61 protein-coding genes, 1 pseudogene and 1 riboswitch (1 of these 63 cut by a window edge) are annotated in these 57671 nt (G+C 26.9%); of the genes and pseudogenes, 39 read left to right on the top strand and 23 right to left on the bottom strand.

The features are described 5' to 3' along the window. Positions 1 to 691: the 5' portion of a 5'-methylthioadenosine/adenosylhomocysteine nucleosidase gene (locus tag H5J23_RS00970; protein WP_185890457.1), read on the bottom strand. 59 nt of this gene lie to the left of the window's left edge; the window shows 691 of its 750 coding nt (coding positions 1-691); its start codon is at positions 689 to 691; the stop codon falls past the left edge of the window. An 81-nt stretch (positions 692 to 772) separates the two neighbouring features. Then, positions 773 to 869: riboswitch (purine riboswitch) on the bottom strand. A 147-nt stretch (positions 870 to 1016) separates the two neighbouring features. Between H5J23_RS00970 and H5J23_RS00975 the strand changes: the two genes are divergently transcribed. The 16 genes from H5J23_RS00975 to H5J23_RS01050 all read left to right on the top strand — a co-directional run bounded on the left by H5J23_RS00975 (position 1017) and on the right by H5J23_RS01050 (position 15349). After that, entirely contained in the window at positions 1017 to 1586 is a 570-nt protein-coding gene (locus tag H5J23_RS00975) for a helix-turn-helix domain-containing protein (RefSeq protein WP_023050056.1), read from the top strand. A 571-nt stretch (positions 1587 to 2157) separates the two neighbouring features. Next, positions 2158 to 3855, top strand: coding sequence for a toxin-antitoxin system YwqK family antitoxin (locus tag H5J23_RS00980; RefSeq protein WP_185890459.1), 1698 nt, complete (start codon positions 2158 to 2160; stop codon positions 3853 to 3855). After that, entirely contained in the window at positions 3856 to 4350 is a 495-nt protein-coding gene (locus H5J23_RS00985; RefSeq protein ID WP_185890461.1) for a DUF2628 domain-containing protein, read from the top strand. Between the two features lies 1 nt (position 4351). Continuing rightward, on the top strand, positions 4352 to 5278 hold the full coding sequence (locus H5J23_RS00990; protein WP_185890463.1) for a toxin-antitoxin system YwqK family antitoxin: 927 nt from the start codon (positions 4352 to 4354) through the stop codon (positions 5276 to 5278). 26 nt (positions 5279 to 5304) lie between these two features. Then, positions 5305 to 5607 (top strand): hypothetical protein, encoded by a 303-nt coding sequence (locus H5J23_RS00995; protein ID WP_185890464.1) that lies wholly within the window; start codon positions 5305 to 5307, stop codon positions 5605 to 5607. Positions 5608 to 5915: 308 nt separating this feature from the next. Beyond that, positions 5916 to 6773: a hypothetical protein gene (locus tag H5J23_RS01000; protein ID WP_185890466.1), complete on the top strand. Its 858-nt coding sequence runs from the start codon at positions 5916 to 5918 to the stop codon at positions 6771 to 6773. 9 nt (positions 6774 to 6782) lie between these two features. Continuing rightward, positions 6783 to 7427, top strand: a complete 645-nt coding sequence (locus H5J23_RS01005) for a hypothetical protein (protein WP_185890468.1) — start codon at positions 6783 to 6785, stop codon at positions 7425 to 7427. Between the two features lies 1 nt (position 7428). Further along, positions 7429 to 9177 carry a hypothetical protein gene (locus H5J23_RS01010; RefSeq protein ID WP_185890471.1) on the top strand — a complete coding sequence of 583 codons (1749 nt, stop codon included), beginning with the start codon at positions 7429 to 7431 and terminating at the stop codon, positions 9175 to 9177. Positions 9178 to 9224: 47 nt separating this feature from the next. Continuing rightward, positions 9225 to 9686 (top strand): toxin-antitoxin system YwqK family antitoxin, encoded by a 462-nt coding sequence (locus H5J23_RS01015; RefSeq protein WP_185890473.1) that lies wholly within the window; start codon positions 9225 to 9227, stop codon positions 9684 to 9686. Positions 9687 to 9704: 18 nt separating this feature from the next. Beyond that, positions 9705 to 9881 carry an SMI1/KNR4 family protein gene (locus H5J23_RS01020; protein ID WP_185890475.1) on the top strand — a complete coding sequence of 59 codons (177 nt, stop codon included), beginning with the start codon at positions 9705 to 9707 and terminating at the stop codon, positions 9879 to 9881. Between the two features lie 95 nt (positions 9882 to 9976). Continuing rightward, complete coding sequence (locus H5J23_RS01025; protein ID WP_185890476.1) at positions 9977 to 10135, top strand: hypothetical protein; 159 nt, start codon at positions 9977 to 9979, stop codon at positions 10133 to 10135. 33 nt (positions 10136 to 10168) lie between these two features. Further along, complete coding sequence (locus H5J23_RS01030; RefSeq protein ID WP_185890478.1) at positions 10169 to 10927, top strand: hypothetical protein; 759 nt, start codon at positions 10169 to 10171, stop codon at positions 10925 to 10927. A gap of 107 nt (positions 10928 to 11034) precedes the next feature. Further along, a complete protein-coding gene (locus tag H5J23_RS01035) occupies positions 11035 to 11943 on the top strand; it encodes a substrate-binding domain-containing protein (protein ID WP_185890479.1) in 909 nt (302 codons plus the stop codon). After that, positions 11930 to 13555: a sensor histidine kinase gene (locus H5J23_RS01040; RefSeq protein WP_185890481.1), complete on the top strand. Its 1626-nt coding sequence runs from the start codon at positions 11930 to 11932 to the stop codon at positions 13553 to 13555. Before H5J23_RS01035 ends, H5J23_RS01040 begins: the two co-directional genes overlap by 14 nt. 2 nt (positions 13556 to 13557) lie before the next feature. Next, positions 13558 to 14295 carry a response regulator gene (locus H5J23_RS01045; RefSeq protein WP_185890483.1) on the top strand — a complete coding sequence of 246 codons (738 nt, stop codon included), beginning with the start codon at positions 13558 to 13560 and terminating at the stop codon, positions 14293 to 14295. Continuing rightward, complete coding sequence (locus H5J23_RS01050) at positions 14288 to 15349, top strand: ElyC/SanA/YdcF family protein (RefSeq protein WP_185890484.1); 1062 nt, start codon at positions 14288 to 14290, stop codon at positions 15347 to 15349. Before H5J23_RS01045 ends, H5J23_RS01050 begins: the two co-directional genes overlap by 8 nt. Positions 15350 to 15531: 182 nt before the next feature. Here H5J23_RS01050 and H5J23_RS01055 read toward each other — a convergent pair whose 3' ends face one another. Next, complete coding sequence (locus H5J23_RS01055; protein ID WP_185890486.1) at positions 15532 to 16515, bottom strand: S66 peptidase family protein; 984 nt, start codon at positions 16513 to 16515, stop codon at positions 15532 to 15534. 31 nt (positions 16516 to 16546) lie between these two features. Beyond that, the gene (locus H5J23_RS01060; protein WP_185890488.1) at positions 16547 to 18766 is read right to left on the bottom strand and encodes a MobA/MobL family protein; all 2220 of its coding nucleotides are present in this window, start codon (positions 18764 to 18766) and stop codon (positions 16547 to 16549) included. Between the two features lie 405 nt (positions 18767 to 19171). Between H5J23_RS01060 and H5J23_RS14125 the strand changes: the two genes are divergently transcribed. The 12 genes from H5J23_RS14125 (at position 19172) to H5J23_RS01115 (ending at position 31969) form a co-directional block, all read left to right on the top strand. Beyond that, complete coding sequence (locus H5J23_RS14125) at positions 19172 to 19300, top strand: hypothetical protein (protein ID WP_255494322.1); 129 nt, start codon at positions 19172 to 19174, stop codon at positions 19298 to 19300. A gap of 240 nt (positions 19301 to 19540) precedes the next feature. Then, positions 19541 to 19723 (top strand): hypothetical protein, encoded by a 183-nt coding sequence (locus H5J23_RS01065; protein WP_185890489.1) that lies wholly within the window; start codon positions 19541 to 19543, stop codon positions 19721 to 19723. 554 nt (positions 19724 to 20277) lie between these two features. After that, positions 20278 to 20925 (top strand): hypothetical protein, encoded by a 648-nt coding sequence (locus tag H5J23_RS01070; protein WP_185890490.1) that lies wholly within the window; start codon positions 20278 to 20280, stop codon positions 20923 to 20925. Further along, positions 20918 to 21430 carry a macro domain-containing protein gene (locus tag H5J23_RS01075; RefSeq protein WP_185890491.1) on the top strand — a complete coding sequence of 171 codons (513 nt, stop codon included), beginning with the start codon at positions 20918 to 20920 and terminating at the stop codon, positions 21428 to 21430. Before H5J23_RS01070 ends, H5J23_RS01075 begins: the two co-directional genes overlap by 8 nt. Next, entirely contained in the window at positions 21427 to 21705 is a 279-nt protein-coding gene (locus H5J23_RS01080) for a hypothetical protein (protein ID WP_185890492.1), read from the top strand. Before H5J23_RS01075 ends, H5J23_RS01080 begins: the two co-directional genes overlap by 4 nt. A 16-nt stretch (positions 21706 to 21721) precedes the next feature. Continuing rightward, positions 21722 to 21964, top strand: coding sequence for a hypothetical protein (locus tag H5J23_RS01085; protein ID WP_185890493.1), 243 nt, complete (start codon positions 21722 to 21724; stop codon positions 21962 to 21964). Between the two features lie 129 nt (positions 21965 to 22093). Beyond that, positions 22094 to 25054 carry a type I restriction endonuclease subunit R gene (locus tag H5J23_RS01090; RefSeq protein ID WP_185890495.1) on the top strand — a complete coding sequence of 987 codons (2961 nt, stop codon included), beginning with the start codon at positions 22094 to 22096 and terminating at the stop codon, positions 25052 to 25054. Positions 25055 to 25366: 312 nt separating this feature from the next. Next, entirely contained in the window at positions 25367 to 26323 is a 957-nt protein-coding gene (locus tag H5J23_RS01095; RefSeq protein WP_185890497.1) for a replication initiation protein, read from the top strand. A gap of 100 nt (positions 26324 to 26423) precedes the next feature. Continuing rightward, positions 26424 to 28385, top strand: a complete 1962-nt coding sequence (locus tag H5J23_RS01100; protein ID WP_185890498.1) for a class I SAM-dependent DNA methyltransferase — start codon at positions 26424 to 26426, stop codon at positions 28383 to 28385. Positions 28386 to 28397: 12 nt separating this feature from the next. After that, entirely contained in the window at positions 28398 to 29783 is a 1386-nt protein-coding gene (locus H5J23_RS01105; protein WP_185890500.1) for a restriction endonuclease subunit S, read from the top strand. 5 nt (positions 29784 to 29788) lie between these two features. Next, entirely contained in the window at positions 29789 to 30607 is an 819-nt protein-coding gene (locus H5J23_RS01110; RefSeq protein ID WP_185890502.1) for a 3'-5' exonuclease, read from the top strand. A gap of 336 nt (positions 30608 to 30943) precedes the next feature. Next, positions 30944 to 31969, top strand: a complete 1026-nt coding sequence (locus H5J23_RS01115; RefSeq protein ID WP_185890503.1) for a hypothetical protein — start codon at positions 30944 to 30946, stop codon at positions 31967 to 31969. A gap of 164 nt (positions 31970 to 32133) precedes the next feature. On the opposite strand, the gene H5J23_RS01120 is transcribed toward H5J23_RS01115, so the two are convergent. From H5J23_RS01120 to H5J23_RS01155, 8 genes are all read right to left on the bottom strand, one after another. Continuing rightward, positions 32134 to 32700: a nitroreductase family protein gene (locus tag H5J23_RS01120; RefSeq protein ID WP_185890505.1), complete on the bottom strand. Its 567-nt coding sequence runs from the start codon at positions 32698 to 32700 to the stop codon at positions 32134 to 32136. A gap of 182 nt (positions 32701 to 32882) precedes the next feature. Next, positions 32883 to 34208, bottom strand: coding sequence for a HAMP domain-containing sensor histidine kinase (locus tag H5J23_RS01125; RefSeq protein ID WP_185890506.1), 1326 nt, complete (start codon positions 34206 to 34208; stop codon positions 32883 to 32885). Beyond that, on the bottom strand, positions 34189 to 34851 hold the full coding sequence (locus H5J23_RS14300) for a response regulator transcription factor (RefSeq protein ID WP_370523804.1): 663 nt from the start codon (positions 34849 to 34851) through the stop codon (positions 34189 to 34191). Before H5J23_RS14300 ends, H5J23_RS01125 begins: the two co-directional genes overlap by 20 nt. Positions 34852 to 34978: 127 nt before the next feature. Continuing rightward, positions 34979 to 35299, bottom strand: coding sequence for a hypothetical protein (locus tag H5J23_RS01135; RefSeq protein WP_185890507.1), 321 nt, complete (start codon positions 35297 to 35299; stop codon positions 34979 to 34981). 222 nt (positions 35300 to 35521) lie between these two features. Beyond that, positions 35522 to 36619, bottom strand: a complete 1098-nt coding sequence (locus tag H5J23_RS01140) for an RNA-guided endonuclease TnpB family protein (protein ID WP_185890508.1) — start codon at positions 36617 to 36619, stop codon at positions 35522 to 35524. A gap of 278 nt (positions 36620 to 36897) precedes the next feature. Continuing rightward, positions 36898 to 37416, bottom strand: a complete 519-nt coding sequence (locus H5J23_RS01145) for a cysteine hydrolase family protein (RefSeq protein WP_185890509.1) — start codon at positions 37414 to 37416, stop codon at positions 36898 to 36900. A gap of 537 nt (positions 37417 to 37953) precedes the next feature. Next, the gene (locus tag H5J23_RS01150; protein WP_023051334.1) at positions 37954 to 38553 is read right to left on the bottom strand and encodes a DUF1349 domain-containing protein; all 600 of its coding nucleotides are present in this window, start codon (positions 38551 to 38553) and stop codon (positions 37954 to 37956) included. 139 nt (positions 38554 to 38692) lie between these two features. Continuing rightward, positions 38693 to 39085 (bottom strand): VOC family protein, encoded by a 393-nt coding sequence (locus tag H5J23_RS01155; RefSeq protein WP_023051335.1) that lies wholly within the window; start codon positions 39083 to 39085, stop codon positions 38693 to 38695. A gap of 160 nt (positions 39086 to 39245) precedes the next feature. On the opposite strand from H5J23_RS01155, the gene H5J23_RS01160 reads away from it, so the two are divergent. Continuing rightward, on the top strand, positions 39246 to 40610 hold the full coding sequence (locus H5J23_RS01160; RefSeq protein WP_185890510.1) for an ATP-binding protein: 1365 nt from the start codon (positions 39246 to 39248) through the stop codon (positions 40608 to 40610). 116 nt (positions 40611 to 40726) lie between these two features. Here H5J23_RS01160 and H5J23_RS01165 read toward each other — a convergent pair whose 3' ends face one another. Then, a complete protein-coding gene (locus H5J23_RS01165; RefSeq protein WP_040407667.1) occupies positions 40727 to 41623 on the bottom strand; it encodes an alpha/beta hydrolase in 897 nt (298 codons plus the stop codon). 150 nt (positions 41624 to 41773) lie between these two features. Between H5J23_RS01165 and H5J23_RS01170 the strand changes: the two genes are divergently transcribed. The 5 genes from H5J23_RS01170 to H5J23_RS01190 all read left to right on the top strand — a co-directional run bounded on the left by H5J23_RS01170 (position 41774) and on the right by H5J23_RS01190 (position 45070). After that, positions 41774 to 42640: an MBL fold metallo-hydrolase gene (locus H5J23_RS01170; protein WP_185890511.1), complete on the top strand. Its 867-nt coding sequence runs from the start codon at positions 41774 to 41776 to the stop codon at positions 42638 to 42640. Between the two features lie 58 nt (positions 42641 to 42698). Further along, positions 42699 to 43115, top strand: a complete 417-nt coding sequence (locus H5J23_RS01175; RefSeq protein ID WP_185890512.1) for a MarR family transcriptional regulator — start codon at positions 42699 to 42701, stop codon at positions 43113 to 43115. 375 nt (positions 43116 to 43490) lie between these two features. Next, complete coding sequence (locus H5J23_RS01180; RefSeq protein WP_023051341.1) at positions 43491 to 44180, top strand: YjjG family noncanonical pyrimidine nucleotidase; 690 nt, start codon at positions 43491 to 43493, stop codon at positions 44178 to 44180. A 21-nt stretch (positions 44181 to 44201) separates the two neighbouring features. Next, complete coding sequence (locus tag H5J23_RS01185) at positions 44202 to 44435, top strand: hypothetical protein (protein WP_185890514.1); 234 nt, start codon at positions 44202 to 44204, stop codon at positions 44433 to 44435. A 26-nt stretch (positions 44436 to 44461) separates the two neighbouring features. Then, positions 44462 to 45070: an EamA family transporter gene (locus H5J23_RS01190; protein WP_255494325.1), complete on the top strand. Its 609-nt coding sequence runs from the start codon at positions 44462 to 44464 to the stop codon at positions 45068 to 45070. Positions 45071 to 45144: 74 nt separating this feature from the next. Here H5J23_RS01190 and msrA read toward each other — a convergent pair whose 3' ends face one another. The 4 genes and pseudogenes from msrA to tnpA (H5J23_RS01210) form a co-directional block, all read right to left on the bottom strand. Then, a complete protein-coding gene (gene msrA / locus H5J23_RS01195; protein ID WP_051364184.1) occupies positions 45145 to 45726 on the bottom strand; it encodes a peptide-methionine (S)-S-oxide reductase MsrA in 582 nt (193 codons plus the stop codon). Between the two features lie 37 nt (positions 45727 to 45763). Further along, positions 45764 to 46111, bottom strand: a pseudogene (gene msrB / locus H5J23_RS01200) (peptide-methionine (R)-S-oxide reductase MsrB); the annotation flags it as partial. Positions 46112 to 46210: 99 nt separating this feature from the next. Next, entirely contained in the window at positions 46211 to 47308 is a 1098-nt protein-coding gene (locus H5J23_RS01205) for an RNA-guided endonuclease TnpB family protein (RefSeq protein WP_185890516.1), read from the bottom strand. Positions 47309 to 47326: 18 nt separating this feature from the next. Further along, on the bottom strand, positions 47327 to 47728 hold the full coding sequence (gene tnpA, locus H5J23_RS01210) for an IS200/IS605 family transposase (RefSeq protein ID WP_185890518.1): 402 nt from the start codon (positions 47726 to 47728) through the stop codon (positions 47327 to 47329). Between the two features lie 246 nt (positions 47729 to 47974). On the opposite strand from tnpA (H5J23_RS01210), the gene H5J23_RS01215 reads away from it, so the two are divergent. Both H5J23_RS01215 and H5J23_RS14305 read left to right on the top strand, forming a co-directional pair. Continuing rightward, positions 47975 to 49144 carry an NADP-dependent malic enzyme gene (locus tag H5J23_RS01215; protein WP_185890520.1) on the top strand — a complete coding sequence of 390 codons (1170 nt, stop codon included), beginning with the start codon at positions 47975 to 47977 and terminating at the stop codon, positions 49142 to 49144. 33 nt (positions 49145 to 49177) lie between these two features. Continuing rightward, the gene (locus H5J23_RS14305; protein ID WP_023051346.1) at positions 49178 to 50104 is read left to right on the top strand and encodes an AEC family transporter; all 927 of its coding nucleotides are present in this window, start codon (positions 49178 to 49180) and stop codon (positions 50102 to 50104) included. 126 nt (positions 50105 to 50230) lie between these two features. On the opposite strand, the gene H5J23_RS01225 is transcribed toward H5J23_RS14305, so the two are convergent. The 3 genes from H5J23_RS01225 to tnpA (H5J23_RS01235) all read right to left on the bottom strand — a co-directional run bounded on the left by H5J23_RS01225 (position 50231) and on the right by tnpA (H5J23_RS01235) (position 52377). Next, positions 50231 to 50518, bottom strand: a complete 288-nt coding sequence (locus H5J23_RS01225; RefSeq protein WP_185890522.1) for a putative quinol monooxygenase — start codon at positions 50516 to 50518, stop codon at positions 50231 to 50233. 408 nt (positions 50519 to 50926) lie between these two features. Continuing rightward, positions 50927 to 51973 carry an RNA-guided endonuclease TnpB family protein gene (locus H5J23_RS01230; RefSeq protein WP_185890524.1) on the bottom strand — a complete coding sequence of 349 codons (1047 nt, stop codon included), beginning with the start codon at positions 51971 to 51973 and terminating at the stop codon, positions 50927 to 50929. Positions 51974 to 51978: 5 nt separating this feature from the next. Continuing rightward, positions 51979 to 52377, bottom strand: coding sequence for an IS200/IS605 family transposase (gene tnpA / locus H5J23_RS01235; protein WP_185890526.1), 399 nt, complete (start codon positions 52375 to 52377; stop codon positions 51979 to 51981). A 142-nt stretch (positions 52378 to 52519) separates the two neighbouring features. On the opposite strand from tnpA (H5J23_RS01235), the gene H5J23_RS01240 reads away from it, so the two are divergent. The 3 genes from H5J23_RS01240 to H5J23_RS01250 all read left to right on the top strand — a co-directional run bounded on the left by H5J23_RS01240 (position 52520) and on the right by H5J23_RS01250 (position 54227). Then, a complete protein-coding gene (locus H5J23_RS01240; RefSeq protein ID WP_185890559.1) occupies positions 52520 to 52870 on the top strand; it encodes a helix-turn-helix domain-containing protein in 351 nt (116 codons plus the stop codon). A gap of 157 nt (positions 52871 to 53027) precedes the next feature. After that, a complete protein-coding gene (locus H5J23_RS01245) occupies positions 53028 to 53531 on the top strand; it encodes a GNAT family N-acetyltransferase (RefSeq protein ID WP_023051350.1) in 504 nt (167 codons plus the stop codon). Positions 53532 to 53774: 243 nt separating this feature from the next. After that, positions 53775 to 54227, top strand: coding sequence for a GNAT family N-acetyltransferase (locus H5J23_RS01250; protein WP_255494326.1), 453 nt, complete (start codon positions 53775 to 53777; stop codon positions 54225 to 54227). 165 nt (positions 54228 to 54392) lie between these two features. Here H5J23_RS01250 and H5J23_RS01255 read toward each other — a convergent pair whose 3' ends face one another. From H5J23_RS01255 to H5J23_RS01270, 4 genes are all read right to left on the bottom strand, one after another. Further along, on the bottom strand, positions 54393 to 55328 hold the full coding sequence (locus H5J23_RS01255) for a TRM11 family methyltransferase (protein ID WP_185890529.1): 936 nt from the start codon (positions 55326 to 55328) through the stop codon (positions 54393 to 54395). 210 nt (positions 55329 to 55538) lie between these two features. Next, the gene (locus H5J23_RS14310) at positions 55539 to 56414 is read right to left on the bottom strand and encodes a DMT family transporter (protein ID WP_185890531.1); all 876 of its coding nucleotides are present in this window, start codon (positions 56412 to 56414) and stop codon (positions 55539 to 55541) included. A gap of 27 nt (positions 56415 to 56441) precedes the next feature. Beyond that, a complete protein-coding gene (locus H5J23_RS01265) occupies positions 56442 to 57035 on the bottom strand; it encodes a class D beta-lactamase (RefSeq protein ID WP_185890560.1) in 594 nt (197 codons plus the stop codon). A 140-nt stretch (positions 57036 to 57175) separates the two neighbouring features. Further along, positions 57176 to 57544: a hypothetical protein gene (locus H5J23_RS01270; protein WP_185890533.1), complete on the bottom strand. Its 369-nt coding sequence runs from the start codon at positions 57542 to 57544 to the stop codon at positions 57176 to 57178. Positions 57545 to 57671: the final 127 nt, after the last annotated feature.

Genomic DNA, 57671 nt, shown 5'->3' on the forward strand with positions numbered 1-57671 from the left:
CAAAGTCATTATAATTCATGTGAGCACTACCATCAGCTTTATCAGACATTGATCTAATAACTACAACAGGAACTTTATATAAATTTGCAACGTGAGCTACAGAAGCACCTTCCATTTCAACAGCCCATGCACCAAAAGTTGTTTCTAGTGATTGAACAGTAGCTTTATCAGCAATAAATTGGTCTCCTGTAGCAATTGTACCAATATAAACTTTATTTTTTCCTAAAACTTTTTCTGCAGAGTTCTTTGCAATTTTAATTAAAGTTTCGTCAGCTGAAAATTTTGTATCTACTGAACCAGGAACAGCACCTTTTTTAGTTCCAAAAACTGTGGTATCATAGTCGTGTTGAACTAAATAATCAGAGATAACTACATCTGTTATATTAAGATTGTTGTTAATCGCTCCAGCCACTCCAGTAAATATGATTTTATTTACATCATACTCTTCCATGGCAATAGTTGTTGACATAGCAGCATTTACTTTTCCAATTCCAGATTTAAAAACTACAACGTCTTTATTTTCTAATTTTCCTTTATAGAATGTAACAGAAGCTTTCTCCTCTTTTTTTACATCTTTCATTTGAGAAAGTAAAATTTTAATTTCAGAGTCCATTGCTCCAATTATAGCTATTCTTTCAGCTAAAGTTAAAGTAGATGTCAATAGTGTTAAAAGTAGTGTAAGTTTTTTCATTAAATTCTCCCCATTAAATAATTTTATAGAAAATAAAAAAAGAGCATATAAATCCTATGGGAATATATACTCTCATTATTAGCGATTATATTTATCCCTCATAGAGAACTATTTACGGTAGTTCGTAGAAACTCTTGGCCAATCCCAAGTATATATGAGTTTAATTGTGATTTTTATAACTTTTTCTTTCTAAGAAAATGATATCATAAGTTTTTTAACAATGCAATAAAATAATATTTTTAAATGTTGAAATTGGCGTATAAATACATTAGAATTAAGACACATTATATAAAACAGACATATTTATTAAGAGGGGGAGAGATTGGTGAAAGCTGAATTTATTGTAATTCAAGATAAATTAAAAAGTGCTAGAAATGTAAAAAAAATCACACAGAGGGAATTGGCTGAAATTTGCGATATTTCTGAAAAGACTATTCATAGAGCAGAAAATGAGGCAGAGAAGGTAGAGTTTGAAACACTTCTATTAATCGCTCAAAAATTAGAGATAAAGATTGAAGGGTATTTACATAAAAAAGCTTTTTCTTTAGATGAAACTTGGAGTTTAATGGAAGAGATATCTAAGGGGTATATATTAAAAGTTCATCCAGTTAATTTTGATATAGAAAAATTAGATATAGTTATAAGAATAGTTGAAATTCTTGAAAGAGATTTAAAAATAGAAACTAATTCAATAAAACTTAGAGCACAAAGATCTTTAATTTTAGAAAATGAAAAATTAAAAGAACTTGGTGGAAGAGGGTATTATAGTGTATTTATAGAGGATAATATGAGAGTATTAAATTTATATTTTCTAAACAGTAGTTCTAAAAAAATAAAAAAGGATGAAGAGAGAGAATACATTGAAGTTTTTAAAGAGTTAGAAATGAAGTTTTAAAACTATAGATATAGCATGTCGTATTTATATTAAAAGAAGTTAGATAAGTGTCAATTTTAAGTAAAAAAATGTCGGGTACTAGGGATTGTTAAAAAGGAAAATAAGTTATAGAATAGGTTCATTAGAAGAAAGGGGGAGAGCATTATAAATAAAATTATTTTAATTACCATATATATTTTATTTTTATTTACAATTGACGCTTCACCAATTGAGTTTGAAGATAAAAGTATAATATTAAAAAATGATTTTTATAGTATCGAAGCAGTCCAGATAAAAGAGAATAAAATAAAAATATACAAAGAGGTTTCTAAAGAGCTTGGGCTTCAAATTAAAATCGATTTTGATGATGAAGAAGTTCCTCAAGAAATTTTAATTTTAGATGGAGGAGAACAGCTATCAGCAACTATAAAAAATTATGAGATTGAAAGTTTATATTTAAAGATAGGAGATACTAAAAAAATAGTTAAAAAAGAGCAGATTGATATGACTATTATAGAAAATATAATGGAGGAGATAAAATCTCCGTTTTTTATAGATGAATTATGGTATCGAATTCAAGAGAGGGAAAGAGTTGAAGAAAAATAATATGTTTTTAAGAAGAATTGAATTAAGTAGTGAAGAAGGATACTATTCAATATATTATTTAAACAATGATGATGAGATAGAGTATTTAAATATTTTTTATAATAGTTTTATTAACAAGGATGAAGATGAATATAAATATATAGAGTATTATTTAGATAATGAATATGCTTTAGAGTACTGGGAATTTTCTTCAGAGAATGTGGGAGTTATTAGAAGTATTTTTAATGAATCCTCTTATGAAGATATAACTTTTGATATAACTTATAAAAACATAATAAAGATAGAAGTTTTTGAAAATGCTACAAATAACTTAATGTCTCAGCGAATTGTGACACCTAGTGGATACAATACTCTTGTTATTAATCCAGCTTTAAAGGAGTACTGTGTAGAAAATTTTGAATTTGTAAAAAATGGTTATCGTTATCTTTATAATGAAAAGGATGTTTTACTAGAAGAGCAGGAGTATTCTAATGGTGAAATTGTTGGGACTTCTAAATATTATTATGAGGATGGAAGTTTAAAATTTTTAACAAATTTAAATCAAACAATAGAATTTTACGAAACAGGTGAATTAAAAAGTAAAATATATAAATTTAAAAAGTTTTCAAAAATTGTTGAATATTACTTAAATGGAAACTTGATGAGCATAGGAACTCTCAATAATAGTAATGAATACATTGGAATGGGATGGACTTTTTATGAAAATGGTCAGTTAAAAAAGATTTGTTCTTATGTGGATAACTTAATAGATGGAGAATATAAAGATTATTACAAAAATGGAGTTATAAAAACTGATAGTTTTTATATTCTAGGAAAAGAAAATTGCGAGTTTAAAAGCTATTATGAAAATGGCCAAATAGAATGTAGCATAGACTTAAAAGATGGAAAACGTTGTGGAAAGTTTTTTAAATATTATAAATCAGGTCGGCTACAGGATGAGACATATTATTCTAATAATGCCCCAATAAATGATTCATTACTTTATTATGAAAATGGAAAACTTTATGCTAAATTAGCTTATCAAAATGGACTAAGAGTTGGAATATCTCAGTGGTTTTATGAAACAGGAGAGTTACAATCAATTAGTAAATATGATTTAATTGATGGATACTCGTACTTAAATTATTCAAAATCATATTATAAATCAGGAGGAATAGAGAGTTATGTTCAATGGGAGGATGCTCTTTGTGAACATAATCAAGAGGACTATTCATACAATATTATAAAAGGATATGAAAACTTAGATATTTCTTATTATGAGAATGGAAATTTAAGAAAAAAACAAAAAATAGTTGGAGAAAATAAATACTCAATAGAGCGTTATGATGAAAATGAAATCCTGACACAAAAAGGAACTTTCTTTAGAGATACAAATGTATTTTATTGGATAGGAGAGCTACTGACATTTAATCAAAATAAATCTTTAAAAATAGTGACAAACTATTCAGAGGATGGAAAATTTATAGATACACAAAACTATCTTAATGAGATTTTAGATAGTACTACAATTTATTTATCAGATGAAAATGTATATAGATTTATAAGTTATTATCCCAATGGAAATATAAAGGAAGAGGGATATTATATTTACGAAGATAATTATAATAACGATATCTCTTGGATAGGAAATCATAATTTTTATTCAGAAGAGGGAGAATTAGTAGAGTATAAAGGGAGAGTATAGATGAGTAATTATATAAAATCAAATCAAAAAAATAAAGAGTTTTTAGAAAATAATGAAGAAAAGTTATTAAAGTATATTGATAAAAAAGGAGAATATTATCTAAATATTTTTAAAGGACCAAAAAATAAAACTAATTTTTGTGCCTTATTTCTAGGCCCATTATGGATGGGTTATAGACAGATGTATTTTGAAACTTTTATCGTTGGTTGTTGTGTTACTTTATTAGGTTTTTTAGCAATGATGTATGAGTTTTTTTCTTTAACAGCTATCTCTACCTCTACTATTAGAGGTTTAAATTATGCTTTAATGGGATTGATGGGATTTTTTGGTAACTATATCTATTTTTTATCTTTAAAAAGAAGGATAACTAAAGGTGATGAAAAAATAGGAGTTTCAAAAATAGGAATTTTATATGGGTTTATTTTAGGTGTTTTAATGCCAATGGCTATCGCAGGAGTAACTGGAGTTATTTTAATGCTTTTATTAGGGGATTAATATGAAAATTTCAAATAAAAAATTAATAATAGGAATTAGTATAGCTATTTTTATATTTTTAACATCTTTTACATCTAAAATTAAAAGAAGAGAGGGATATATAGGAGTATATCCCTCTCTTAATTTCAAGATGAGTAGTAATAGTACAGAGGGGACTTTATATGTTGTTCTTGGAATGACTTTGGGACCTTTAGCAATTCCTATATACATGGTGGATAGGACCTCATCATTTATATATGATACTATTCTTTTTCCTATAGATGCATACAGAGATTATAAAGCTAGTAATGGAAAATTTATTGAATACTATGAGGAGGAGTTTAGAGTTGAGTGGATTGGAAGAGGAAAAATAAAACCACTTTATACCGATAAAAAAAAGTTAGAATATACTTTAAAAAATGGAAAATATGTAGGTGAGTATTATGAATATTTTGAAGATGGAAGCATCAAAGAGTTTTCCAATTGGAAAAATGGAGAGTTAGATGGAGTGAAAAAAACATATTATTCATCTAAGGAGATTCAAACAGATGAGGTGTGGAAAGATAATCAACTAATATCCTTAGTTTATTATGATTCTGATAGAAAAATATTAGTTAAAATTTTAAATGATGTACCTTTAAATATATTTTTAAAAGAAGAGTATGAACATTTAAAAGATGTTACAATAGTCCAAGTTTTGAAACATGATTCTCCAATTACATTTGATATTAATGAAGTTGATAAACTTGGGAATGGAATATGGATAAAAACACAAAACTTTAAAAATAATAGATTGGTTTACGAAGTTATGGATACTTATGTTGGTGATAAAAGAACAGGTTTTAAAGAGGTTAACTATTCAGAAAATGGGGATATTATTTATGAATGTGTTTTAAGTGAAGAGGAAGAAAACGAATTATATAAAAAATTTTATAAATCTGATAATTAAATAATAATTTATAGAAATGAGGGGAAATGGGAGAGCTTTTAATAATTATATTTTTTATTATTTTGTGCTATCTATGCTATGTTTATGATAGTTTTTATTCTGAACCAATGACTAAGGAAAAATTAGAAAGTATTAAAGAAACTAGGGAGATTTTATCTAAAAAAGATTTATTTCTATTGAATGGAATTTACAAAAATATATTTTTATTAAAAAATAAGGGAATTGTAAATATTTTAGAGGGAAAGGTCAAAAAAAAGATAGAAGCTTTCGTGGGAAATATGGGATTAAGTACACATATTCTTTTAATTATATTAACGATTGGAAAATAAATATTTTTAACACTTACTTTATAAATAAGAATGAGTTCTTTTTAAAAGAGAATGAAGTTGTAACTTTAAAAGGAGTTGTTGCTTTAGGTAGTTTTTATGTTATTGAGATAAATGGATTTAATATTTTAGATTATGTTAAAGAGATTAAGAGTTTTCCAAGTAAAAGAGATAAAACAGATCCAATTTTTAGCAATTTTATTTTATCTTTTATATTTTTATTTACTGCTTTTTTTAATCCCTTTTCAAAATTAACAACTGTGTTTACTTTGTGCGTTCTGGGGTGTACTATTATTTTCAACTTAAGAGGTATGCTTTTTTCAAAATTATATGAAACTGGAGATAAACTATGTAAGATAGAGTATTTTCCAACTTTTTCAATAGATGATGTTATAACAAACGGAAGATTAACTACTAGAGTTAGCCGTCTTAGATGTATTGAAATATCTATTATATTAACTTTAATAGTTTGCTTAATTTTTTCATTTAAAGCTTTTAGAATCTATACTGATGGACTACATAGAAATACTAGAAAAGAGATAATTATTGAGGAAAGCAAAGAGTATAGTTTTTCAGAGTTTGAAATAGGAGATAAATTAATTTTAAAAAATGTTCAGGCTATGTCAGATGAATCTACAGGAATAATCTATCTTTTAAGAAGGGAAAACTCCAGTGAAGATAATAAGATAATGACTCTTCTCAAAGAACTTCCATTATATCCTTTTAGAAATGAAAGTGTTATTCAAATAGCTGACGTCTATGATTTTTATGAAAAAGAGATTGAGTTTTTAAAAAAGTATAGAGAGGTTAGAAAAAATGATTTTATGTTTAAAATAGATTTGATACCCGAAAATATAAGACGTTACTATAGCTTTTCAAATGGAGGTGTCAGTTACGATTTATTAAAAAGAAATTCAAAACAAATTTTAAAATTTATAAACGGAACGGAGTTTAGTGCAGTAGGGATTATAACGAAAAAAAATAAAATGACTGAAGTCATAACGTTAGATGCCTCTAAAAAAGATTTTAGTGAAAAGGAGTTTCAAAATTTAAGAGTGATGTTTAAACTTTATATTTTAATCACTCTGTTATATTTATATCTATTTTTTACGTATCTATATAAATATTGGTTTATAAAAAATAAATTAGAGATGACTGAAGAAGTTTAGGAGAGATAGATGAAAAAATTTAAATTTATTTTATTAGGAAGTATTATTTTTATTTTTTTTAAAATTTTTCTCGGTTATGAAAAAAATTCACCTGAGATTTTTGGAGATACTATTCGTTGGAAAGGGAGTACCTACATTATCTCCCAGGGAGGACATAAAGAGGGAAAAAGAATAGCTAAAGGAGATGGATTTTCCCTATTTAGCGTAGGAGATCCAACGGAAACTTTTATAGTTTACAGATCTTTTTTAGATAATGCACTCTATGTGAAAGAGGACTTTAAGATACCTACAGAAGGACAAATAACTAAAGTATCTTGGGGATATGAGCTTTTTACTGCTAAAGATTTGTGTGATACTATTTCTAAAGTATTGGAAGAGAGTAAAAATTTAGAAATAAATAGATATGAATCAGAAGATCCACTTTTTAGATTGAAACCAGGTTTAATGATGAGAACTTTATATGTTGCATATGAAGATACATATGTTCCGACTAAATATAAAGGGGAAATAGGAGTTATTAATGGGAAGTGGGCAATAACAACTGGTATTGAAGAGGAGATTAGTGAGAATAAAGTCTTACATAAAGCTAATTATATTCTTATTCCAGAAAAGTATATAAATGTTTTAAAAGATTACTTTAAAATAGAGGTGTAGCATGAATAAATTTTATTATAAATTTGTAATATCTATGATTTTTTTATTTCAATTGAATTTATATGGAGATTCAATTCATAAAAACTTGGAATTGGAATTATATAAAGACGAAACAATAAAAATTAATGGAGTTTTAAAATTTCAAAAAAATAAAAATAGATATGATATTATTTTTGAAATACCTGAAAAAAATTTAAGTACAGTTTTAGATACTTTAAATATAAAAAAAGAGATTAAAAGTGTTTTTTTATATGATATTAATAAAGATAATATTAAAGAGATATTTATAATTTATAATGAAAATAATAAAAATTCTTTAGAAGGATATTCGCTAGGAAATCTATACATGAATGAGAATGGATATGAAGAAGAGGAAGCGATAGATTTTTTTAAAACGCTTAATATTGCTACTTCTCAAAAATTAAACAAAAAAATCGAAAATGTTCAAAATTTTAATGCTAGTTTAGCTAAAAAAGAATTGGAGCAGTTAGTGCCTTATTATAAAGTTGTAAATTTTAATGATTGTAACATTTGGGATGTTTCAAAAAGGATGGGAAAAGATGAGTATAATAGTAAAGCCTATTTTTATCAATATGAACTTATTTCTCAAGATTATGAAAAGTTTAATCTTCAGAAATATTTTAGAACTTATTCACTTGATAAATTGAATTTCATAAAAAATATTGGAAACAGTGTAATATTTAGTGATGGAAATTACTATTTTCTTTTTCAGATTCAAAGATTGGGATTGATAACTTTGGAAGAAGTTTTTCAAGGAGAGATATTAGAGAATAGTATTATAAAAAATGGAAAATATTTTAATGAATATGAAAATGGAGACTATAAAAAGAATAGTAAAACTGGAATTTGGAACTCTTATGAGTATTCAGAGGAGCTAAAGCGTTATCTCCCTATTAAAAAGTATTTTGCTAATGGAATATTAATTAAAAAAGATATTTTTTATAGAAGATCTGAAGAACTTCATATATTTTCTTCAACTACTTATAATTCTAAAAATGAAATAGAGGAGATAAAATATTCTGAAGAAAATGGAGAAGTATCACAAATTAAAACTTATAAGGACTCTATTTTAGAAAAAGTTGTAAACTATACTCATTATAAAAGGAATTATTCGATATATGATAAAGTGATTAATCCTCAGAGTGGTTATGAATACTATAAAGCTAGAGAGTCACTGACACAATTTAAAGATTTAAATCTTTTAGATGCAAAGTTGGAAAATAAGGAGTTAAATCTATACTCTTTAAAAAGTTCTGACAACAAAGATATCTTTGTTGTATTTCAAAATTATTCTCCTGGAAAAACTTCTCAAGATGGGATTCGTTGGTATGAAGATCCGCTTAAATATTTTGGAATAAAAGAGATTTTTTATGGAAAAAGAAAAAGTGAAAAAATAAAATCTTATGAGGATATAGTTAAAGATGGATATTTTGAAGAGTTTAACTTAGGGTTTTTCCCAGGAACAGCTTCTATAACAGAATCACCATGTAATGTAGAAACCGTTGTAAAAACTGGATATTTTGGAGATGGAGCGGAAAGTGGAGTTTGGAAAAATTATGATTCTTCTAGAGGTGATTTAATATCATCTTTTAACTATGTTAAAGGAATATTAGACGGTCCATATGAAATATATTTTTCTAATGGAGCATTAAAAGAAAATGGTGAGTATAGAAATGGGGTAAAAGTTGTTTTGTGGGAAGCTGGACCACAATATTGGCCATCGTATTAGCTAAAGTAAAGTTGGAGTTGTATAAAAAATTACTTTAGGAGGAAGATGTGAAAAAATATTTGATTTTGATTATATTATTATTTGTTAGTGCGTGTGATAAAAATGAAGTGACAAAGATATATTATAAAAGTGGGAAATTAAAAACTGAGTTAATCTATGAAAAAGGAAAAGATAATGGGATTGTTAAGGATTATTTTGAAAGTGGAGAACTTCAAAGTGAAAGAGTATATAAGAATGGTGAATTAAATGGAGTGGCTAAAATATACTATAAAAATGGAAAGGTATATGGGAAGTTTACATATAAAGATGGAAAGTTAAATGGTGTTACAAAGGATTATTATGAAAATGGGCAATTGAGAACAGAAGCATTTTATAAGGATAATATAGAGGATGGAGTTGTTAAAATATATTATGAAAACGGACAACTAAAAACTAAAATGCTTTGTAAAATTGGAGAAGCAGATAGAATTATTGAAAGCTATTATGAGGATGGAAAGGTTAAATACTAATATACTAAGGAGCAAAAAATGAAAAGTTTAAGTTTAGGTATATGGAATTCTAAGGATTTTTTCTATACTGGTGAGGAAACAGACATCAATAAAATAAAAGATGTTGAATTTCAATTGGGATATAAATTACCTGAGAGTTATGTAAATCTTTTATTGGAAAGAAACGGATGGAGTCTATTAAAAAAGGAAATATAAAAAATATTTTAAGATGTTGATAGTTTCTTTACTTGTAGTGGTAGGAGGAATAGCTATTGAAATTATAGAGACTATGAGTTTAGAGGGAGAGAAGAATGATTAAAAACATTGTAGTTTTTATTTTTAGCATAATTTTTTTAAAGAGTCATCTCTATTCAAAGGAGATTAAAAATCTAATTGCCACAGAGTTTAAAAATGAGATAAAAATAGAGAGAGTTATTAAAATCTATCAATCAGAAACATTTAAAAAGTAGGAGGGAAACTATAAAGTAATACTAGTTGATAAGTTGGACAAGGAGGAGTTCTCGTATGTTTTTAACGAAAAGGATAGCTCAAAGGATATTCTAAAGGGGATAGAGGAAGCTAGAAATGAGAAAAATATTTTTGTAAAAAAACAGCTGAAAGTTTCAGAGAAGTTTCAGAGAAGTTTTGGAGAGAAATTTATTCAAATGTCTGATATAGAAACTATTTATGGAGATAGATCTTCTGCCATAGAGTTTTATTTAGGAAAAGGTTTTTTTAAAGATAAAAGCGTAAAGTACTGTGTGAATTTATTTAAAGAGATGAGTTTAAATATTCCAGATAATTACAGGGTATATCTTAATACTACTACCAATCCAGAAAAAATAAAAAAAAGTTATTATAGTTTCTCAGATGATGGAGTTTTTTATAGAGTCAATATGACATCATTTGGAAGTGGTGCAGATTTTTTTGCCTCAAGGAAAAAATTTAATTCTCCAATGAACTCGCTCAATCCAAATCTGAAAGCTAAATTTATAAATCTAAACAACAGAATCTCTTCACAAAACTATTTTTATAAAAATACAGGGCTATTTATAGAGATTTTAATGCAGGGAGATCTCTATGAGAAGCTTGAAAAAAAACTAAAAAGTAGATTTAAAGAGTTTCAATTTATCTATGGATATCTAGATGTCATAGAGGGAGATATTGGAATAAGAGCGGTTGTTACCAATAAATTTTTAGATGAAGATGCTACAGAAATCTATGAATTTTTTTATACTATAAAAAGTTTGGAAATGAACTAGGGTATTTTATTCTAGTTCATTTTTTAGTATAAAATAATATTTTTAAGTATTGAAATCAGTCAATAAATACATTAAAATTAATATATGTTATTTAATGGAGGGCTACAGTGAAGAAGTTGATTATTTTCTTTATTATTGTTATACAATACGCTTACTCTAACTCAATAAAAGTTTACTCTTCACATTCGATAGAAACTTTATACCCCCTAATCAAAGAGTTTGAATCGAATTATAATTGCAAGGTTGAAGTAGAGATTGGAGGAACAGGGGAGTTAGTCACTAAAGTTTTAAAGCAACAAAAGCAAGATTATCCTGACATATTTTTTGGTGGAACAACTCTTTCTGTAGTTCCATTAAATCACATTATAAAAGAGTCATACTCTTTTTCAATAATTCCAAATGTCTTATTGGTGAATAAAAATATAAAAAAAGATATTGTTATTGAAGGATACAATGATCTTTTAAATCCTAGATTAAAAGGGAGAATAGCTTATTCAAACCCAAAGGTGTCATCCTCATCTTTTGAGCATTTAGTAAATATTTTATATGTGATGGATGAACCTTGGAATTTTATAAAAAAATTATTAAAAAATACAGATAATATATACTTAGAATCTTCTCAAGATGTGGTGGAAAAAGTTGTAAATGGAAAGAGTATAGTGGGTTTAACTCATGAAGTTGCAGCGATAAAAGCTATGGAAAAAAACAGCAGTTTAGAGATTGTATATATGAAAGAGGGTGTGTTAGCTGAAAGTGACGGAGTCTATGTTTTAAATAAAAACTCTTGCACAGAGGCTTTTACAAAATTTTTAAGTAGCTATGATACTCAACTTTTTTCCAACATTTCGTTGAACAGAAGAAGTGTTAGAGATGATATATTTTTCAGTAGAAAATTAAATACATTAAAACACAGGGTTTTCATAGATCCAAACCAGTTTGAGATAGAAAAAAATAGAACTCTTTGGATTGAAAACTTTGATAACCTATTAAAGGAAAATAACCATGTCTCAAAATAAATTTGTGAGTTTAAAAAAACAGATAAAAGATTTTCTGATACTTTATTTTATATTTCCTATTATTTTCCTATCTCTAATTGGGTATGTTGTAATCTACTCTCTACAGTATTCAGCTATAAAAAAGGAGAGTCAAAAGGAGTTTAACTTTATCCAAAAGAGTTTAGATGAGTTGCTATCTAAATATGATCTAGCACTGAAAGAGTTAAAAAATAGGAGTTTAGATTTTGAAAATATTTATAAGATAAAAAACGAGTTTGATTTAAAAGGAAATTTCATAGTTTTAGATAAAAACTTTAAACCAACTATTGAAAGCAGCTCTCTTGTTAGAGGAAGCAGTTTAAATTCCAACTGGGGGATTTTAAAAAAACTGAAAAATAGTGAGGGGATAGTTTTAGAGTCTGAAGAGATGAGATTTCTAAATGAGAAAAAAACCATATTGACAATGGGTAGCAAAGTTAAAAATTTAGCGGATAAAAGTTACAACTACATTCTTTTTTATATTTTAGATTCAGAAATTGAGGATATTTTTAAAAAGATTGAGATTAATGGCAACTATATTTTTACAGATAAAAATGGATATATTTTAAAGAGAAATACAAATAATTATTCAGATAATCTAAATAGAATAGAGATGCCAGTTAATAAGAAAAATATTTTTTTTAAATCAGGAATATATAATTCTAAACTACATATCTATATATATAGAGATTTAGATTTTATGTTAGTTAAAATTTTTGAGCAAATTGTTTATTTTATAACTATTTTTATATTTTTAATCACGTGCATATTTTTGATAATAAACTATTTTATTAATAAAAAACTAGCTGTGATTGATAAGATAATCAGTGCTATAAAAAGTACGGGTAAAGGACAGCTAAATAATTTTTTAGAGGTAGAAACTAATGATGAGCTTAGAATCATAGCGACCTCTTATAATAAGATGTTATTAGATATAAAAAATCTTATTGAGATAAATAAAAGAGAGTTTGAAAACAACATTAATTTAGAGATTAAACAGTTGGAGAGTCAATTTAATCCGCACTTTCTATTTAACACACTGGAGATGTTAAAGTACACTATAAAAAAAGATGTGAAAATGAGCAATAAAATTATTTTAAATATCTCATCTATTCTTAGATTCAGTATTGATAATAGAAAGACTATCATTTCATTAGGTGAAAATATAAAGTTTATAGAGAGCTATTTAGAGATTCAAAAATATAGATTTGGAGATGATTTTTCCTACAGTATAGATATAGAGAGTAATTTAAATAATCAAAAGACACCTAAACTTATATTTCAACCAATAGTTGAAAATTCAATAAAATATGGATTTTCTTCAAAGGATAAACTTCATATAGATATAAGAGGAAAGTTGCAAAAAGGAAGTTTAGTTATTTACTTTTTGGATGATGGTGATGGACTTTCTAAAGATGAGTTAATAGAGATAAGAAAAAATCTAAAAAAAGATAATGTAACTAATCATATAGGGTTATACAATATAAATAGAAGAATAAAGTTATATTATGGAGAGAAATACGGGGTAAAAATTTTGAGTAGAAAGGGACGAGGAACTCTTGTGAAAATAGTTTTACCTGAGGATATGGAGTAAGAATGATAAAGGTTTTAGTTGTAGAGGATGAAAAAATAATAAGAGAGGGTTTGATAGAAAGTATTTCTTGGGATCTATTAAATTGTAAAATAGTTGGGCAGGGGAAAAATGGTAAAGAGGGACTGGATCTCATAAAAACTTTAAATCCTGACCTTGTGATAACAGATATAAAGATGCCGATACTAGATGGACTGGAAATGATTGAGCAGGCTATGGAAGAAGGCTTTCAATTTAAAGCTATAATTTTAAGTAGTTATAGTGAGTTTGAATATGCAAAAAAAGGGATTAAGCTTGGAGTTTTAGATTATATACTAAAACCTTTGGATGAAGATATTCTTTTGGAGACAATTGAAAAGTTTAAAAGTAATTTTTATAAAAGTGAAAGTGATTCCATAAGTAGATATCTGAGTGAGGAGTACAATATTTTTGTTAGAAAAACAGTTCAGATAATTTTAGATAGATATGTAACAAAGCTGAGTATAAAAGATATTGCTTTAGAGTTAGATGTAAGCGCAAGCTATTTAAGTAGAAAAATTAGGGAAGAGACAGATGAAACATTTTTAGATATTTTAAATAAACATAGAGTCTCTAAAAGTATTTTACTTTTAAAAGAGGAGAGATATAAACTTTATGAAATCTCAGAGATGGTTGGGTTTTCCGACTATAAACATTTTTGCACTGTATTTAAAAAATATTTTAATATACCCCCAGGGGATTTTTTAAGGAGGAGAGATGAATAAAAAGATTAAGGTTTTATCAGCGGTATTAGGATTTATTATGTTAACAGGATGTAGTTCAACAAGTAAGTATCCAAGTTCAAATGATCAGGAGAAGATTGCTCAACTGACACAAACAGGTATCCACTACTACTGGCATGGTGGAGATTTAAGTAAAGCTGAAAAGGAGTTTTTTAAGGGGATTACATTAAAGGGAAAATATGATGTAGTTGAAAATTCATTTGTAGAAGCTAGTGCTCTTAGCCCTTATAGAACTGATTTAAGATTTGGTATTGCATCAACTCAAATAATTCAGAAGAAAACACCAGAAGCTCTTCAAACATATAGAGATATTTTAGTTATGTATCCAGATAATTTTGAGGCAGGAATTCTTCTTGCAGGATATTCTAAACAGATGGGAGATATGAAAACATTTAATGAAACAATAGAGGTTTTAAAGAAGAATCATCCAGAAAAAACTCAAGAATATTTAGAGAAGTTTTCTATGGCTGATAATTTCTCAAAAGCAAAGTTAAATACAGAAGCTTTTAAAGTTAATGGGAATCATGCAATTGTAATTTTAGGATATGCTTTAGGTGAAGGTGGAGTAATGAAACCTACTTTAGTTGAAAGATTAAAAAAAGGATATGAATTACATAAGAAAAATCCCAAATCTCCAATAATTGTTTCTGGAGGAGTTCAAAAGGGTGGAGTAACAGAAGCTTTTTTAATGAGAAACTGGTTAGTTTCAAAAGGAGTTCCATCAAAGTTAATTTATATGGATGACTTAGCTAAAGATACTGTTGGAAATGCTATTTACTCAACTGAGATTTTAGCAACTTTGAAACCTGAAAAAGTAACTCTTATAAGTAGCGCAAGTCATATCAGAAGAGGTTTAAGTGTGTTCCAAGAGGCTGCTAATTTAAAGGGATTAAATGTTGAGTATTCAAATTTAGTTTACTTAGATTATCCATCTTTAGAGGAGGCACAGAAAGTTTCTGAAGCTGAAAAGTTAGTTATTTATAGAGATTTAATTAGAACATCTGGAATTTGGGCATACCCTGGAATTCAGCAATAATTAGATAAAAAAATGAGGGAAATATGTCCCTCATTTTATTTTACTATTACAAAAAAATAAAAGGAGCCTCTGGGGGGATAGAGGCTCCAACGTGGGGGGATTAAAATTATTTTATCTTTAACACTTTTTATGATATTTAGACCACAGGTTTTATAAAAAAGTTTTAAAAATTATAAATTTTTTTAAAACTTCAAAAGTGTTACCTTTTTATTTGTAGAATCAAGTTCAACTTGTCCTCCAATTGGAAGAGTTAACATAGGATGAGTATGGCAACAGTCAAATTCAGCTAGAAAAGGGAGTTTTGTATCTCCAAGAACCTCTAATAGAATTTCGTAAGGCTTCTTTCCACTGTTTTGGTCATTGAAAAGTTCGTGTTTACCTAAAATAATTCCACTAACTTTTTCAAAAACTTTATTAAGTTTTAAAAAAGAAAAACTTCGTTCTATATCAGCAGCAGTTTTTAAAGAGTCCTCAATAAAAAGAATATCTCCTTTCTTAATTTCAGGCATATATTCACTTCCCCAAATTCCATACATTGTATTTAAATTTCCACCTATTAATCGTCCTGAAACTTTTCCAGGAATAACAGTAACTAATCTGTTCTCGTAAGTAGTTTTAGGAGTATTTTGATCCTCCCAATTTATAAACTTATCAGTATATTTATCAGGAGTTTTGAATGTATAAGGTAGTTCTAATTCAGTCATTAAAATGTCTGAAAAGTATGAGTAAGTTTCCTCAACTAATGGTGGGAATTCTCCAAAACTTGCCACAAGAGCGGGACCATAAAAAGTTATAATACCTGTTTTGGCATATATACCCAATAGAATTGCAGTTACATCAGAGTATCCTATGAATATTTTTGGGTTTTTTTTAATTTCATCAAAATTTAGATAAGGCAGGATAGAGTTTGAATTACTTCCACCAATAGTTGACATGATACATTTAACTTTTTTATTTTCAATAAGAGTATTTAGTTCATTGGCTCTTTCAGCAATACTTCCAGATCTATAACCTTGACTTTTTTCAGAGAGATTTCCAGAAATTAATTCGAACCCTTTACTTTCTAAAAAAAATTGAGCTCTTTTATATCGTGTAGGTGCAAAAAAAGTGGCTGGAGCAGATGGGGAATAATATCCAATAATGTCTCCTTTTTTTAATTTAAACATATAGCCTCCTGTGTTCTATTTTTTATATATTTTAAAAACTCATTTCAAAACTTTTTCTTTTCTTTTTCTCTATTTCAAAATCAACTAAATAGTTACCTAAGATTTTTCCTCTTAAATTAATATAATTTGTTTTTAAAGATGCTTTAGTAAATCTATTAGATATATCTTTTTCAGAATCTAAATCTTTTTTTAATTTATTTGTCTCTTTAATAAAAAATTCGTTAAGTTCAGATTTCTCTCTAAACATATTGCTTTGTTTATAATATCTTTTGGTAATAGTTTCTCTTAAGTTATTAATTTTAGATATTTCTTCATAAAGCTTTTTATCACCAATTGATGTTTGGATCTCTTTAAACTCTTTTTCTAATTTCAAAAGAGCTTCATTAACACTTTTAAGTTCTCTATTTACTCTAGACAAAGATCCTAAATGCAATAACTTTTTAGATAATGTTAAATATGAATCTTTTTCTCTATTTAACTCAATTCTTTTATTATTTAAAACTTCATATTCTTTCATAGCTTTAAAGTATCTTCCCTTACTTAAACTGTTTAAAGCTAGTCGTTCTATATCTTCAAATTTCATATTTTTAAAATAATTATAAATCTCAGATGACTTCGAAGCTTTTAAATGCGATTTAAAGCGTTCTGACTCAACTTTAGATAAATAACACTCAAAATCTCTTTCATCAATCTTAATGAGCTTTTTACGGATTATAAGCACTATTATTTTTTTATCTAATAAAATAGATTCTTGTAACTCTTTTTCTTTTAGCAATTTTGACTCTATACTTTTTTCAATTCTAATCTTTTTATTTTTCATTTCAGGAGTGGAATAATCGCTTTTTATTTTTTCAATTTGAGATAAAATAACTTTATTTGACTCACTTAATCTCTCAATCTCTTTTTTAAAGAAATTTAGCTCCTTCTCACTACCAACTCTGTGATTATAATAAGCTGTATATTTTGTTAAGTTGGATTCATTGGAATCCAATTCTCTCTTTAACTTAGAATACTCACCTTTAGTCAGAATATTTAAACTTGTAGTTTCTAAGTTTTCCAACTGTCTTGGAATATTTTTTAAGATCTTTTCAGCTTTTTTTATTTCATAGTTGCTTTGATTAAATATATTAAACATAGTATTGAAACTATTTTTTAATTTTTCCTCTGCATAAACTTTAAATTCATTCTCTTGTATTGTTTCTTCAAATTGATCCAAATACTTTTCTAAATTAAGTTTATCATTGTTTAAATTTTTCAATAATAGATTTAAAGAATCTAATCTATTTTTCTCCATATTAAAACTGCTTAAAAGCTCATGTTCAACTTTTAAGATCTGCACATTTATTCCTTCTAACTTCTCATGAGTATCTAAAATATCTTGGTATTTACTATCACTAAAACTATTTAACTCTAAATCAATCTCTTTAATCGCATCTTTTTTCAAAGATTTCTCAGCTTCTAATCTTTCTAATTTTAGAATTTCATCTTTTAACTCTTTTATCTCTCTATTTAGCTTAAAAGATTCTAGCTTATGTTTATGGTCTTCACTTAATTTCTCTTCAGGTTTTTTTAATAAGGCTCCATTAATGTGAATAGGATTTCTGTCTAAAGATTCAGCCAAAAGATGATCTCCTTTTTCTAAAGCAATCTCTCTTTGTTTCTCTAAAGTTTCACATGAAACTCTCTCATTACTTTTTTCATTTTCTAAATACTTATTTTGTATATCTTCCCAAATTTTTCTTATCTCTAATAACTTTTCTACATTATTCCAACTTGTATTTTTCTTACAACCTCCACGTTCTGGAGATTTAGCATTTGATCTTTTAAAAAAAATATCTTTATTTCGCTCAATTCCATCAAGTTCTCTTGGAGAAAACATTATATGAGCGTGAGTATTTAAAATATCTTTTTTGTATGAACTTTCTTTACTGTGAATAGATACAGAATAGTGATATTTTCCCTCTAAAATAGTATCTATAAACTCATTTAAAAGTTCAATATTCTTCTCATGAGATAGTTCATTAGGAAGAGATATTCTAATCTCTTTATACACTGTGCCATTAATTCTTTCATTGTCATCAGCAGCTACCCAAAATTCTTTAGGAGATTTGCACCAATTAGGCAAATTGTGATTAGTGTATTTAATCTCATTTTCTTTATTAACGTATTTATTTTGTCCTAAAATATAGTCAATATGTGGCCCACCTTTTCCAACTCTACCATAAGATATATTCAAATGATAATTTGCCATGATTTCACCTCCTAAAAAAGTCGAAGACACCTGAAAGGTCAGAAAATATCTTCAAACACGCAGTTTCTAGCAATTTGCCAAGGCAAATGTTAGAAACTATTAAGCGTGCACTCTGGTGACTTCTGTTGAGTACTTATACAAAGCTGATGATCAATTTCTTTGTATTTTTCTTTATTTTTTATTCTTTCTACTTTTTTCAAAAAAATGAAGCTCCGAATGCTTTGAATAAAGAGCATAAAATTACTTAATTTTTTTAAGAAGGATTTAATCTTATGAAGAAGTACCATTACTTAACTGTTGTACTAACTGATTTTGGATATTTTTTCAAAGAATAATTTTTTAGAAAATTTTATTTTTGAAAATAGTTTTAACTCAGAAAATGCTCGGTTTATCTATGAGGATATTGTGATATTTTTAAGTGAATATGAGATTAATCTGTTACTGGTAATTTCTACTGTGAAAGTTGAAAAGAGTTTTAATCATAACGTACCATTAATAGAATGGAATAACTGTTACAGTGTAGCTTATGTATAAAAAAGATAAAATATCAAATAGATTTATTTAAGATTTTAACAAATGTTAAAGCAGGAGTTATATATTTTTTAAAGTATTTAAAGTTAATACTACTAATTCAAGTTTAGTCTTAGTAAGTCATAATATCAGGTGTAGTAATGGTCAAAAAGTATATGGTATAATAAAAAATAATAGACAAATTAAAAAAAATTATTTAAATATGTTATATAGGGAATACAAAATAAAAAAGGCAGGTAGATAATGTATAGAGTGTGTTTAATAGAAAAAGAGGAAGTTTTATTATTTAAAGAGATAGAAGACTATGAAAATACCTTTGTTTACATTAATGAATTAATAAAGCAATTAGGAGAAAATAGAAAAATTGTAGTTCATGAAAATAGAAATGAAAAATGGGAAAAATTTGGTGAATGGAAATTGGAATAATTTAAAAGACTTTTTAAAAAAAATTAACGTCTAAAAGTTATAATAATAGTTAGAGAGTAGAAAAAGATTTAAAGCAGTAAAAATAACCATCACACAGTTTCAAAGATGTTTTAATTTTTTTAAATAAAGAGAGAATATTTTAATTAATTTTAACAAATCATGAAGTTGTTTTTCTAACTATTATATGAGGTAATAGATTTAAAGTCAGTAAACTGTTTTACTATTAAGAGATTTAAAAAGTTTTTTAAGAAAATGATTGAAAGTTTTAAAATTATTCGAAGGTGATTTAGTAGTAAAGTAGAGGGATTTGTGATGGTTTCCCTCTACTTTTTTTATTTTGGATTTGAATCTATTAAAAAGAAAAAATCTTCAAGCATCTACATAGAGACTTTAAAATCAATATTGAAGAAATAATGGTAGATATTATCATAGAATATGCAGCATTAAATTCAGTGAAAACAAGAGTTTTAAAAGCTCTTGTTTTTTTTGTTTTTGGTCTTATTTTGTGATATCATATAAATGTACAGAAACTAAAATAGAGAAAGGGGAAACATATGAGGTTTTTTAAGAATGATATTGATGATTTAGTAGTAAAGAATTTTATTGAAAGAGTATGTATTGATTTTGAATTGGAACTAGAAAGAACACAAAGAGAGTTAGGTGAGAATCCTCTATGTTATAAGGAGAAAACAATGTCTTCTTTTTTATTTCCTGCTTTACAGAATAATTCGATTAGAACCCTTATGGAAGTTTATTATCAAAATGGTCATAGAAATTATTTAGATTTTTATTCTTTAGATAAAACTAGGAAATGTAGTTATTTAATTGAATTTAAGCATTGTTTTTGGGGGTATAAGCAAAAAGAATTTAATAAAACAGATTTGTCTAAATGGAATGAAGTAAAAGAACAAATAGAAAAATTAGAAAAAGAAATAGTCAATGAATATATAGATTCAAATAAAACTATTTACGGAATTTCTTTATATATGTTAACAGTAACTGTACCGAAAGAAGAAAATGATAATGAAAAAGTAGAAAAAAATATAATAGCAGAAATTAAAAAAGATATGCCTGATTGTGATTGGGGATGGGTATACGAATTACCTGAAGTTTTAAATTATACAGATAATGAAACAGATAGTGAAATAGATAAATATTCTCATGTTATTTTTATAGGAAAAGTTAAAAAATTAGATGAATAATAAAATAGAAATAATTTTAAAGGATATAACCACACTGAATGTAGACGCTATAATAAATTCAGCTAATAGTAGTTTAATGAGAGGATCTGGACTTTGTGGAGCAATATTTCGTAGTGCAGGGAAAGAGTTGGATGAAGAGTGCTCTAGATACTCTAAATTAAAAGTTGGAGAAGTAATTTTAACAGAGGGATATAATCTACCTTCAAAAAAAATAATACATACAGTAGCACCTAAATATTATTTAGAAGAAGATGATAGAGAAGAAAAATTAAAAAACTGTTATAAAAATATAATAAAAATTGCAGAACTAAATAATTTCAAATCAATTGCAATTCCTTGTATTGGAATGGGATTATATAAGTGGCCTCTTGAAATAGGAGCTAAAATAGCTGTAGATACTATTTTAGGCTTTATAAATACTACTAACATAGAGAAAATATATTTTGTGTGTGGAACGATTGAACAACAAGAAATTTATAATAAATATTTGGAGGAAAATAAATGAAGATAGATGAATTTAAAACCATATTAGAAGCAATAAAAAATATAGCAGAATTAGTAAAAACATTATGTCCAACTTTTGGGTTTATTCATAGAACTGAACCTATAAAATATGGTGAAGAATTAGGATTTCTAGTATGGGATTATGTTTTATATAATGAAATCACATTTATATCTATAGATAAAAAAATAGTTCAAAGGTTATTTAACTCAACTTCTGATAAAGAAACAGAAGAAGAATTTAATAAGCTAGTAAAACAATTTAAATTAATAGCTTAGAAAAAGGAGAAAATAAATGTTGGATTTAAAAACTTTAAAAGTTATAGGTATTCAAAAAAATAAGGATATATATCATATAGTGTACATGAAAAATGAATTAGGTAAACATGAAATGGAAGTATTAAAAAATGGAGCTATTTCTAAAATTAGTATAAAGCCGTTGTTAATAAATTATGCTAATTTTTTAGAGTATGATATAGATAGTTCAAAAACTACCTATCAAATATTTGATATTTTATATAAAAAAATTTATGATTAGAACAAAGGTACTTTGGTACCTTTTTTTTATTAAAGGGTTTAAGATACTAATAATTATCGTTCTTTGTTTTTAATATTTTTTTATGGTAAAATACACACATATAATGAAAAGATAAAAAGGGGGACAATTATGGCGGAACTACCGAGAGAAAAGGATTTTGAAAATGCCATTGAAAGTAGCTTAATTCAAGATGGGTATAGACAAGGTTTTAATGAAAATTACGATAAAGTTTTTGCAATAGATAAAAAATATCTTTTTGAATTTTTAGAAAATACGCAAAAAGATATGTTAGAAAGTTATAAAAAATCTAAAGGATCTAATTGGGAATATGAGCTTTTAAACAGATTACACTCAGAGTTAGAGAAAAAGGGAGTAATAGAAGTTCTAAGACATGGCTTAGAAGACATCTTAGTTGGAAAATTTAATTTTCTATATTCTAAACCAAATAGTCATCTAAATCCAAAAGCTTGGGAGATGTATGAAAAAAATATTTTCTCTGTTACTAGACAGTTGAAATATAGTACTAAAAATGAGAATTCATTGGATATGGTTTTATTTTTAAATGGAATTCCTATTGTAACTTTAGAGCTTAAAAATGAATACACTGGGCAAAATATATATAACGCAATGAAGCAGTATAGAGAAGATAGGGATCCAAAAGAATTACTATTTAGATTTAAACAAAGAGTTTTAGTTCACTTTGCACTTGATACAAGTGAAGTTTATATGGCGACAGAGTTAAAAGGAAAATCTACATATTTTTTACCGTTTAATAGAGGTAATAATGGTGGAAAAGGGAATCCAAATGTAGAAGATAACTTTAAAACTTTTTACTTATGGGAAAAGGTTTTAAGAAGAGAATCTTTAGCTGATATTATAAAAAGATTCTATTATGTCCAAGAGAAAGATAAAAAACAAATAGCTATTTTTCCTCGTTATCATCAATTGGATGTAGTTAGAAAAGTAGAGAAAGATCTATTAAAAAGAGGGGAAAACTATAACTACTTGATACAACATAGTGCAGGAAGTGGAAAGACTAACTCAATAGCTTGGCTTTCTCATAGATTAGCTAATCTTCATAATTCAGAAGATAAAAATGTTTTTGATAGTGTCATAGTAATAACAGATAGAAAAGTTTTAGATAAACAACTTCAAGATGCTATTTACCAATTGGAGCATAAGCATGGAGTTGTAGAAAAAATAGATGATAATAAAAACTCTAGTGATTTGGCAAAAGCTCTAGAAAATAACACTAAAATAATAATAACTACAATCCAAAAATTTCCATATGCATTAGATAAAATAGAAACAATGGGAAAAAGTAAAAACTTTGCCGTTATAATTGATGAAGCTCATTCAAGTACATCTGGAAAAAATATGAATGCTTTAAAAGATACTTTAGCTGGAAAAACATTAGAAGAAGCTAAATTAGAGGAAGGGTTAGACGATAGAACTCTAGAAGACGAAATTGTAGAGTTACTAAAAGGAAGAACTAAAAAAGATTCAGTTACTTTCTTTGCTTTTACAGCAACACCTAAACACAAAACTCTAGAGATATTTGGTAAAAAAGGTGAAGATAACAAGCCACATCCATTCCATGAATATACAATGAGACAAGCAATAGAAGAAGGATTTATTTTAGATGTATTAAAAAATTATACGACATATGATATATATTATAAAGTGGCTAAATCCATTAATGATAATCCTGAGTTTGAAGCATCAAAAGCTAGTAAAGAAATAAAAAGGTATGTAGGATTACATGAGTATGCAATACGACAAAAGATTGAAATTATTGTGGATGATTTTGTTAAAAATAGAAGTGGATGGTTAAATGGAAAAGCCAAAGGAATGATTGTAACATCTAGTAGATTACACGCAGTTAGATTTAAGCAAGAGATTGATAGATACATTGCAGAGAAAAATTATAACATTAAATCTCTTGTTGCCTTTTCAGGAACAGTAAACTATGATGACTTTGATTATACAGAGGAGTCTATGAACGAGGGATTAAAAGAGAAAGAACTCCCTACAAAGTTTGATACAGATAATTCTATGAAGCTTTTAATAGTGGCTGATAAATATCAAACAGGGTTTGACCAACCTAAGTTATGTGCAATGTATGTAGATAAAATTTTAAGTGGAGTAACAGCAGTTCAAACTTTATCGAGATTAAATAGAACTACTTCAGGAAAAGATGCTACATTTATATTGGATTTCTCTAATACTACAGAGGAAATTCAAGATTCTTTTAAACCATATTTTGAATCAACTCTAATAGATAAGAATACAGATCCAAATATGTTATTAGGTATATATGAAAAGCTTCATAAGTTTGGAGTTTTCTTAGATGGAGAGTTAGATAATTTTACTAGGATATATCTTAAAGCAAAAGCTAATGCTGATGTTGCAAGATTAAATGCTTTAACAGATTCAGGTGTAAAGAGATATTTAGAGTTAGATGAAGATGAAAGAGAAGACTTTAAGAAAACTAGTATAAAGTATATAAGATACTATAATTTCCTTTTACAAATATATGAGATTTTAAATCCCAACCTATATAAACTGGTAGTATATTTATCTGGACTTATAAAAAAACTACCTAAAGGTGAGATAGATGAGAAAATATGTTTAGATAGTTTACTAGAGCTAGATTCTTTTAAAATTAAGCAAATAGCTGGAGATGGTTCTAAAGGTGAAGATATATCTTTAGGAGTTAGTGAAGATAAACCTTTAGTTGGACCTACTGATGGTCCTGTTTCAAGAGCAAAAGAAAAGGAATTAGAAACTTTAGAAACTATTATTGAAAAAATAAATAAGGTTTTTGGATTAAATTTGACTGATAATGACAAACTTTTTTTAGACCAATTAGAGGGTGATTTTGTTCATAATGAACAACTTCAAATAAGAGCAAAAAATAATTCTAAAGATATTTTTATAGATAGCTTTGATAAAGATTTTATGAAGATGCTAGTTCAAAGGATGTCTAAAAATCAAGACTTCTTTACTAGAATTATAAAGGATAAAACTTTACAAAATTTTATTGTTAAAAATATAGCTGAAAACTTATATGAGAGTTTTACAAAATAATCAATTCCGCAGACAGTGTTTGCGGAATTTTTTAATACCACGAAGTCTTGTCAGAAATATCACAAAGTTTTTTAAATATACACTATCTCTATTTATATTTTATACTAGTTTATATTTAATAATTTAGGACCCTCATCTAGTTTAATAAAATCAAGGCAAAAATGAAAGATACCACGAAGTTTTGTCAAGAACACCACGACATTTTGTCAAAAAACAATACCACGAATTTTATTAAAAATTTCGTTGTATTTTAATCTGAAATAGAGTATATTTTAAGTATAGCTAATTATAAGGATAAAAAAGGAGAATATTTTGAGTGAAGATTTGAAATATGAAATGGTAGAATATTCAAAAGATGTAGCAACAAGCATAAATGAATTTTCAGCATACGAGTTAGATGTTTTTTTATGTTTGGTTTATGTTTCTAGAAGTATGTTAGATCATAGAAAAGTATCTGAAACAGAAAATTTAAAATTAGAACTTCCATCATCTATGGTAAAAAAATTTTTAACTGGAGCACATAACTCTAGAGTAAAAAAAGCTATAGAAAATATATTTGATACTAAAGTTTATTTAAAAGATGATAAGTACACAAAGGTGAGACATTTATTTGAAGGATTAGATTATAGTTCTGATTACAAAACTATAGATTTTGAATTAAAAAAAGAATACATTAAGCTGTTTTATAATCTATCTGGAAATTTTACGCAGCATAAGATTAAAGAGTTTACATCTTTAAAAAGTAGATATGCTAAAAGAATATATCAAATTATTATGAGTTATAAAAATTTGTATAAATGGGAATTTGATGCGATTGAATTTAGAAAAATTTTAGATATTCCAGATAGTTATGGATGGTCAGATATAGATGTAAAACTAATGAGAAAGATAAAGGTTGAACTTCAAAATAATACAAATATCTCGGATATCTCTTTGATTAAAGAGAAGAGTGGGAGAAACATAACTAAAGTGACTTTGAAATGGAAACTTTCTAATACAGAAGTTTTAGAAGAAATAGATTTTATTGAGGAGCTTGAAGAGGTTATAGAGGAAAATATTTTAGAAAGAAAGCAATTGAGTTCTGAGAGTGAAAAGTTATACGAGAACTACATGAAAATGAATGACGCTATAAAAAAAATAATATATGAAAAAGCTAAAAATTATTTTCTTGAAGAAATTGGAATACCTAAAGAAAATAAAACTATTGATAAAATATGGAAAAAAACAGAAAAATTATATGTAGTTAAAGTTATGAAAGGGGATATATAAAAATATAATTTTTTCTAACTGCGAAAAAAAACGTATAAACTGCGAAAGACAAAAAAAGATATTTCGTAGATTGAATATTTAAGAATACTAGGAGGAAAAAGTGAGAAACTTTAATGAGAAAATAAACTTAATATGGCAAATAGCAGAGAGCTTAAGAAACGTATATAAACCAGAAAAATATGGAGATGTAATTCTTCCTATGTGTGTTATCAGAAGATTTGATAGCATAGTGTCAAAAGACCATAGAGAAACGCTAGAGAAGTATAATGAGCTTAAAGAGATGGGATTAGATGAAGAGACATTAGAAGGATTATTGATAGCTCATTTAGATAGAAGCTATTACAATATTTCTAACTTTACTTTTGAGAGTTTAATAAATGATTCAGAAAATATTACAGCAAACTTTAAAGAATATATAAATGGTTTCTCTTCAAATGTAAAGGATATAATAAGTCATTTTGGATTTTTAGTAGAGATTGATAAGCTAGATAAACATAATGCTCTTTACAATATAGTAAAGGAATTTGAAAAAGTAGATTTTCATCCTGAAAGCGTAAGTAACCAAGAGATGGGATATATTTTTGAAGAGTTAATTAGAAGATTTAAAGAGAATGCAGAGGCAGGAGATCACTACACACCTAGAGAAGTTATTGAGCTATGTATGGAGATGTTATTCCAAGATATGGAAGAGTTTATAAAAACTCCAGGAAAGATAGTTAGTATTGCTGATTTTTGTGCTGGTACAGGTGGAATGTTATCAACAGCAGAAAAGAAAATTCATGACTTAAATCCAACAGCAACTATAAATCTTTATGGACAGGAATTAAATGATGAATCTTATGCTATATGTAAAGCTGATATGCTAATTAAAGGACAAGATCCAGAGAATATAGTTTTTGGTAATACATTAACAGAGGATGGACATGGTGGAAAGAATTATAGATTACTTATTTCAAATCCTCCATTTGGAGTTCAATGGAAAAATGAGGAGAAGTTTGTTAAAAATGAATTTGAAACTTTAGGTTTCAATGGTAGATTTGGTGCTGGAGTTCCAAGAGTTAGTGATGGTTCAATGCTATTTTTACTTAATATGATTAGCAAGATGTATAACGATGAGAATGGCTCTAGAATAGCTATAATCTTTAATGGTTCACCACTATTTACTGGAGATGCAGGAAGTGGAGAAAGTAACATAAGAAAATGGATAATAGAGAATGATTTATTAGAAGGATTAATTGCACTACCAACAGATATGTTCTATAACACTGGAATAGCAACATATATTTGGGTATTAAGTAATAGAAAAAGTGAAAAAAGAAAAGGAAAAATTCAATTAGTTAATGCAACTAGTTTTGGTAGTGCTATGAGAAAATCTTTAGGAAGTAAAAGAAAAGAGATTTCTAGAGATAGTATAAAAGAAATTAAAAAGATATATGCCGATTTCTCTGAAGGAGAGTTCTCGAAGATATTCGACAATGAAGATTTTGGATATAGAAAGGTAACTATTGAGAGACCTTTAAAGTTAAAGTTCTTAATAACACCAGAAGTTATTGGAGCTATAACAGAAGCACCATTTTACCAAAAGTTGGATGAAGCTCAGAAAGGTGAGTTAATATCTTTAATAGATTCATTTGATAAAGAAAAAGTGTATATGAGTAGAGATCTATTTTTAAAAGATTTAAACTCTAAAATTAAAGATGCAGGACTAACATTTATAAAGGCAGCACAAATTAAAAACCTAATTTCAATTATTGGTGTACAAGATGATGAAGCAGAAATTTGTAAGGATGCTAAAGGAAATATAGAAGCTGATAGTTCACTTAGAGATTCTGAATCTATCCCATTAAAAGAGGATGTAACTGAGTATTTCAATAGAGAGGTAGTTCCTCATGTTCCAGATGCTTGGATAGATGAAACAACTTTAGATAAGATAGGATATGAGATTCCATTTACAAGACATTTCTATAAATATGAAGAGCTTAGACCTTTTGCAGATATTATGAATGAGATAGAAGAGCTAGAAAAAGAGATAGCATCTGAGATTCATAATATTTTTAACTAGGAAGGTGAAAGAATGAAATATAGATATAGAGAACCACATGAAATGAAAGATAGTGGAGTAGAATGGCTTGGGATGATTCCTAAGGATTGGGAAGTTAAAAAAATAAAAAGATTAGTAAGAGAAGTGAAAGGTGGGGTTTGGGGTGAAGATGCAAGAAAAGATTCCAACGATGTTCCTTGTATTAGAATAACAAATTTTAATAGGACAAAAAATATTATAGATATAGAAGATCTAACTATTAGAAACTTAGATTATTTAAAACAAAAAGATTTTTTGCTTCAAAACGGAGATTTGTTAATAGAAAAATCTGGTGGCGGAGAACGTCAACCTGTTGGATTTACGTGTATATATAATAGTGATCTTAAAGCAATTTATGCTAATTTTATTGCAAGAGTCAGAGTTAAAAAAAATATATATAGTCCTTACATTAATTTTTTATTTTCAGTATTGTATTCAAAAAAAATTAATTTACGTGCTTTTAATCAGACTACTGGAATTCAAAATTTAAGTATTGATAAATATTTTGATGAAATTGTAATGATTCCCTTATTTAGTACTCAACAAAAAATAGCAGATTTCTTAGATAAAAAATGTGAAGAGTTTGATTCGGTAATAGCTAAAAAAGAAATGCTAATAAATAAGTTAGAAGAAGCTAAGAAAAGTCTTATAAGTGAAGTTGTAACTGGTAAGGTTAAAGTTATTGAAAAAGAGAATGGTGAATATGGGATTATAAGAAGAGAAGACCATGAGATGAAAGATAGCGGGGTAGAATGGCTTGGGATGATCCCTAAAGAATGGCAAGTTAGTAAAATGAAGAATAAATTAATAAAATTTACCGATGGAGCACATATTTCACCAGAAGTAGAGAACGGAGTTTATCCATTTTTATCTGTAAAAGATTTAAAAAATGGATTTTTAGATTTTAAAAACTGTTTAAAAACATCTATAGAGAGTTATAAATATTTAAAAAGAAATTCGTGTAAGCCAGAAAGAGGAGATCTTTTAATAAGTAAAGACGGAACAATAGGAAAGACTTGTCTTATAGATTTTGATAAGGAATTTGTAGTGGCATCGTCATTGGTTATTATAAAATCAAATAAGAATTTTAGTATTAAATTTTTAGATTATATTTTACAATCAGAAGCAAGTCAGAAACAAATATTTCAATACGTTAAAGGAGCAGCATTACCAAGAATTTCTTTAGAATTATTGAAAAATATTTATATTCCATTTATAAATCAGCAGGATGAACAAATAAAAATTAATAATCTATTAGACAAAAAATGTTCTCAATTTGATATAGCTATTGAAAAGCAAAAAGAAATTATTGAAAAATTAAAATCAGCAAAGCAATCTTTAATATCAGAAGTTGTAACAGGAAAGATAGAGGTGTTGTAGAATTAATGATTAGAAAAATTAGTAAAAGAAAAAAAGCTATAAATGAGCTTAAAGCTCTTCTAGAAAATGAAAAACTAATTTTAATCGTTCATTATTCTTGTGAAAGCTTTTATAATATTAAAGATGGACGAACTCCAAGAATAACGTCTATAGCTGTTAGGTTTTTTGAATCTAAGGATACTAAATCTTTTTCAATTCATAAAGTTGCAGAAAAAAAGAAAATTATTACTTCAAATATAGAAAGTGAATATGATAATCTTGAAAAAGAGATGCTTCAAGAATTTTTTCAATTTATAGAACAACATAAAAATTATTATTGGGTTCATTGGAATATGAGGGATATAAATTTTGGATTTGAAGCTATAAAACATAGATTTGAGGTTTTACAGAAAAAATGGAATCCGAAATATGAAATTCAAGATTCTAATAAATTTGATTTACCTTCAAAACTAATAGATATTTATGGACCCAAATACATTGATCATCCAAGATTAGAGAAGCTTTGTGAATTTAATGGAATAGGAACAAAAGATTTTTTAAAGGGAGAAAAAGAAGCAGAAGCTTTTGAAAGTAAAGATTATATAGCTTTACACAGATCAACTTTGAGAAAAGTAGATGTTATGAGTATAATTATAGAAAAATTAATAAATGGTGATTTAAAACAAAAAGCAACTTGGAAGGAAATCTATGGAATATCATTACAAGGAGTTTACCATTTAATAACTGAAGATGCTAAATATTTTATATTGTGGAATATATTCATTTTAATATTGGGTGGATTCATATCACATTATACAAGTAAATTTTTAAATTCATTTAACTAATCTTAATCATATTAAAACTAACTAAGAGAGTCCACTAGGACTCTCTTTTGTATTGTTTGACAGTGTATTAATTAGACTGTAGTATAGATGATATATAAAATATACCTTATTTCTACTATTTTTATTGCTTTTTCTATGTATCTATTGTATTTTAAATTATAAAGTAAATTTAATAATACATTAAAGGAGGTGACAAACCGTTACTTCAAGAATTAAAACATTATAAAGCAAAAAAAATAAAAATTATGCAAAATCAGATTTTGTAAAAAAGTAAAGATACAATCGACTTTATAGGAGTTTATTAAAAATTTTATAAGTATCTAGTAACGGAAATTTATGGGAAAGAAATTATGGATATTACCGCTGTTTTTTTTATTTTTTAGCTGTAGTGCAATAACTCATAGGATTGGGGAGTCAAATATAGAAAAGGGAATAGCAATTTATCAAAAGAGAGGATTGACAACAGACGGATTTAGAGAGTTAATAGATGGATTAGAACGTGCTCCTGACTCTTTAAAAGGGATAGAAAGTCTTAATTTTCAATATAGTCAATTGTTAGAACAGACTAATAGATTGTTAGAACAAAAAACTTATACGATAGCTGATTTAAATGCGTTAAAGTTATATTTATATGCTTCAGATAGATATATAACTTTAGAAAAAAAAGTTCCACAACTATCTTTAAATAGAAATGTTTTATATAATAATAAGATTAAGATTGCAAAAGTTTTTGAAGATTATGTATTAAATCAAAAGTTTGATGGGTTATCAAGACAGGTAAAATTAGAGAAAATTTTTTACTTTAAATCATTAATAACTCATATCCCTAATAGTAAAATTAGAGAAGTTATTACTAAATTAGAACAAGAAATATCAATTAATTTATATATAACAAGCAATAGTAATAATAGATATGTTCCAGTAGATATTCAAAATATATTGATTGGAGTAGCAGATAGATATAAAAATAAAGACTTAGGAAACTATATATATTTTAGAGGGTATAATTATTTTAATCAATCATATGCAAATAATGCATATTTAGTTGAACTATCATTTTACAGATTTGAAACCCCATTATTAGAAATAAGTGAAAGAAAACAAAATACAGGAAATAAAACAATAATATCTCAACAGAAAAAGTTGATTTTAACTGGAGAATACAAGATAATAAATCCAAAAACATATAAAGTTATAGAAGTTAAACCAATTAATGTAGAAAATAAATATACTTTAGAAATGATTAAAACAGACAATACTACAACTTTTTCTAACGAAAGAGAGATTTTGAAAAAAATTTTAGAAGAAAAATTTAGAGAACTAATGCTATATAATTTAAAAAATACAAAAAACTTTAATTAAAGTAAGGTAGAATATTTTCTACCTCACTTTTAATTAAATGAAGGAAATGGAATTAATTGTTGATAAATATTTATAGACCGACAATATTCAAAAATAATTAATAAATTGATGATAAAATTAGAAGATATAGTTTTTCATGGTGCTACTCTCATTATGATTTAAAGTTAATCTATAAAATTAACAGTATTTTCTTTATGTTTCGGAACAGGAATATTATCTAATTTAGAGTATCCTAAAGCTATTGCATGAATAGGCTTATATCCACTTGGTATTTCTAATTTTTCTACATATTTTTTAGATATTTCTGTTTCTTTTTTAAAAAGATAACTAACAAACTCAACCCAACAACTTCCTATACCAAAAGAAGTAGCAGCCAAAAGAATATTTTCTGTTGCAGCAGCGCAATCAACTTTTGGTTCATAGGCATTTTCCATATGAGATATTAAAATTATACTCGGAGCATTATAAAAAATATGAAACTTCTCATTAGTGGCATATCCTCTAATGTATTCTAAAGGATGATTCTTAGCAATTTCTTTAGTATCAAAGCTAATTTTATCTAATAGTTCTTTATTTGAAATAACTGTAAAATGCCAAGGTTGTTGATTCATTGCACTTGGAGCATATGTTCCTGCTTTTATAATTTCTTTGAGAATTGATTTATCAATTTTATCTTCTTTAAATATTCTACAGCTTCTTCTTTTTAAAATAGTATTTAATGTTTCGTTCATATTTTCCTCCTAATATATATAATATTTCTGTAAATTAAAGATATTTTAATTTACTCATGAAAAATATAATTCCTCTTGTTTTTTTCATTTATTAACTTGTAAAATATAACTTTCGTAACTTTTTACATTTTCATTCAGCTTCCTTTTCGATTAGGTTATCTCTTTTAAATAAGTTAAATTTACTAACTAAAATAAATTATAAAATAAAAGTTATCCTCTACGATTTTTATTTCATATTTCAAATTTAATAACTCCAAAATGTTTTTTACAATATATAGTCCTAATCCTGATCCTTCTATATCTTTTCCCACTGAACTTTCTCCTCTTTTAAATGGAGAAAAAAGATTTAAAGTCTCTTCATTTAAATTAGTGAAAGTTTTGTTTTTTAAAATAAGAGTTTTTTGGTTGAATTCTATATGGACACTTTCATTTTCTAAAGAATACTTCAAAGCATTTTGAATTAAATTTTCTACTACTATTTTAAAAAATTTATAATCAGTTTTTATAATCAAATGTTCGTCGCCTTTTACATTTACATCAATATTTTTTTCAAGTTCTAAAAGTTCATATTTGTATAAAACCTTTTGAATTAATCCTTTTAAATTAAAATCTTCATAATGTAAAAGATTTTTTGAGTACGTTATTTTTGAAAGAATCAATAAATTCTGTATTAGTTCATTCATCTCTTCACTCTCTTTAATCAAGAGATTGTATAGCTTTTTTCTCTCACTTTGAGTTAAGTCTCTATTTTCTCGTAAATTTTGTGAAATCATATTTATAGTTGAGACTGGTGTTTTTAATTCATGAGAAGCATTTCCTACAAAACTCTTTAAACTAGACATAGATTGATTTAATTCTGAGGACATCTTTTCAATGGAGTTTGCTAACTCTTCTATTTCATCTCCACTTTCTATATCTAATTTTTCTACAAATTCTAAGTCTGCTATTTTATGAGCAGCTATATTTAATTTTTCTAGATTTTTAGTAAGCTTCTCAGAAAAATATCCTCCTAATAATAAACTTATAAATATTGCTATAAACATGGATATTCCTTGTATTAAAAATGCCTCATATTTATAATTTTCCAATGCAACTAAAGGTAGGGTTAAAATTAAAGGTGTGTTATTTATAACAGTATAATAGACTAGGTGCCTCCCACCCATTTTAGTTTTTATAAGAGATGCTTCATTTAAATTTAATGTATTTTGCAAAAGAAAATTATTTCTTTTTCCGGTATTTTTTCCTCTATGATTGATATTCATATTTCCATAATTTATTTGAATCCCATCAGAGCTGATAGCTTCAATATAGCTATTTAATTCACTTTCATTATTTGCAAACTCCTCTATTTTTTTTGCAATTAAGGGTAGTTCAAGCTTTTTTCTATATATGTAAAAATGATCTAAAGATATTAAATTTAAAATTTGTACTATAGCTACGCTAATAAAAGCAAGGAAGATTGAGTATATCATAAGTTTTTTAAAAAAATTAAACTTTATCTTCATCATATGAGTACCCCATTCCACGAAGAGTCTTAATTCTTTCACTGAAATTCCCTAGTTTTTTTCTTAATCTTTTTATTATTGTGTCAACTGCTCTATCATCTCCTTCATAATCGAATCCCCAAATTTCATTTATCAGTTTCTCTCGACTTAAAACAAAACCTTTATTTTTAATAAAATACTCTAATATCTGACTTTCCTTGGGAGAAAGCTCTACCTTTTCCCCGTTTATTGTAAGTTCTAAAGTTCTGCTATCAAACCCCAATCCATTATGATAGTAACTACTTTTATCATCTATTTTTAAAATTCTTTTTATTCTAGCTAATAAGATTTTCAGATTAACTGGTTTTGTAATATAGTCATCAGCACCTAATTCCAAACCTTTTAATTCATCAAATTCACTATCTCGAGCAGTCATCATAATAACCGGGATATCAGAGTTGTATCTAATTTCATCACATATATCCCATCCATTTATATTAGGCAGATTTATATCCAAAAGTACAAGATCAGGAGTTTCATCATAAAACTTTTCAATAGCTTCTTTTCCGTCATGAACCATGATTATTTTGAAATTTTGATTTTTCAAAAAAAGATTTATAGAATTAGCTAAATTTAATTCATCCTCTACAATTAATATCTTTTTTATTTTTCTCGCCTCCTAGCATCTTTATGCTTAAAATCAAATTTATTCTAAATAAACTTTATCATATTTTTTATTGTATATATAGACATATTATAAAAAAGGCGTAGATTCTACGCCTTTTGATTTAATCTTAATTATTTTTTGCTCCTTGAGGTGAAGTTACATTATTTACAGAAGTATTATTAACTTGATTTTTAAACATTCTTCCTTGACCGTTTCCTCTTCCCCTTCCTTGAGTATTAAGGTTTTGATTTTGACCACCTTTACCTGATCCAACAAATTCTCCTTTATTTGCTCTCTCAGTAGTTCCAGTAACAACACATATTCCATTATTTGCTGCCATTCTTGTCACTCCATTTGGCTGTGCATTTCCTGCTAATTTTCCAGTTCCGCTTGCTGCAAAAGTTACAGCTCCTAATACTAAAGTTCCGATTATTAATAATTTTTTCATTGTTCTTCCTCCTTTAAAATTTCGTGTTATCTTTTGTATTCATATAGTAATATACTTTTGTGTTATGAATATGACAAATAAAAAAAGAGACATTCAAAATAATTGTCTCTTAATTTTAGTGAACTACCCCACCCTAAAGAGGGTGGGGCTTCTTGGGAAGTATCCAACTAATGTTAGATATATTTACCAAGCTCTATGGCTAGTTCCTAACCTGATATATGTTTAATAAGCTAGTAGAGTTCTACCAACTTCACGAATATTTATACTAGCATTTAGATCTCTATCCATAGTATGACCACATTCACAGTTATATACTCTTTCTCCTAAAGAAAGCCAGTCTTTTATATTACCACAACAAGAGCAAGTTTTTGAGCTAGGAAACCATTTATCTATTTTTATTACTTGTTTTCCTAAAATCATAGCCTTATATTGAAGCATAGTTGTGAACATTGCCCACCCGTTATCAGCGACAGATTTACCAAAGTTTAATGCTCCGCTCATACCTTTCATATTTAGGTCTTCAATGATAATCGCATTATACTTTGTAACTAATTCTTTTGATAACTTGTGGAGAAAGTCTTTTCTACTATTTTTGATAGATTGGTGTATTTTAGCAACTTTTAATTTAGCCTTATTCCAATTGCTTGAGAATTTAACTTTACGAGATAATTCTCTTTGAGCTTTAGCTAATTTAGTTTCTAATTTTCTGAAAAATCTAGGATAGTCAGCTCTTTGATTATCAGAGCTGACAAAAAGTTCTTTCATAGAAAAATCAAGCCCAACGATATTGTTGTCGCTAGGTACAGGAACTATAACCTTTTGAAATTCAGTAAGAATAGAAACATAAAAAGCCCCATTAGGTTCTTGGCTAATGGTAGCTGATTTAATTGTATAATTTTTAGGTATATCTCTATGAAATTTAGCTTTAACTAATCCTAATTTAGGGAGCCTTAAGAAAGTACTCTCTATTCTAATAGAGTTATTAACACTATTTGTAGAATAAGATTTTCTAGCAGTTTTTTTAGATTTGAATTTAGGAAAAGCTGTTCTTTTCTGAAAAAAATTAGTAAATGCAGTTTTTACATTCATTTGAGCATTAGCAAGAGATAAGCTATCAACTCCTTTCAAAAATGGAAATTCAGATTTAAGAGAAGCAGGAGTAATAATTTTATTTTTACCCTCTAATTCATAAATCTTTTTAGCTTTACCCAAAATCTTATTATATACAAACCTAACACAACCAAAAGTTTGTAAAATCAAATTTGTTTGAACTTCATTAGGATATATTCTAAATCTAAAAGCTAAGTTATATTTCTTCATAGTTTACACCTCCTCGTATATAATGCCCTTAGAGCATTACTTATTTTTAAAAATTTTTTATTGTACTTGTATCTTCAATCAGATAAAATCTAACTAGATCAGTTCAGGTTAGGTAAATAACTTATCCTCCTCATATTGGTTATCTCAACATTATAAAGGCTTTTACAATAAAAATCAATAAAAACAAAAAAGAAAGGCAATTCATCTCACCACCTAAAGAGATGGGAGAATTCTTGCCCAAACACTGTTAAAATTTTTAAATTTTTTTCAGTCATAGATTAGATATCCTTGTATGAAATTAAAGAAACATCCCAAGTTAAAGTAGCAGCTAAACCAATTAAATGAATTGGTTCTGATACAGATGTGCATGCATCCATTAAAATAGATGTTTTATAATTTTTAGTTTTTTTGTTTGAAATAGATGTATGAGTAACACAATTTTGTGTCATCATTCCACAAACTAAAAGCTCATCTACATCTAACTTTTCTAGAACTTCATTTAAATTAGTTTTTACAAATCCGTCAGCATATGTTTTTATAACTATAGGAGCATTAGGTGCAGCCTCTAATATTTCAGGAACTATTTGAACTCCCTCTGAATCTTTAATGAAAAATGGTGCTAAACCTAAATTAGGATCAGCAATATGTTGAATATGAACTATCTGATAATTTTTATCTTTACATATTTTGATAGCTTCTAGAATATTGTTTAAAGTAACTTCTGTATTCCAAAGGGGAAATTTACCTTGTGGAAAATAATCATTTTGTAAATCAATAATTAATAAAGCTTTTTTCATAAAAATAACCTCCTATAACTAAAATAATATTTTATTATAATTTGCTTTTTAGAAATTGGATAGTACTTACTTTTTTGTGGGTACTTTTAATTTTTTTTTGCATGTAGTAGAATAATAAATAAACTAAAAGGAGAATATCCATGAAAATAAGAAAAGAATATACATACCCTTTAGAATTTATTCATGATATTCCAAGAGGCAAATGGAAAATCTTTATTATGTGGCAAATTTATTATCGAAAAAATATTTTTAGATGAATTAAAGAGTATTTCCAAATAAGTCCCATTCTTATCATAAAATGATTGAATGCAGTAGAACTCACTGCATCTCCTTTTTGCAATTGAACATTGAATAATAATAGCAAATTCAATATTATTGAAATCAATATTTTCCATAAAGAACTTCCTAAAGTTTTATACATTGAAGATACAATAAAAAATAGAGATTTCCTATATAAATACTTTTGCTTTTAATAATTTAATTTACAAATTCTAAAGGAGTGTTTAAAGTCTAGTTTTTAATACTTAGTTATATTCATTATTTATGTTTCGCCCATTTACAATCCATAAATTCAAGTCCTGAAAATTCTGCGCAAAAGCTTGAATTTTCAGGACTACAAGCATAAATACCTATATTAATTGTTCCGTTAGCAGAAAATAGATGAAAAATTCTCATTTGTTTATAATTAATACCATCATAAGATGATTCTATACAAAAATCATTTTCACGACGACTAAGACGATAATACATGAACTTTTGTATGGCAGGAATATCTGTTGTTGCCCAATCAGAATAACCATTATTTGTAACAACACTTCCAAGTCTTTGAAACTCTTCATTTTCATACTCAATTGAAGCCTTAAACCAATTATCAGAGTTTTGGTAAATAATAACTCCGCATTGGTCATACCGTTGTTTTGAATTAAATTCTGTTTTTACCACAAATGAAAAATATTTATCTGCAATTTTTGATAATAAAGCTGGAGCATTATTATTTTGAAATCCATAATAAGTTCGTTGCCAAAAATCTGTTTGTGGATCTGTTATTATAGAGACTTTACCACTTTCAATTTTTGAATGTTTAGGTTCGTTAATCCATTCTAATTTTAGATCAGTTAATTTAATACTATTTTTCATAAATTTTCTCCTTTTAACCAACTTTGTGCAAACGTTTGCATTTTTTAGATAAATATATCAGATAATAATTTAGATGTCTAGTTTTGATTACAATTTTTGTATTTGAGAAGGATATTAATTGAAATTTTAAATGGAAAAATTAGAAGAGTGGATTATCTCTAATTTCTATAATTGTACCTTCTGGAGCAATTAATTTAAAAAGATTTCCACCTTCTACATTATATAAAATCTCATTATTTTTTAGTTTAAAATTATTATAAATTAATTTTATTCTTTCTAACTCTTTGAAGATGTCTTCTACAAAAAAACAGATATGCACAAGTCCTTTGTCATTTGGAATAGATTCTTTTCGTTCTTTGTTTTTAGGTGTTTGTAATTCGATATAAAATCCATCTAATTCTAACCAAGAGTTATAGTCTCTTCCATGGAAATTAGGCGTTTCTTTTTTTAATGAAAAATTTAAAACTTTAGTGTAAAAAAATATTGATTCATCATACTTAGATGTTTCAATGCAAACATGATGTACTTTCATTTAATACCTCCTTAATTTTTAAAGCCTTTTTATTATATCAAAAGTTTAAATTTTTTATAAATTTTTTTAGGAAAATATAAAATTATCTTGTATAATAATTTAGATTATTATAATTTGAATTATTATAATTTAAATTATATAATGTAGGTGAGGTGACGTTATGAGCTTTGTAAATAGACAAAAAGAGATGAAAAGTTTGAATAAAGAGTTTGAAAAAAAATCAAGTTTCACGGTTATTTATGGGAGAAGAAGAGTAGGAAAAACAACTCTTATAAAAGAGTTTATTAAAGATAAGAAAGCTTTTTATTTTTTTGCAGATAAACAGAATGAAACTATCCAAATAAATAGATTCAAAAATCAATTGGGGGAATACTTTAATGACGATTTTGTAAAAAAAATTGAGATAAAAGATTGGGATACATTATTCGATTATTTTATAAATAAACTTGGAAATAAAAAGTTTATTTTAGTAATTGATGAATTTCAATATCTTTGTATGGTAAATAAAAGTTTTTCATCTATATTCCAAAGAATTTTTGATGAGAAATTAAAAGAGAAAAATATTATGGTAATTCTTTGTGGATCATTAATTTCGATGATGTACTCAGAAGTTTTAGCTTACGATAGTCCGTTATTTGGGAGAAGAACAGCTCAGATAAAATTAAAACCAATAGATTTTAAATATTATCCGGAGTTTTTTAAAGAAAAATCACATCATTCATTAATTGAGATGTATTCAATAACTGGTGGAATCCCAAAATATATTTTAAGTTTTGATAGAGATAGAACTCCTCTTTGGAACATAGAACATAATATTTTCGATAGAGATAATTATTTGTATTCTGAGCCTAAATTTTTACTTCAAGAGGAGATAAATGATTTGTCTAGATATTTCTCTATTTTACAATCTATAGCTGCTGGAAATACAAAAATATCCTCAATATCCTCACAACTAGAGATTCCATCTAGTGGTTTAACTCCATATATATCTAAACTTATAGAGTTAGATATTCTTGAAAAAGAGATTCCAGTAACTGAGGATATAAAAAATAGTAAAAAGGCTCTTTATAAAATAAAGGATAATTATTTGAATTTTTGGTTTAATTATGTTTATCCTTATCAAAGCTATTTAGAGATTGAAAATTTAACCTATCCTTTGGAAAAGATTAAAAGTAGTTTTGATCTTTGGGTTTCAAAAGTTTACGAGGATCTCTCAAGAGAAAATTTAATGTGGGAGAGTAAAGTTCCATTTCCTATAAAAAGCCTTGGGAGATGGTGGGATAAAAATGAAGAGATAGATGTAGTTGCTTTAGGAGAGAACGAGATTTTATTTGGTGAATGTAAGTGGTCAAATAAGCACGTAGGACTGAGTGTTCTTTATAAGCTTAAAGAGAAAGCTAAAGCTGTTAAATGGAAAAACGATTCTCGTAAAGAGTACTATGTATTATTTTCAAAATCTGGATTTAGTGATGAACTTATAGAAGCTAGCCAAAAGGATTCTACAATTATTTTAAGTGATTTTTAAAAGTTTAATATACAAAAAAGAGTTCCAATAGGAACTTTTTTTGTATATTTTGATATATCAATTATAAATCTAAATGCTTGTATATTAAAATTATTAAACAAATTTTTTTAAGATATTTATTTTAAGGTTTTGTTTAAAAATTCTATAATAATAGTTATTATTTCAGGTTGATACCAATATTTATCCGCATGATTAGCATTTTTTACAATATATCTATGGGCATCAATACTATTTTCTAAAAGAGCTTCGAAAAGTATTTCTGTTTGATTTGGAGAAACTAAACTATCTTTATCTCCGTGCATCAATAAAAACGGTGGAGTATTTTCAGAAACATAATTTAATGGATTTGCCTTTTGAGCAAGATCTAAATTATCTTCTATAGAACCTCCCTTACTAAATAAAGAAAGTCCGTTTATAAATATAGCTTCTGGTGATGCTGGAGAAGCATGTGCTTCTTGAACTTCTTTTGAAAAATCATCTCCTACTTTAGTTAAATCTGATAACCCATAAATATCTATTGCAGCTTGAACGCTACTTGATTCATTTAAATTTTCTCCTATTTCAAATTCCTCACAATTATTTGTTGTAGCTGTTAATGCAGCTAAATATCCTCCAGCAGATTCACCCATAATTACAACTTTTTCTTTGTCTATTCCAAATTTACTTGCATTTGCCTTTAAAAAACGAATGGCATTTTTTACGTCAACTAACGCATCTGGAAATTTACCTTGAGGAATAACCCTATATTCAATACTAGCGACAATAAATCCTGCTTCAGCTAAAGCTATTCTTTGTTGAAGATAATTATATTTAGGAGCTAAAAAAAATCCTCCACCAGTTACAAAAACAACTAATGGAAATATTTTATCATCATTAGGTTTTAAGAGGTCCAATTTTAAATTAAAGATATTATTTAATGTACCTTTAGGTTGAAAAAATGTTATATCTGGATATTCTAATACTTGGTATTTTGTTAGTGGAAAATCTAAAACGATAGATTTTTTTTTATTCATATGTGTAACCTCCATTTAAAATAAAACATATTATAATCTTTATACTTTAAAAAAATAGATGTCCTTTTAAATAATCTTTGACAAAATTTAAAAATTATAATAAAATAAAGTACGTATACGTACTTATTCTAGATTTTAGGAGGAACAAATATGTTAAAATTTATTCAAAAAACGGCTTTATTAAGTCTTTTATTATTACTTATATCTGCTAATACCACTTTTGCTTCTGAGCCACCAGCTAATATAAAAGCAATTCTTCATGATAATACTCCATTAAATCCAGCAAAGGTTTTTGATAATGTATATTGTATTGGAACTAAAAGTGTTGTTGCTTGGGCAATAAAAACAGAAGAAGGAATTATTTTAATAGATTCAATGTGGGATGACAATGATGCTAAAACTATAATTAATGGTTTAACTAAATTAGGTTTAAATCCTGAAGAAATAAAATATGTTATTGTAACTCATGGACATGGAGATCATTATGGTGGAGCTAACTTCATTAGAAATAAATATAACGCTAAGGTAGTTATGACGAAAGTTGATGAAAACCTTATGAATACTGTTAATACTGGAGCTAATTCAAGTCGTTCTCCTAAAACACCTGTGGATATTTATGTTAAAGATGGTGACAAAATTACTTTAGGAAAAACTACAGTTGAAATTCTTGAAACACCTGGACATACACCTGGTGGAATATCACTTATTTTCCCTACAACAAATGATGGAAAAAAAGAAGTTGTTACAATGTGGGGAGGAACAGGAATACCACAAAATAAAGATTTACAAATTGCTTATAAAAATTCTGTAACTCATTTTGAAAAGAAATCACAAGAGATGAATGCAACTTCTGAAATTACGGCACACCTATTTCTTGATAACGGATACAATAAACTAGAAATAGCAAATGATAGAAAAAATGGACAACCTAATCCTTTTGTTAGAGAAAAAAATGGTATGGAACTATATTTTAAAGAACTTCATAAATCAATAGATTCTGTTATGAATAAAAAATAATTGTAATTATTTTTAAAAAGTAATATTATATTTATTGAATAACATTAAAAATGGGAAGGTGGCAAATATTAATACTATAGGTTATGAAATATGTCTTATTGCTAGAAAAATACATCAAAATTTAACTATAAAGTTTAAAGAATTTGATATAACTCCTGAACAATGGGTTATATTGAAAGAACTATCAAAGGAAGATAAAATTTCACAAAATGAACTTTCTTTTAGAGTTGAAAAAGATAAAAATAATATAAAAGCAATTATTGATAAACTTGAGAAAAAAGGATATTTACTACGGCAAGAAAATTTAAATGATAAAAGAGCTTTTTTAATTAGGTTAACAGACAAAGCATATCTTTTAATTAACAAATTAAAAGATATAGATACTGAATTTAATAATGAACTTTCTAAAAATATAAATGAAAAGGATATAGAATTATTTAAAATTTTTCTAACTAAATTAAAGGAAAATTTATAGAAAATAAAAAATATTGTATTTTAATGAGGTATCTTAAATAGACCATACATTAGTATTGATTAGTCTATGGTTATAGTGTTTTTTAAAAAGAAAATAAATTTAATTAGGCGTTAAGGTTTTTCCTTTGACGTCTTTTTTATCTTTATATTTTTCTAAATATGTTTCATTACTTTGAGACATTAAAATATAGCCAGCTAATCTATTTTTTAATTTTTAGTGGTGGAATGATAATAAGTGGGTTGTCTACAGGTATTATTATATATTATAATAGAATAATAGATTTTTTAAAGAAGGGGCAATAATAAATATGTTTCTTTTATCTTTAAGTATAAAGTTTGTAAAGAATTATACAGAAAAAAATAACGGGGTGAAATTATGAAATACAATACATTAATTTTTGATGCAGATGATACTTTATTTGATTTTAAAGCGTCGGAAATGGAAGCTTTAGAAAAAACTTTAATTGGTTATGGGATTGAATATAATAAGGAATACCATTTACCAATATACAAAGAAATAAATACTAAAATATGGAAAGAATTGGAGGATGGAAAAATAACTCAAGGTGAGTTAAAAATAGAGAGGTTTAGAAGGTATTGCAACAAACTTAATTATGCTTTTGATCCGTATGATTTCGCAGATAGATATATGGATAATCTTTCTAAATCTTCAATTCTTTTTCATGATAGTTTAGATTTAATAAAAGAGTTATATGGAAAGTATAAATTGTTTATTATAACTAATGGATTAACAAAGGTTCAAAATGGAAGAATTAAAAACTCTTTAATAGCTCCATACTTTAATGATATTATAGTTTCTGAAGATGTAGGAGTTTCAAAACCAAATCCTGAAATATTTAAAATAGCTTTAGAAAGTAATAAGATAGAAAATATATCAGATATTTTAATGATTGGAGATAGTTTAAGTTCAGATATAAAGGGTGGAATAAACTTTGGAATCGATACATGTTTATATAATCCAAAGAAGATTTCGATAAATAATGAGATTAAACCAACCTACGAAATTTCAAATTTAAAAGAGCTTTTAGATTTATTATTAAAATAAAAAGTTATCAGGGAGATTTAAATGGAAAATAATCAAAAAGGAATGTTGTATTCTTTAAGTGCATTTATATTGTGGGGACTTTTTCCTTTGTACTGGACAAATCTAAAAAATATTCCAGCTTTAGAGATTGTCTCACACAGAATAATTTGGTCTTTTTTCTTCTTAATTATTTTTGTGATTTTAAAAAAACAAAAGAATGAATTAGTTGAGATTTTTAAAAATAAAAAAACAATATATTATATTATATTATTTTAGCTGCTACATTTAACTGTGCAAACTGGATGGCATATATCTTTTTAGTTAATAGTAACCGTGTTTTAGAAGCCAGTTTAGGATATTTTATAAATCCTCTGCTTTTAATTCTTGCTGGAAGATTTATTTTTAAAGAAACTTTAAGTAAATATCAAAAAACTGCAATTATTTTAGCTACATTAGGAGTATGCTATATGTCTATCATATATCAAAAGCTACCTTTATACTCTCTTTTAGTAGCTGGAACTTTTACAGGGTACAGTATAGCAAAAAAGAAAATCAAAATTGATCCAATTTTAGCATTAACAATTGAAACATTGGTATATTTTCCAGTTGCAATTTTATACTTACTAATGATTAAAGGTGGAAAAGGAGTAGAAGCATCAAATTTTGATAAAATTTTATTGATGGGAGCAGGAGTTGTAACGGTAATACCACTTTTTCTTTTCTCTTTAGGAACGAAGTTATCAAAATTATCATCTATTGGATTTTTTCAATATCTTACGCCTACATTGGTTTTACTACTTGGAGTGTTCGTATTTGGAGAAAACTTTTCAAGTGTACATACTATAACATTCTCTTTAATTTGGAGTGGTCTTATTATATATACTGCATCTCTTTTTAGAGTAAAGAGATAGGGAATTATATAATTTATCATAAAAAACTTATATATAAAAAAGGAAGATTTTAAAGGCTTCCTTTTATTTTTAATTTAATTATTTCCCCAAACTTTTTCTAAGAATTGATCTCTACCAGAACGATATCTGTAGTATTTATATCGTATAGGATTTTTTTTATAATAATCTTGATGATACTTCTCGGCAGCATAGAATTTATTAAACGGAAGAAGTTTAACATTTATTTCAGCAAAATGTCCTTCTTTTTGTATTTGCTTTAAAGCTTTTTTTGCAAGATTCTCTTCATTGGTATTTTGATAGAAAATAGCTGGTGAGTACTGATATCCTCTATCTACAAATTGTCCATTGTCATCGGTAGGATTAATTACCTTTAAAAAGCTATGTAATAATTGAGAATAGCTAATTTTGTCACTATCATATTTTACCTCGATAGACTCAAAATGTCCTGTGGTTCCACTAGATACTTGGTCATATGTAGGGTTTTCTACATGTCCACCAGAGTATCCTGAGATTACATCTACAACTCCGGGAACTTTTTCCATATCAGATTCTGTACACCAAAAACATCCTCCAGCTAAATAAGCTACTTTTATCTCAGCCATAGAAATTGTACTTAAAGTTACCATTGATATTAGTAAGAATTTTATTCTATTCATACTGATTTCTCCTCAAAATTTTAATTTTTATTTGTGATTATTGAAAATTTTTTAAAAATTCACCGTATCCTTCTTTTTCTAAATCTTCAGTAGGAATAAATTTTAGAGAAGCAGAGTTCATACAATATCTTTTTCCTGTGGGTGCTGGCCCATCGTTAAAGACGTGACCTAGATGTGAGTCACCATATCTACTTCTTACTTCAGTTCTTGGCCAAATAAGTTTAAAATCTTTTTTTAAAACTATATTTTCGGGTACTAAAGGTTTTGTAAAGCTTGGCCAACCAGTTCCTGAATCAAACTTATCCTTAGATGAAAAAAGAGGTTCACCAGAGACAATATCTACATAGATTCCAGCTTTTTTATTATTCTCATACTCATTAGTGAACTACCCCACCCTAAAGAGGGTGAGGCTTCTTGGGAAGTATCCAACTAATGTTAGATATATTTACCAAGCTCTATGGCTAGTTCCTAACCTGATATATGTTTAATAAGCTAGTAGAGTTCTACCAACTTCACGAATATTTATACTAGCATTTAGATCTCTATCCATAGTATGACCACATTCACAGTTATATACTCTTTCTCCTAAAGAAAGTGAGTCTTTTATATTACCACAACAAGAGCAAGTTTTTGAGCTAGGAAACCATTTATCTATTTTTATTACTTGTTTTCCTAAAAACATAGCCTTATATTGAAGCATAGTTGTGAACATTCTCCACCCGTTATCAGCGACAGATTTACCAAAGTTTAATGCTCCGCTCATACCTTTCATATTTAGGTCTTCAATGATAATCGCATTATACTTTGTAACTAATTCTTTTGATAATTTATGTAAAAAATCTTTTCTACTATTTTTGATAGATTGATGGATTTTAGCGACTTTTAATTTAGCCTTATTCCAATTGCTTGAGAATTTAACTTTACGAGATAATTCTCTTTGAGCTTTAGCTAATTTAGTTTCTAATTTTCTGAAAAATCTAGGATAGTCAGCTCTTTGATTATCAGAGCTAACAAAAAGTTCTTTCATAGAAAAATCAAGCCCAACGATATTATTATCGCTTGGAACTTCTTTTATATCTTTTTCAAATTCAGTAAGAATAGAAACGTAAAAAGCCCCATTAGGTTCTTGGCTAATAGTAGCAGATTTAATTTTATAATTTTGAGGTATGGATCTATGAAGTTTAATTTTAACTAATCCTAACTTAGGAAGTTTTATAGAATTATCCTCTATTCTAATAGAGTTATTAACACTATTTGTAGAATAAGATTTTCTAGCAGTTTTTTTAGATTTGAACTTAGGAAAATCTGTTCTTTTCTGAAAAAAATTGGTGAAAGCAGTTTTTACATTCATTTGAGCATTTGCTAAAGCTAGACTATCAACTTCTTTTAAGAATTGGAATTCAGTCTTTAGAGAAGCTGGAGTAATGATTTTGCTTTTACCCTCTAATTTGTATATTTCATCAGCTTTAGCCAAAATTTTGTTATATACAAATCTAGTACAGCCAAAGGTTTGTAAAATCAAATTTGTTTGAACTTCGTTAGGATATATTCTAAATCTAAAAGCTAAATTATATTTCTCCATAGTTTTACACCTCCTTTTTTACCTTTGTTTTCCTTGGTTTTCTATATATTTTTTTACTACTTCGATTGGAGCTCCACCAACACTTATTGCCAAATAACTCCTAGACCAAAAAGATTCTTTCCAAAGCATTGATTTAATACTAGGAAAATCTTTTTTTATAAGTCTACTAGAAGCACTCTTATAAGCATTAATAAATTTAGAAAGCTCCGTCTTTGGAGACATTCTAATAAGCATATGAATGTGGTCTGTATCATGTTCCCAATCTGTGAGAATAATATCGTACTTAGGAGCAATTTTCTTGAAAATATCCTTGAGTCTTTCAGATATAGTATCATTTAAGACTTTTCTACGATATTTAATACAAAAGACAATATGAATATTTATACTAAATACTGAATGTGTATTTTTATCTAATACCATTGATACACCTACTTTATTTTTATTGTGACTGATGTATTTTACCGTATACTTTAGAAAATGTAAACAAAAAAAAGAAAGGCAATTCATCTCACCACCTAAAGAGGTGGGAGAATTCTTGCCCAAACACTGTTAAAAACTTAATTAAGTTAATTAATTGTTTAAAATCTTTGTTAAATTTTTTTATTTTATTTTTTATGTTATCATTGCTCTTGAATAAACTTAAAAATTTTTTAGAGGAGATGTATCATGAAAAAAGAAACTGTTTATGAAAAATCATTAGAACTTCACGAAAAAAATAAGGGAAAGATAGAGGTTATTAGTAAAGTTGCAGTAACTTCAAAAGAGGAGCTAAGTTTAGCTTATTCACCAGGTGTTGCAGAGCCTTGTAGAAGAATAGCAGAGAATAAAGCTGATGTATATAAATACACTTCAAAAGGAAATATGGTAGCTGTTATAAGTGATGGGTCAGCTGTATTAGGATTAGGGAATATAGGGGCAGAAGCTGCATTACCAGTTATGGAAGGAAAGGCTATTTTATTTAAAGAGTTCGCAGGAGTTAATGCATTTCCAATATGTTTAGATACTCAAGATACTGAAGAAATTATAAGAACTTGCAAAATTTTAGCACCAAGTTTTGGCGGAATAAATTTAGAGGATATCTCAGCACCTAGATGTATTGAAATAGAAACTAGATTAAAAGAGGAACTAGATATTCCTGTATTCCATGATGATCAACATGGTACTGCGATTGTTGTAACAGCTGGAATTTTAAACTCATATAAACTTTTAAAGAAAGATATAACTAAAGCAAAAGTTGTTGTATGTGGAGCTGGAGCAGCTGGATCATCAATAATTAAAATGATTAAAAAATTAGATGTAGCTGATATTTTAGCTATTGATATTGATGGAATCATTGCTAGAGATGATGAAAATAGAGAGTATAATTTCTTAACTACAGAGTTATCTCAAATTACAAATAAAGAGAATTTAAAAGGTGGATTAAAAGAAGCTATAAAAGGAGCAGATATATTTATTGGAGTATCAGCACCAGGTCTTTTGAAATCTGAAATGGTAAAAGAGATGAATAAAGATTCTGTAATTTTTGCAATGGCAAATCCAACACCTGAGATTATGCCTGAAGAAGCTTTAGCAGCAGGAGCTAAAATCGTTGGAACAGGAAGATCTGATTATCCAAATCAAATTAACAATGTATTAGCATTCCCAGGTTTATTTAAAGGAGCCTTAGAGAGTGGAGCTAAAAAAATAACTGAAGAGATGAAGTTTGCAACTTCTCAAGCTATAGCGAACCTAATAACTGATGAAGAGTTATCAACTGAATATGTAATTCCAAGTCCATTTGATCCAAGAGTTGCAGAAACAGTAGCTAAAGCCATTTCAGATTTAGTAAAAAAATAAAATTTAAAAATAAAATACAAGTGAGGTTTTAATGTGTTAGATACAATATTAGATTCTATTGTGCCAGTGTTTTTTGTAATTGCTTTAGGGTGGTTTTCAGGGAAAAAGAAAATTGTGTCAATAGAGCATAAAAAGGCTTTTGCAGACTATGTAATGATGTTCAGTTTTCCATTACACTTATTTATTGGAAGTGCTAAAGCTAACCCTAAAACTCTTTTAGATGTTAGAATAATATCATCTTTTGCTCTAGCTTTAATGGGGTTATATGTGATTTCATTTATTATACAAAAACATATATTCAAATACGATTCAAGAAAAGCAGCTCAAGGTTCAATTGTTTGTGCTTTTCCAAATATGGCGTTTATGGGTATTCCAGTTTTAACATCTTTAATAGGACCAGAAGCACTAATCTCTGTTGCAATTGGTAATGTTATAACAAGTATATTTATGATTCCTATAACAACAATTATTTTAGAATCAAAAGATGCTACAGCAAGTCCAATGAAAATAATAAAATCAAGCTTAATCAATTGTATTAAAAAACCATTGATAATAGCCCCTATATTAGGGTTACTTTGCTCTGTTTTCCATGTTGAAATACCAAAAGTTGTTTTCCATTCTTTTGAGTTAATAGGGAAAAGTACATCGGGAGTTTCACTATTTTCTCTTGGGTTAATTATGGCAAGTTATAGAGTTGTTTTATCAGGACAAGTTTATTTCAATATCTTTATGAAAAATATTTTACAGCCAATTATTATGAGTGGATTAATTGTTTTATTTCATTTAAAAGGAATAATGGCAAAAGAGATTTTATTACTTTGTGCTATGCCAACAGCAACAATTTCTACAATGTTTGGATTAAAATATGGAGTTTCAGAGGTTGAAAGTTCTAGTTCAACAATATTAGGAACAATTTTTTCAATAGTGACACTTAGTTTCTTAATCTCATTTATACTTTAAGTCTAAAAATTAATTTTTATACGCAAAAACTACTAGCTAATTCTAGTGGTTTTAGATTATAGAGAAATGGTTATCAAATAATAATATTTGATAACCATTTTTTTAAATTTTTGCTAAAAATTTTATTTAGATAATTTGTTTATATATATTAACCTCTATTTTTTGCGTAACAGTTAGTTCTAATTGAGGTATTATTTCAGTAAAATGTTTAGAGTTAAAATGAGCATCTAAAGCTTGAGTATTTTCCCACTCTTCAATAATTGAAAATACAGTATTTTTAGTGGTATCTTCAAATAACTCATATTTAATACATCCATTTTCTTTTCTAGTATTTTCAATAAGCTCTTTAGATAGTTGAATAAACTGGTCTATTTTATTTTGGTTTACAAAAAACTTTGCTATAACTTTAATCATTAATATACTCCTTTAAAATTTAATTATAAATATAGATTTAATAGTGCTAATCCAAAATCTTCAGCTCCATCAGGTCCGTTACCAGTAACTATATCGCTGTGTACAACAACATTTTTTTTTAGATAATTAACATTGTGTTTAATTAATTCCTCCTCATTAAATTACTTAGGTGGAATAATAAATAAAACTTTCTTTTTTATAAAAATTTAAACCTCTAATTTTATAATATTTGTGTTATGTGAAAAATTATATTATTATTATATTGAGATTATACTTTAAATTGACACTCCACACGACTGAAGTCGTGGGATTCTTAAATGATTAAAGGACAGTTCATTTCTGATAGTCCAGTATGACTTTAAATTAAGGGTATGTCAGTACCCCTTCTAAGACAGAACATATAGTTTCTTAGGCACTTAGACTTTTACCATCTAAGTTAGATTTTTGAGCGATATTTAATGCTCCCAGTCTATCCCTGTGTGTTTTATATCCACAAGCACACTTGTATTTTCTCGTATTAGTCTTATTACAAGTATTACAAACAGGACACTCTTGAGAAGTGTATTGTGGATTGATATATTCAACTTTAATTCCTAAGTTATATGCTTTGTATTCTACAAAAGAAGCTAACTGATAGAAAGTCCAAGAATGAAGGGATTGTTTGTTTTTACCTCTTGTTCTTGAGGTCTGACGTATATCAGAAAGATTTTCTAAATTGATAGTTCCACAATTATTTTCAACTGCAAAATCGACTATCTGCCTAGAAATCTTATGATTTATATCTTTGATTATTCTTGATTCTTTATCATTGATACGCTTGATAGCATTTAATTTTTTAGCTTTACCAAGTTTCTTACGAAGTTCTTTATATTTTCGTCTAAGATACTTATTACTTCTACCGTTGCCGAAAAACTTAGTTTTTCCAGTAGAATTTACTACACCAACAGCAGGAACGAGAATACCTAAGTCTACACCTAGAGTATCTGTTCCTGCACAAACAAGAGGTTTAGTTTCAATAGAAATTTGTGCAATCCAATGAAAACCTTTTTTAGAAATTCTAAGCGAACCTAATTTAGAGCTTTTCAGCTCCTCAAAAGTTTCGTAGGGGATAATAGCTTTAAACCTAGTTTTCTTAACCTTCCCATCTACAATAATTGGAAAGTCAATAGAATTTTCGCTTAATGAATAGTTTTGGTTATTCCAAGAAATAGTAGGCTTTTTAAAAGTACAGTTTCCAAATTGTTTAAATTTAGTTTTAGCATATCTGATTAATTCGTTCTTAATAACAGAAGGAAGTTCAGCGCCTATATGCTTTGATGTAGCTTTAGGAAACTTTTTATCAACGACAGCAGTTTCTATTAAAAGATTAGCTTGTCTAATATATTCTTTGGAAAGTCTTGCCAGTTCTTGAGCTTGAAACTTATTAGGTTTTAGCTTTATCTTGATGGTTTTCAATGGATTCACCCCCTTGTTTTTTGAGATTCAACATATCTACGGATAGTTTCAGATGATACATTTTCTGCCGTAGATACAAAATAACTTCTTGTCCAAAGAGTAGGAGCTTTTAACAGGTTTGAGAACTCCTTTCTTAAAGTTATACTGGTATTACCTTTAATTATCTTCATAATATCAGCAGGAGAATATTTAGGAAGTGCATTAACAAATATATGAGCATGGTCTTTATCACACTCTATTGCTAAAATCTGCATATCATATTCTTTAGCTATTTGGAAAATTAATTCTTTGAACCTTACTTCTATATGAGGATTGTTAAAAATTTTTCTTCTATATCTTGGACAAAATACAAAATGATAATTGATTAATGATACGGTAGTTTTTGTACTTCTATAATTAGTCATATATAGTATTATAATTAAAATGTATCAAAAAGTCAATAAAATTGAAACAAAATACTAAAGAAAAGAGGTGAAAAGATTGTGCCTTATATCCCACCAATGAATTAGTGGGATATAAGGCACTTTCTGTAATTTAAGAAAAGAAATAAAAAAGAAAATTGAAAATAATGAATTTAATTGTGAAAAAGAATTAACTTTATCTATAATAAGTGGCAAATGGAAAGTTGTAATACTTTGGCATTTAGGACATGAAGGAGTTCATAGATTTAGTGAATTACAAAGATTATTTAGTAAAATATCACATAAGATGTTAACTAATCAATTAAGGGAATTGGAGGAAGATGGAATAATTCAAAGAAAAGTTTACCCTCAAGTACCACCAAAAGTGGAATACTCATTAACAGAATTAGGGCAGACATTGATTCCTATAGTTGATATGTTATATAGCTGGGGACAAAAAAGAATGCAAGAAATAAAAAAAGAAAAATTTGTTTGATTTATTTTGAGAAATTGTATCTTTTTTTTCAAAGTTAAAAGAAAAGATTATATACAGATACTATTTATAAGGCTTAGTTTAAATATTTGCAAAGGTAAGGAAGATAGGGTATATTAAAGTTGAGATAAAAATTAGAAAATTTTAATTGGAGGGACAGATGTTAGATCAAAAACAGGAATTTAAAATTAGAATTGCAAAAGAAGAGGATACAAGTTTAATTTTAAAATTTATAAAAGAGTTAGCTGATTATGAAAAATTACTTTCTGAAGTAGTAGCAACAGAAGAGATTTTGAGAGAGTCTCTTTTTAAAAGAAATATGGCGGAAGTTATAATAGGAGAATTAAATGGAAAGCCTATAGGTTTTGCTTTATTTTTTCATAACTTTTCTACATTTTTAGGGAAACCTGGGATATATTTAGAAGATTTATATGTAAAGCCAGCATTTAGAGGAAGAGATTTTGGGAAACAGATGTTAGGATATTTAGCTACTTTATGTGAAGAAAGAGATTGTGGAAGATTAGAGTGGTGGTGTCTTGATTGGAATAAGTCATCTATTGAGTTCTATAAGAAGTTGGGCGCAGAGTCGATGGATGAGTGGACAACATTTAGAGTAACTGGGAAAAATTTAAAAAAATTGTCTGAAAATTATAAAAAAATTTAAAATCTAATAGATTCTATTTAGAAAGGAGAAGCTATATGGATGAGAAAAGATTTCAAGAACTTTTGAATAAAGAAACGTTGACTCTTGAAGAAAAGAAAGAGTTAGAGACTTTTTTAAATGAAATGAAAAAGTGTAGTTTCAAGGGATGAAGCAATTGATGAGAGGGTCTTTCAAAATAATATTAAAACACTAAGTGCAGTGTAATTTTATAAATAAACAATATAAATGGAGTTGAGAATTATAATGAGTTATAAAATGGAAAAACTAAATAAAGAGTTAATAAAAAAAGATATCAGTGATATATTAAAAGTTTGGGAGTCTTCAGTTCGAGCAACACATTTCTTTTTAAAAGAAAGTGATATAATGGATTTAAAACCACTTGTTGAGCAGGGGGCTCTATATGTAGATGAATTCTTCTGTATAAGGAATAATGAGGAAATAATAGCTTTTATAGGGATCCATGAGGATAAAATAGAAATGCTTTTTGTAAGTGATGATTTTCGTGGAAAAGGGATTGGTAAGCAACTTATTAATTTTGCAATTTCTAATCTCAATGTAAAATATGTAGATGTTAATGAACAAAATCCACAAGGAACGGCTTTTTATGAACATATAGGTTTTAGCGTATTCAAAAGATCTGAATTTGATGACCATGGTAATCCTTATCCAATCTTACATATGAAATTAAATAAGTAAAAAAGAAGTTTCAAAAAAGGGAAAGAGCCTCTGGGGGGAGAGGCTCTCTTTGGGGGGATTAAATTATATTTTTACTTTTAACACTTATAACATTTAGACCACAGGTTTCTAAAAAAAGTTTTAAATTTAATTTATTTTTTTAATATTTTAATAATAAATAAAAAATTATTCAGCGACCACTATAAATCTTTTAAATCTTCCCTTTGTAACAACACACCTATCAATTATTTTAAATCCAGCCTTAGCTATCATTGAATCATGTTCTTCAAAAGAGATTAAAATTATTTTATTTGAAATTCTTCGAGCGGTATTAATTATATCTTGTTGTTCATCTTCAGAAGTATGACTAAAAAGACCATAGGGAATATCAATTATAGAACTATCATACTTCTTTTTTATGTTGTGCATATCGTCATTTACAACGATGGGTTGAAATCCATAAAATTCTAAATTAATATTTGCATTTTTAGCAATATGTTTATTAATTTCATAACCCTCTATCTGATAACCAGCATCTAGTGCTTCAACTATTGTAGTTCCAACTCCACAACAAGGGTCTATAATAGTCTTTTCCTTTAAACCATTGTTAGCAATATTAACAACAGCTTTAGCAACTTTAACACCTAATGAATTAGAATAAGAACAAGGTTTATTATCATGAGCATGCCATTCATAGTTATTTTTATTATCGATACCAAACAACCATTTACCGTCAACTTTAGTTACACCAAAATTAAATTCAGGATTTTTAAAATTGTGAGTACCTATAATATTCATAGAAAGTTTTTTTATTAAATCTAATCTTTCTTCATAAGGAATATTATTGTTATTATTTAATCTTACATACTCTAGTTTAAAATTATCATAAACTGTTGTATCTTTATTTATTTCAGCTAAAAGTTCTTCTATAGTATCTTTCTCGTGGATAATATCTAGACGAGTCTTTATAAAAGGGCTATTAGATGGATTAAATTCTATATTTGAAAATAAAGTTTTTTCATCGGGTATTTTTCCAAAAACAGCTCTCATTTCCAATAGACAAAGTTCTTCTTCAAATGTTGGATAATTGACTATATACATATACTTTAAAATTTGGTTCATATTTCACATTCCTTCTAAATTTATTTTTATCTTCTTCAAATCCTTAATAATTATATTTAAAATTTGTTTTGTTAAATAGATACAAATATTTTATTCTAATTACCACAGTTAGTCCATAAATATTTTACTTAAAAATGAAATTAAATAAAATTATAAGATAAAAAAAAGTCCAGTATTTACTGAACTTTTTTTCAATCATAAAGATAGTTATTATTTTGCTTTTAAAATAGATTTTTTATAAATTTTCATTTCGTTTGTAAGGGTAAATAGAAGAATCAGTCCACCACCTAATAATTGAGTTTGAGTTATAGATTCTCCCATCCACAAAATAGATATTAAAATTGCAAAAAGTGGATCTAAATAACTAAGTACTGATACTTCTTGTCCACTTAATTCTGAGAGTGATGAAAAATATAAAACATATACTATTCCAGTATGCACTATTCCAACAATAAGAAGATTTATTAATCCTAGATTATCAAGCTGTGATATATGAAATCCTTCAGTACCAAAAACATAAGGGAATAGAACCATAACTGCTGCAGCAAGTTGAAAGATAGTTCTTGTTATTCCGTCGATGCCTTTCATAGATTTATTTAATAAAATTACTGTAGCATAAAGAACGGCTGCTCCTAGGCCAAATAGAATTCCAGTCATATCACTTTTTCCACCACTGCTAACTCCTATTATAAGTATCAAACCTATTGTAGACCCAATAAAACATATTATTTGTTTAAGAGTAAGTTTCTCTCTAAAAAAGAGAGTACTCATTATAACAACAACAACAGGAGCAAAGTAATAACAAAGGGTTGCTAGAGCGATACTTGTGTAGTTGTAGGCTTCAAAAAGTAATATCCAGTTAAACCCCATCGCTCCTCCAGAAAAAAATAATTTCCAAAGATTATTTTTAATAGTAGAAACTTGAGAAATTTTTTTATTGAACAATATAAATACTGCAAGAACCATTAGAGCTATAATGGCTCTATATAGAGCTATTTCACTGGAAACAAGGCTTATATTTTTAATAAAAGGTCCTAAGGTTCCAAAGGTTATCATTGTAATAATTATTTTTAATTTAGCATTCACTGTTTACCCCCCCCATTTTTTCATTTTTTAAATATTTAATTCGTTTTTTAAAATATCAATAGCTATTTCTTGTCGTTGAGGAAGCTGTGAAGAATCTTTAATATCCATGTTTAAGGCAAAAATATAAAGTTTTTCCTTTTGTTCAACCCAACCTACAAACCACCCTAAGGTAGGATTCATATTTTTATTTAAGTTTCTTGTCGCCCAACCTGTTTTACCATACAATGTCCAATCATCACCAGTATCCAATTTAATAATTTCTACAACAGAGTCTTGGATATTTTTTGAATAATTAAGTTCACGTTTAGCTAGTTTTTCTAAAAAAAATATCTGTTCAATAGCACTTATTTTTAATGGACCTCTTAGCCAAAAAGTTGTAAGATTCTTTCCAATATTTTTATTACCATAATCCATTTTAGAAATATTCTCTTGCATTCTAACTACTCCAATTTTTTGAGCTAACTTTTGATATGCAGGTAAGTAAGATAATTTCATAGCTTCTCTAAGAGATACATCTTTTTCCCATGATTTATTCCATAACTTGTTTCCATTATGTTTATAAGCAATGGTATCTACATCTTTAACTACTCCTAAAGAAAGACCTATTAGAGTATTTGGAATTTTAAAAGATTATAGTTATAAATTTGTGATATTATACATTAGTTTTAAACAATTAGCTATAAAAAATATTTTTTAGAAATTTTTATTTAATTTTATTCTATAGCAAATAAAAAAGGAACTTTCAAAAGTTCCTTATAGAGTTATTTTTTATTTATTTTAACTTTATTCTCTTTCATAAATTCAAGCTTTTGAATACTACCGCTGCTATAATCTAAAGAATAGTCATCATTATTTTCTAAAGAGATATAGTAAGTTCTATTATCTTTTGGAGTTGTAAACTCAATAATATTTTCATGTTCCTTTAGTACAATATTTTCTTTTCCAACTAAGTCAGCTTTTTTATCAGCTATTCTATCATTATATGCAAAAAGTAAAACTGTCAAATTATCTTTAGGTACAGTATTTCCAATAAGGTTTATTTTAATTGAGTTTTCTCTTTTCTCTTCAAGACTCTTACAACCTAATAAACTGAACATTATTAAAACTAATCCTAACCATATTTTTTTCATTTTCTAACCTCCTTTTTTATAGAAGTATTATATCATATAAAATTAGAAATTCTTCAAAAAAGGAGGAGAGCCTCTGGGGGGGATAGAGGCTCTCTGGGGAGATTAAAATTATATTATTACTTTTTAA

This window comes from Cetobacterium sp. 2G large, assembly GCF_014250655.1.
Lineage (GTDB): Bacteria > Fusobacteriota > Fusobacteriia > Fusobacteriales > Fusobacteriaceae > Cetobacterium_A > Cetobacterium_A somerae.

Excerpts from the sequence above, each read along its gene's own strand:
- H5J23_RS01270 (WP_185890533.1), bottom strand. The coding sequence starts at position 57,544 with ATGAAAAAAATATGGTTAGGATTAGTTTTAATAATGTTCAGTTTATTA.
- H5J23_RS01025 (WP_185890476.1), top strand. The coding sequence starts at position 9,977 with ATGATTAAAAACATTGTAGTTTTTATTTTTAGCATAATTTTTTTAAAG.
- H5J23_RS01245 (WP_023051350.1), top strand. The coding sequence starts at position 53,028 with ATGTTAGATCAAAAACAGGAATTTAAAATTAGAATTGCAAAAGAAGAG.
- H5J23_RS01070 (WP_185890490.1), top strand. The coding sequence starts at position 20,278 with ATGAGGTTTTTTAAGAATGATATTGATGATTTAGTAGTAAAGAATTTT.
- H5J23_RS01075 (WP_185890491.1), top strand. The coding sequence starts at position 20,918 with ATGAATAATAAAATAGAAATAATTTTAAAGGATATAACCACACTGAAT.
- H5J23_RS00985 (WP_185890461.1), top strand. The coding sequence starts at position 3,856 with ATGAGTAATTATATAAAATCAAATCAAAAAAATAAAGAGTTTTTAGAA.
- H5J23_RS01185 (WP_185890514.1), top strand. The coding sequence starts at position 44,202 with ATGGAAAATAATCAAAAAGGAATGTTGTATTCTTTAAGTGCATTTATA.
- H5J23_RS01190 (WP_255494325.1), top strand. The coding sequence starts at position 44,462 with ATGGCATATATCTTTTTAGTTAATAGTAACCGTGTTTTAGAAGCCAGT.
- H5J23_RS01080 (WP_185890492.1), top strand. The coding sequence starts at position 21,427 with ATGAAGATAGATGAATTTAAAACCATATTAGAAGCAATAAAAAATATA.
- H5J23_RS01215 (WP_185890520.1), top strand. The coding sequence starts at position 47,975 with ATGAAAAAAGAAACTGTTTATGAAAAATCATTAGAACTTCACGAAAAA.
- H5J23_RS01110 (WP_185890502.1), top strand. The coding sequence starts at position 29,789 with ATGATTAGAAAAATTAGTAAAAGAAAAAAAGCTATAAATGAGCTTAAA.
- H5J23_RS01010 (WP_185890471.1), top strand. The coding sequence starts at position 7,429 with ATGAATAAATTTTATTATAAATTTGTAATATCTATGATTTTTTTATTT.
- H5J23_RS01160 (WP_185890510.1), top strand. The coding sequence starts at position 39,246 with ATGAGCTTTGTAAATAGACAAAAAGAGATGAAAAGTTTGAATAAAGAG.
- H5J23_RS01125 (WP_185890506.1), bottom strand. The coding sequence starts at position 34,208 with ATGATGAAGATAAAGTTTAATTTTTTTAAAAAACTTATGATATACTCA.
- H5J23_RS01225 (WP_185890522.1), bottom strand. The coding sequence starts at position 50,518 with ATGATTAAAGTTATAGCAAAGTTTTTTGTAAACCAAAATAAAATAGAC.
- H5J23_RS00990 (WP_185890463.1), top strand. The coding sequence starts at position 4,352 with ATGAAAATTTCAAATAAAAAATTAATAATAGGAATTAGTATAGCTATT.
- H5J23_RS01105 (WP_185890500.1), top strand. The coding sequence starts at position 28,398 with ATGAAATATAGATATAGAGAACCACATGAAATGAAAGATAGTGGAGTA.
- H5J23_RS01205 (WP_185890516.1), bottom strand. The coding sequence starts at position 47,308 with ATGGAGAAATATAATTTAGCTTTTAGATTTAGAATATATCCTAACGAA.
- H5J23_RS01090 (WP_185890495.1), top strand. The coding sequence starts at position 22,094 with ATGGCGGAACTACCGAGAGAAAAGGATTTTGAAAATGCCATTGAAAGT.
- H5J23_RS01065 (WP_185890489.1), top strand. The coding sequence starts at position 19,541 with ATGTATAGAGTGTGTTTAATAGAAAAAGAGGAAGTTTTATTATTTAAA.
- H5J23_RS01140 (WP_185890508.1), bottom strand. The coding sequence starts at position 36,619 with ATGAAGAAATATAACTTAGCTTTTAGATTTAGAATATATCCTAATGAA.
- H5J23_RS01045 (WP_185890483.1), top strand. The coding sequence starts at position 13,558 with ATGATAAAGGTTTTAGTTGTAGAGGATGAAAAAATAATAAGAGAGGGT.
- H5J23_RS01060 (WP_185890488.1), bottom strand. The coding sequence starts at position 18,766 with ATGGCAAATTATCATTTGAATATATCTTATGGTAGAGTTGGAAAAGGT.
- H5J23_RS00995 (WP_185890464.1), top strand. The coding sequence starts at position 5,305 with ATGGGAGAGCTTTTAATAATTATATTTTTTATTATTTTGTGCTATCTA.
- H5J23_RS01145 (WP_185890509.1), bottom strand. The coding sequence starts at position 37,416 with ATGAAAAAAGCTTTATTAATTATTGATTTACAAAATGATTATTTTCCA.
- H5J23_RS01120 (WP_185890505.1), bottom strand. The coding sequence starts at position 32,700 with ATGAACGAAACATTAAATACTATTTTAAAAAGAAGAAGCTGTAGAATA.
- H5J23_RS01115 (WP_185890503.1), top strand. The coding sequence starts at position 30,944 with ATGGGAAAGAAATTATGGATATTACCGCTGTTTTTTTTATTTTTTAGC.
- H5J23_RS01020 (WP_185890475.1), top strand. The coding sequence starts at position 9,705 with ATGAAAAGTTTAAGTTTAGGTATATGGAATTCTAAGGATTTTTTCTAT.
- H5J23_RS01135 (WP_185890507.1), bottom strand. The coding sequence starts at position 35,299 with ATGAAAAAATTATTAATAATCGGAACTTTAGTATTAGGAGCTGTAACT.
- H5J23_RS01180 (WP_023051341.1), top strand. The coding sequence starts at position 43,491 with ATGAAATACAATACATTAATTTTTGATGCAGATGATACTTTATTTGAT.
- H5J23_RS01165 (WP_040407667.1), bottom strand. The coding sequence starts at position 41,623 with ATGAATAAAAAAAAATCTATCGTTTTAGATTTTCCACTAACAAAATAC.
- H5J23_RS01085 (WP_185890493.1), top strand. The coding sequence starts at position 21,722 with ATGTTGGATTTAAAAACTTTAAAAGTTATAGGTATTCAAAAAAATAAG.
- tnpA (WP_185890518.1), bottom strand. The coding sequence starts at position 47,728 with ATGGTATTAGATAAAAATACACATTCAGTATTTAGTATAAATATTCAT.
- H5J23_RS01155 (WP_023051335.1), bottom strand. The coding sequence starts at position 39,085 with ATGAAAGTACATCATGTTTGCATTGAAACATCTAAGTATGATGAATCA.
- H5J23_RS01005 (WP_185890468.1), top strand. The coding sequence starts at position 6,783 with ATGAAAAAATTTAAATTTATTTTATTAGGAAGTATTATTTTTATTTTT.
- H5J23_RS01255 (WP_185890529.1), bottom strand. The coding sequence starts at position 55,328 with ATGAACCAAATTTTAAAGTATATGTATATAGTCAATTATCCAACATTT.
- tnpA (WP_185890526.1), bottom strand. The coding sequence starts at position 52,377 with ATGACTAATTATAGAAGTACAAAAACTACCGTATCATTAATCAATTAT.
- H5J23_RS01150 (WP_023051334.1), bottom strand. The coding sequence starts at position 38,553 with ATGAAAAATAGTATTAAATTAACTGATCTAAAATTAGAATGGATTAAC.
- H5J23_RS01250 (WP_255494326.1), top strand. The coding sequence starts at position 53,775 with ATGAGTTATAAAATGGAAAAACTAAATAAAGAGTTAATAAAAAAAGAT.
- msrA (WP_051364184.1), bottom strand. The coding sequence starts at position 45,726 with ATGAATAGAATAAAATTCTTACTAATATCAATGGTAACTTTAAGTACA.
- H5J23_RS01050 (WP_185890484.1), top strand. The coding sequence starts at position 14,288 with ATGAATAAAAAGATTAAGGTTTTATCAGCGGTATTAGGATTTATTATG.
- H5J23_RS01000 (WP_185890466.1), top strand. The coding sequence starts at position 5,916 with ATGCTTTTTTCAAAATTATATGAAACTGGAGATAAACTATGTAAGATA.
- H5J23_RS01170 (WP_185890511.1), top strand. The coding sequence starts at position 41,774 with ATGTTAAAATTTATTCAAAAAACGGCTTTATTAAGTCTTTTATTATTA.
- H5J23_RS01055 (WP_185890486.1), bottom strand. The coding sequence starts at position 16,515 with ATGTTTAAATTAAAAAAAGGAGACATTATTGGATATTATTCCCCATCT.
- H5J23_RS01040 (WP_185890481.1), top strand. The coding sequence starts at position 11,930 with ATGTCTCAAAATAAATTTGTGAGTTTAAAAAAACAGATAAAAGATTTT.